General features: G+C 60.4%; 56 protein-coding genes and 1 pseudogene (2 of these 57 only partly in view). 22 read left to right on the top strand and 35 right to left on the bottom strand.

Going from position 1 to position 56382, the window contains the following annotated elements; translation table 11 throughout:
• The 5 genes from N8H74_RS19885 to N8H74_RS19865 form a co-directional block, all read right to left on the bottom strand.
• A protein-coding gene (locus tag N8H74_RS19885; protein WP_279309373.1) for an efflux RND transporter periplasmic adaptor subunit crosses the window boundary here: on the bottom strand, positions 1–558 show its 5' portion. Its footprint begins 618 nt before the window's first position; only the first 558 of its 1176 coding nucleotides appear in the window; the start codon lies at positions 556–558; its stop codon lies off the left edge, out of view.
• A 53-nt stretch (positions 559–611) separates the two neighbouring features.
• The gene (locus N8H74_RS19880) at positions 612–1766 is read right to left on the bottom strand and encodes an MBL fold metallo-hydrolase (protein WP_262149673.1); all 1155 of its coding nucleotides are present in this window, start codon (positions 1764–1766) and stop codon (positions 612–614) included.
• A 71-nt stretch (positions 1767–1837) separates the two neighbouring features.
• Positions 1838–2482, bottom strand: a complete 645-nt coding sequence (locus N8H74_RS19875; protein WP_262149671.1) for a TetR/AcrR family transcriptional regulator — start codon at positions 2480–2482, stop codon at positions 1838–1840.
• Between the two features lie 58 nt (positions 2483–2540).
• On the bottom strand, positions 2541–3551 hold the full coding sequence (locus N8H74_RS19870; protein ID WP_262149669.1) for an alpha/beta hydrolase: 1011 nt from the start codon (positions 3549–3551) through the stop codon (positions 2541–2543).
• Between the two features lie 80 nt (positions 3552–3631).
• Positions 3632–4612 (bottom strand): aldo/keto reductase, encoded by a 981-nt coding sequence (locus N8H74_RS19865; protein WP_262149667.1) that lies wholly within the window; start codon positions 4610–4612, stop codon positions 3632–3634.
• Between the two features lie 164 nt (positions 4613–4776).
• Between N8H74_RS19865 and N8H74_RS19860 the strand changes: the two genes are divergently transcribed.
• Positions 4777–5538 carry a hypothetical protein gene (locus tag N8H74_RS19860; protein WP_262149665.1) on the top strand — a complete coding sequence of 254 codons (762 nt, stop codon included), beginning with the start codon at positions 4777–4779 and terminating at the stop codon, positions 5536–5538.
• A 52-nt stretch (positions 5539–5590) separates the two neighbouring features.
• Here the strand turns inward: N8H74_RS19860 and N8H74_RS19855 are convergent, their stop codons facing one another.
• The 5 genes from N8H74_RS19855 to N8H74_RS19835 all read right to left on the bottom strand — a co-directional run bounded on the left by N8H74_RS19855 (position 5591) and on the right by N8H74_RS19835 (position 9095).
• The gene (locus N8H74_RS19855; RefSeq protein ID WP_262149663.1) at positions 5591–6463 is read right to left on the bottom strand and encodes a restriction endonuclease; all 873 of its coding nucleotides are present in this window, start codon (positions 6461–6463) and stop codon (positions 5591–5593) included.
• Positions 6464–7152: 689 nt separating this feature from the next.
• Complete coding sequence (locus N8H74_RS19850) at positions 7153–7719, bottom strand: hypothetical protein (protein WP_262149661.1); 567 nt, start codon at positions 7717–7719, stop codon at positions 7153–7155.
• Between the two features lie 72 nt (positions 7720–7791).
• Positions 7792–8178 carry a hypothetical protein gene (locus tag N8H74_RS19845; RefSeq protein WP_262149659.1) on the bottom strand — a complete coding sequence of 129 codons (387 nt, stop codon included), beginning with the start codon at positions 8176–8178 and terminating at the stop codon, positions 7792–7794.
• Between the two features lie 2 nt (positions 8179–8180).
• Positions 8181–8651, bottom strand: a complete 471-nt coding sequence (locus tag N8H74_RS19840; RefSeq protein WP_262149658.1) for a hypothetical protein — start codon at positions 8649–8651, stop codon at positions 8181–8183.
• Positions 8652–8699: 48 nt separating this feature from the next.
• The gene (locus tag N8H74_RS19835; protein WP_262149656.1) at positions 8700–9095 is read right to left on the bottom strand and encodes a hypothetical protein; all 396 of its coding nucleotides are present in this window, start codon (positions 9093–9095) and stop codon (positions 8700–8702) included.
• A gap of 129 nt (positions 9096–9224) precedes the next feature.
• Between N8H74_RS19835 and N8H74_RS19830 the strand changes: the two genes are divergently transcribed.
• Positions 9225–9686: a helix-turn-helix domain-containing protein gene (locus tag N8H74_RS19830; RefSeq protein WP_262149654.1), complete on the top strand. Its 462-nt coding sequence runs from the start codon at positions 9225–9227 to the stop codon at positions 9684–9686.
• A gap of 294 nt (positions 9687–9980) precedes the next feature.
• Positions 9981–10583 (top strand): annotated as a pseudogene (locus N8H74_RS19825) (mechanosensitive ion channel family protein); the annotation flags it as partial.
• 62 nt (positions 10584–10645) lie between these two features.
• Here N8H74_RS19825 and N8H74_RS19820 read toward each other — a convergent pair.
• The 3 genes from N8H74_RS19820 to N8H74_RS19810 all read right to left on the bottom strand — a co-directional run bounded on the left by N8H74_RS19820 (position 10646) and on the right by N8H74_RS19810 (position 12823).
• Positions 10646–11512 carry a DMT family transporter gene (locus N8H74_RS19820; RefSeq protein ID WP_262149652.1) on the bottom strand — a complete coding sequence of 289 codons (867 nt, stop codon included), beginning with the start codon at positions 11510–11512 and terminating at the stop codon, positions 10646–10648.
• A gap of 236 nt (positions 11513–11748) precedes the next feature.
• Entirely contained in the window at positions 11749–12348 is a 600-nt protein-coding gene (locus N8H74_RS19815) for an FMN-dependent NADH-azoreductase (RefSeq protein ID WP_262149650.1), read from the bottom strand.
• 160 nt (positions 12349–12508) lie between these two features.
• Positions 12509–12823, bottom strand: a complete 315-nt coding sequence (locus N8H74_RS19810) for a 3-phosphoglycerate kinase (protein ID WP_217831354.1) — start codon at positions 12821–12823, stop codon at positions 12509–12511.
• Between the two features lie 49 nt (positions 12824–12872).
• Between N8H74_RS19810 and N8H74_RS19805 the strand changes: the two genes are divergently transcribed.
• From N8H74_RS19805 to aqpZ, 5 genes are all read left to right on the top strand, one after another.
• A complete protein-coding gene (locus tag N8H74_RS19805) occupies positions 12873–13796 on the top strand; it encodes a LysR family transcriptional regulator (RefSeq protein WP_217831355.1) in 924 nt (307 codons plus the stop codon).
• Between the two features lie 14 nt (positions 13797–13810).
• Complete coding sequence (locus N8H74_RS19800) at positions 13811–14614, top strand: alpha/beta hydrolase (RefSeq protein WP_262149647.1); 804 nt, start codon at positions 13811–13813, stop codon at positions 14612–14614.
• 3 nt (positions 14615–14617) lie between these two features.
• Positions 14618–15181, top strand: coding sequence for a peptidylprolyl isomerase (locus N8H74_RS19795; RefSeq protein WP_262149645.1), 564 nt, complete (start codon positions 14618–14620; stop codon positions 15179–15181).
• Positions 15182–15268: 87 nt separating this feature from the next.
• Positions 15269–17101, top strand: coding sequence for an ABC transporter ATP-binding protein (locus tag N8H74_RS19790; RefSeq protein WP_262149643.1), 1833 nt, complete (start codon positions 15269–15271; stop codon positions 17099–17101).
• A gap of 216 nt (positions 17102–17317) precedes the next feature.
• Complete coding sequence (gene aqpZ, locus N8H74_RS19785; protein ID WP_262149640.1) at positions 17318–18013, top strand: aquaporin Z; 696 nt, start codon at positions 17318–17320, stop codon at positions 18011–18013.
• Positions 18014–18062: 49 nt separating this feature from the next.
• Here the strand turns inward: aqpZ and N8H74_RS19780 are convergent, their stop codons facing one another.
• On the bottom strand, positions 18063–19187 hold the full coding sequence (locus N8H74_RS19780) for a GNAT family N-acetyltransferase (protein ID WP_262149638.1): 1125 nt from the start codon (positions 19185–19187) through the stop codon (positions 18063–18065).
• 281 nt (positions 19188–19468) lie between these two features.
• Between N8H74_RS19780 and N8H74_RS19775 the strand changes: the two genes are divergently transcribed.
• Positions 19469–20791: a putative porin gene (locus tag N8H74_RS19775; protein WP_217831361.1), complete on the top strand. Its 1323-nt coding sequence runs from the start codon at positions 19469–19471 to the stop codon at positions 20789–20791.
• 129 nt (positions 20792–20920) lie between these two features.
• Here N8H74_RS19775 and N8H74_RS19770 read toward each other — a convergent pair whose 3' ends face one another.
• The 5 genes from N8H74_RS19770 to aceK form a co-directional block, all read right to left on the bottom strand.
• Complete coding sequence (locus N8H74_RS19770) at positions 20921–21157, bottom strand: zf-HC2 domain-containing protein (RefSeq protein ID WP_217831362.1); 237 nt, start codon at positions 21155–21157, stop codon at positions 20921–20923.
• Entirely contained in the window at positions 21151–21762 is a 612-nt protein-coding gene (locus N8H74_RS19765) for a sigma-70 family RNA polymerase sigma factor (protein WP_217831363.1), read from the bottom strand. Before N8H74_RS19765 ends, N8H74_RS19770 begins: the two co-directional genes overlap by 7 nt.
• A gap of 136 nt (positions 21763–21898) precedes the next feature.
• Entirely contained in the window at positions 21899–23020 is a 1122-nt protein-coding gene (locus tag N8H74_RS19760) for a beta-ketoacyl-ACP synthase III (protein WP_217831364.1), read from the bottom strand.
• A gap of 231 nt (positions 23021–23251) precedes the next feature.
• Positions 23252–27163 (bottom strand): ATP-dependent RNA helicase HrpA, encoded by a 3912-nt coding sequence (gene hrpA, locus N8H74_RS19755; RefSeq protein WP_262149634.1) that lies wholly within the window; start codon positions 27161–27163, stop codon positions 23252–23254.
• 267 nt (positions 27164–27430) lie between these two features.
• Positions 27431–29152 (bottom strand): bifunctional isocitrate dehydrogenase kinase/phosphatase, encoded by a 1722-nt coding sequence (gene aceK, locus N8H74_RS19750; protein WP_217831366.1) that lies wholly within the window; start codon positions 29150–29152, stop codon positions 27431–27433.
• A 409-nt stretch (positions 29153–29561) separates the two neighbouring features.
• Here aceK and N8H74_RS19745 point away from each other — a divergent pair, with 409 nt between their 5' ends.
• Complete coding sequence (locus tag N8H74_RS19745; protein ID WP_262149632.1) at positions 29562–31187, top strand: methyl-accepting chemotaxis protein; 1626 nt, start codon at positions 29562–29564, stop codon at positions 31185–31187.
• A gap of 84 nt (positions 31188–31271) precedes the next feature.
• Positions 31272–32180 carry a DMT family transporter gene (locus N8H74_RS19740; protein ID WP_217831368.1) on the top strand — a complete coding sequence of 303 codons (909 nt, stop codon included), beginning with the start codon at positions 31272–31274 and terminating at the stop codon, positions 32178–32180.
• A gap of 75 nt (positions 32181–32255) precedes the next feature.
• On the opposite strand, the gene N8H74_RS19735 is transcribed toward N8H74_RS19740, so the two are convergent.
• From N8H74_RS19735 to cysK, 3 genes are all read right to left on the bottom strand, one after another.
• Positions 32256–33119: a DMT family transporter gene (locus tag N8H74_RS19735; RefSeq protein ID WP_262149630.1), complete on the bottom strand. Its 864-nt coding sequence runs from the start codon at positions 33117–33119 to the stop codon at positions 32256–32258.
• A 789-nt stretch (positions 33120–33908) separates the two neighbouring features.
• Positions 33909–34847, bottom strand: coding sequence for an aspartyl/asparaginyl beta-hydroxylase domain-containing protein (locus N8H74_RS19730; RefSeq protein WP_217831370.1), 939 nt, complete (start codon positions 34845–34847; stop codon positions 33909–33911).
• A gap of 226 nt (positions 34848–35073) precedes the next feature.
• Positions 35074–36048, bottom strand: coding sequence for a cysteine synthase A (gene cysK, locus N8H74_RS19725; protein WP_262149628.1), 975 nt, complete (start codon positions 36046–36048; stop codon positions 35074–35076).
• A gap of 127 nt (positions 36049–36175) precedes the next feature.
• Between cysK and N8H74_RS19720 the strand changes: the two genes are divergently transcribed.
• The 3 genes from N8H74_RS19720 (at position 36176) to N8H74_RS19710 (ending at position 39466) form a co-directional block, all read left to right on the top strand.
• On the top strand, positions 36176–37252 hold the full coding sequence (locus N8H74_RS19720) for a DUF748 domain-containing protein (protein WP_217831372.1): 1077 nt from the start codon (positions 36176–36178) through the stop codon (positions 37250–37252).
• Positions 37253–37429: 177 nt separating this feature from the next.
• Positions 37430–38275, top strand: coding sequence for a MoxR family ATPase (locus tag N8H74_RS19715; protein WP_262149625.1), 846 nt, complete (start codon positions 37430–37432; stop codon positions 38273–38275).
• Between the two features lie 12 nt (positions 38276–38287).
• Complete coding sequence (locus tag N8H74_RS19710; RefSeq protein ID WP_217831375.1) at positions 38288–39466, top strand: VWA domain-containing protein; 1179 nt, start codon at positions 38288–38290, stop codon at positions 39464–39466.
• A 98-nt stretch (positions 39467–39564) separates the two neighbouring features.
• On the opposite strand, the gene N8H74_RS19705 is transcribed toward N8H74_RS19710, so the two are convergent.
• The 4 genes from N8H74_RS19705 to N8H74_RS19690 form a co-directional block, all read right to left on the bottom strand.
• Complete coding sequence (locus N8H74_RS19705; RefSeq protein ID WP_262149623.1) at positions 39565–40488, bottom strand: biotin-dependent carboxyltransferase family protein; 924 nt, start codon at positions 40486–40488, stop codon at positions 39565–39567.
• Positions 40485–41189 (bottom strand): allophanate hydrolase subunit 1, encoded by a 705-nt coding sequence (locus N8H74_RS19700; RefSeq protein ID WP_217831377.1) that lies wholly within the window; start codon positions 41187–41189, stop codon positions 40485–40487. The genes N8H74_RS19705 and N8H74_RS19700 overlap by 4 nt, the downstream gene beginning before the upstream one ends.
• Positions 41186–41938, bottom strand: coding sequence for a 5-oxoprolinase subunit PxpA (locus N8H74_RS19695; protein ID WP_262149622.1), 753 nt, complete (start codon positions 41936–41938; stop codon positions 41186–41188). Before N8H74_RS19695 ends, N8H74_RS19700 begins: the two co-directional genes overlap by 4 nt.
• A 63-nt stretch (positions 41939–42001) precedes the next feature.
• A complete protein-coding gene (locus N8H74_RS19690; protein WP_262149619.1) occupies positions 42002–43288 on the bottom strand; it encodes an MFS transporter in 1287 nt (428 codons plus the stop codon).
• A gap of 145 nt (positions 43289–43433) precedes the next feature.
• Between N8H74_RS19690 and N8H74_RS19685 the strand changes: the two genes are divergently transcribed.
• Positions 43434–44345, top strand: a complete 912-nt coding sequence (locus N8H74_RS19685; RefSeq protein ID WP_262149617.1) for a LysR family transcriptional regulator — start codon at positions 43434–43436, stop codon at positions 44343–44345.
• A gap of 39 nt (positions 44346–44384) precedes the next feature.
• Here the strand turns inward: N8H74_RS19685 and N8H74_RS19680 are convergent, their stop codons facing one another.
• The 3 genes from N8H74_RS19680 to N8H74_RS19670 are packed head-to-tail and all read right to left on the bottom strand — an operon-like array spanning position 44385 to position 46231.
• Positions 44385–44927 carry a DUF2937 family protein gene (locus N8H74_RS19680; protein WP_217831381.1) on the bottom strand — a complete coding sequence of 181 codons (543 nt, stop codon included), beginning with the start codon at positions 44925–44927 and terminating at the stop codon, positions 44385–44387.
• A gap of 13 nt (positions 44928–44940) precedes the next feature.
• On the bottom strand, positions 44941–45717 hold the full coding sequence (locus N8H74_RS19675) for a class II glutamine amidotransferase (RefSeq protein WP_262149615.1): 777 nt from the start codon (positions 45715–45717) through the stop codon (positions 44941–44943).
• A 16-nt stretch (positions 45718–45733) separates the two neighbouring features.
• On the bottom strand, positions 45734–46231 hold the full coding sequence (locus N8H74_RS19670; protein WP_262149614.1) for an MFS transporter: 498 nt from the start codon (positions 46229–46231) through the stop codon (positions 45734–45736).
• A 153-nt stretch (positions 46232–46384) separates the two neighbouring features.
• Here N8H74_RS19670 and N8H74_RS19665 point away from each other — a divergent pair, with 153 nt between their 5' ends.
• On the top strand, positions 46385–48439 hold the full coding sequence (locus tag N8H74_RS19665; protein WP_262149612.1) for a S9 family peptidase: 2055 nt from the start codon (positions 46385–46387) through the stop codon (positions 48437–48439).
• A 144-nt stretch (positions 48440–48583) separates the two neighbouring features.
• Positions 48584–49057: a cyclic nucleotide-binding domain-containing protein gene (locus N8H74_RS19660; protein WP_262149610.1), complete on the top strand. Its 474-nt coding sequence runs from the start codon at positions 48584–48586 to the stop codon at positions 49055–49057.
• Here the strand turns inward: N8H74_RS19660 and N8H74_RS19655 are convergent.
• Positions 49054–49338: a hypothetical protein gene (locus N8H74_RS19655; RefSeq protein ID WP_262149608.1), complete on the bottom strand. Its 285-nt coding sequence runs from the start codon at positions 49336–49338 to the stop codon at positions 49054–49056. The genes N8H74_RS19660 and N8H74_RS19655 overlap by 4 nt on opposite strands.
• Positions 49339–49416: 78 nt before the next feature.
• On the opposite strand from N8H74_RS19655, the gene N8H74_RS19650 reads away from it, so the two are divergent.
• The 4 genes from N8H74_RS19650 (at position 49417) to N8H74_RS19635 (ending at position 51635) form a co-directional block, all read left to right on the top strand.
• A complete protein-coding gene (locus N8H74_RS19650; RefSeq protein ID WP_262149606.1) occupies positions 49417–50103 on the top strand; it encodes a hypothetical protein in 687 nt (228 codons plus the stop codon).
• A 49-nt stretch (positions 50104–50152) separates the two neighbouring features.
• Entirely contained in the window at positions 50153–50524 is a 372-nt protein-coding gene (locus tag N8H74_RS19645) for a YajD family HNH nuclease (RefSeq protein WP_008034789.1), read from the top strand.
• A 181-nt stretch (positions 50525–50705) separates the two neighbouring features.
• The gene (locus N8H74_RS19640; RefSeq protein WP_046816778.1) at positions 50706–51176 is read left to right on the top strand and encodes an RNA methyltransferase; all 471 of its coding nucleotides are present in this window, start codon (positions 50706–50708) and stop codon (positions 51174–51176) included.
• 81 nt (positions 51177–51257) lie between these two features.
• A complete protein-coding gene (locus tag N8H74_RS19635) occupies positions 51258–51635 on the top strand; it encodes a DUF2892 domain-containing protein (protein ID WP_217831387.1) in 378 nt (125 codons plus the stop codon).
• A 101-nt stretch (positions 51636–51736) separates the two neighbouring features.
• Here N8H74_RS19635 and N8H74_RS19630 read toward each other — a convergent pair whose 3' ends face one another.
• Positions 51737–52966: a hypothetical protein gene (locus N8H74_RS19630; protein ID WP_262149602.1), complete on the bottom strand. Its 1230-nt coding sequence runs from the start codon at positions 52964–52966 to the stop codon at positions 51737–51739.
• A 26-nt stretch (positions 52967–52992) separates the two neighbouring features.
• On the bottom strand, positions 52993–53442 hold the full coding sequence (locus N8H74_RS19625; RefSeq protein ID WP_217831389.1) for a YcgN family cysteine cluster protein: 450 nt from the start codon (positions 53440–53442) through the stop codon (positions 52993–52995).
• 280 nt (positions 53443–53722) lie between these two features.
• Between N8H74_RS19625 and N8H74_RS19620 the strand changes: the two genes are divergently transcribed.
• Complete coding sequence (locus N8H74_RS19620) at positions 53723–54316, top strand: nitroreductase family protein (protein ID WP_217831390.1); 594 nt, start codon at positions 53723–53725, stop codon at positions 54314–54316.
• Positions 54317–54380: 64 nt separating this feature from the next.
• Here N8H74_RS19620 and N8H74_RS19615 read toward each other — a convergent pair whose 3' ends face one another.
• The 3 genes from N8H74_RS19615 to rnd form a co-directional block, all read right to left on the bottom strand.
• The gene (locus N8H74_RS19615) at positions 54381–55313 is read right to left on the bottom strand and encodes a D-2-hydroxyacid dehydrogenase (protein WP_262149599.1); all 933 of its coding nucleotides are present in this window, start codon (positions 55311–55313) and stop codon (positions 54381–54383) included.
• 106 nt (positions 55314–55419) lie between these two features.
• Positions 55420–55713: a YcgL domain-containing protein gene (locus tag N8H74_RS19610; RefSeq protein WP_217831392.1), complete on the bottom strand. Its 294-nt coding sequence runs from the start codon at positions 55711–55713 to the stop codon at positions 55420–55422.
• A protein-coding gene (rnd, locus tag N8H74_RS19605) for a ribonuclease D (RefSeq protein WP_217831393.1) crosses the window boundary here: on the bottom strand, positions 55710–56382 show its 3' portion. 461 nt of this gene lie beyond the right edge of the window; 673 of the gene's 1134 nt are visible here — the last part of the coding sequence; its start codon lies beyond the right edge, outside the window; the stop codon is at positions 55710–55712. Before rnd ends, N8H74_RS19610 begins: the two co-directional genes overlap by 4 nt.

The raw sequence follows: 56382 nt of genomic DNA, 5'->3' as shown, positions 1-56382 counted from the left end.
AACGGTGGTGTATTCCAGGTTGAGCCTGGCTGTTTCGACCTCAGCAGCTGCAGACTGGCTCGAAGCTTTCGACCCCTTAAGGGTGGCTTGGGCGCGCTCGAACTCCAGTTTGCTTACCGCTTCGATTGTCACAAGTTGTTTGTAGCGATCTACAACTGTCTGGGCCTCGAAGAGCGCTGCCTGCGCACGAGCCAGCTCCGCTTTAGAACGTGCCAATGACGCGTTGAACGGTGCAGGGTCAATTTGGAAAAGTATCTGCCCGGCCTTGACGTCGGCGCCCTCTGTAAAATTCCGGCTCAATACGATTCCAGCCACTCGTGCTCTAACTTCAGCTACCCGCACAGGCTCAATTCGCCCCGGAAGATCAACAGTGATGTCCATCGGCTGACCAGACACGGTGATGGCCTCTACTGGCACTGCCTGTGTTTGCTGAACTTGATCATTGGGCTGACTACAACCAGTAAGAAAAAGAAGCCCAATTACCATCGCGAATGGAGGCACGTTCCTGAGCACTCGGCGCACCGGCACTTTATTTTTCGATAGCAGAAGATTATTCATAATAATTGCTCTGACGAGTCCGATACGGAGTTATCCCAGGAAGCAAGGCCTAGTTAGTTTTGTTTAGACGAGTAATGCTCTGCCACAGGAGCAGGGGACTCTTCCCACCATTTGGTGAAAGCTTTTTGCAAGCGAGAAAAATCAACCACCTCGCCTATCTCAGGTGTAAGAAGCCGGATCGGTTTTCCTTCACTTGCAGCCGCAATGCGGTTGTAGGGGTCGTCCCAATTGTGACTAGCCAAGGCGAAGCGACCAGCATGCACAGGCAGGAGCGCTTTAGCCCCAACGTCGAGACCTGCCTGCAACGACTCTTCAGGCATCATGTGCATTTGAGCCCAGCGTGGGTCGTATTGGCCGTTCTCTACAATCGCGAGATCAATGTCTTTGAATCGCTGGCCTACTTCCGCGAAATGCGGGCCGTAACCGCCGTCACCGCTGTAGAAGACCTTCCGGTGCGGCGTTTCGAAGACAAAGCCACCCCATAGGGTCTGGTTGCTCTTAAGCCCTCGCCCAGAGAAATGACGGGCTGGGGTGACGAGAATTGCGAACTCGGGGTCTAGGCGAACGTCCTGATACCAGTCTGCCTCATGGATCTTGGCGATGTCATAACCCCAATATTCAAAGTGCGAGCCTACTCCGAGCGGAGTTACAACAGCCTTAACTTTATCCTTCAGAGCCATAACGGTGTCGTAGTCAAGATGATCCCAGTGATCATGAGAGACCACCAGTGCATCCAACTCCGGCATATCTGCTGCAGAATATGGGTAGCTACCTTTAAATGCCTTGTAGATGAACGAAATAGGCGAGGTGTGAGAGCTGAATACCGGATCTACCAAAATCCGCTTCCCATCTATCTGTAGATAAAAAGATGAGTGCCCAAGCCAAACCACAACATCCTTATTTCTATCAATTGCCTTTAAATTAGTTTTCACCATCGGCAAAGCATGTGAGGGCCTGACACCTTCACGGGGGCCAAAGATCATCTCTTTGATCCACTCAGTAACACTGGCTTCGCCGGTGAACATCGAGGTTGGAGTAATGTATTTGAACTCACCTTCTCGATAGTTAGGCGATGCCTCAATTCGAGACAAGCGCTCACCGTCAGGTAGTTTCCCGAAGCTTTTTACAAAAGAAGAACATGAGGCCATGGAGGCTATTCCTGCAATCATCGCGAGGATCGACCAGCAACGCCTGTACCGTTTTTTCATTTGCATCACCGCCGCCCACGTTTATCACGCAAGCACTCACTCATTTAACTGTTACAAAAAAAGGGCGCGCGCTAGCGGCCCTCGCACATTTTCCACAGAGCTGCGAAGCCGCTGTTCTTGTAGAACATGGCCTCCGATGGCTCCCGGCTTGCGAATGACATCGTTGTCTCTGCAAGAGCCGTGAAGATTGCTTCCGCGAAATCGGCCCGACCACCGAACTCCTCCGACTCAGCAAACTTCAACCCCACCTCCATGTCCGGAAACAGCCCCTCAAGCCTTGTGAGGGTTTCAGGTCGAATCATCGAGGAAAGTGAAAGCTGGTTGACGGCATGGCTCAGCTGGGGGTTGGCAAGGCCCCAATCGATGTAGCTGTTCCAAAGCCCCTGGAACCGGTCGCGGAACGATGCCTTGGACTGGTAATCCCTCATAAGCATCTCGCACAAGCTTTGCTTTCCATAGAAGTAGAGCTCGTTCAGCAAGTCTTCCTTCGTTGGAAAATATCGAAAGAGCGTCCCCTCAGCGACACTAGCCTTCTTGGCGATCAGCGACGTTGGAGAGCCGGCCAACCCATGCTCAGCTACAGCCTCAGCGGCAGCAATCAACAGGGCTAGGCGCTTCTCTTCACTTCTTGGACGAGCCATGCAACGAGATACCTTTAAGCAGTGGGTGATCCGCACAGTAAGGCCGACCAGTGAATTAATGAGGTACTCACTCATTATACGAAACCTGCCAGACCTTCAAAAGCCCTGAGAGCGATCCCGTGCGGCCCTACACCTATTTCAGATTGGCGTGGAAGAACTGATCAAACTTTGTCACAGCCTTGTCCACGTACTTCGGGTTGTCGTACAGGTCAAAATGGGAAGCGCCATTCAGAACCAGAAGGTCTTTTTTGGTCGAGGCCGCTCGCTCATAAACCTCTCGACCTGTTTTAGTAGAACCGTATGCGCCGATTTCACTCCCCGTGACAACTTCCAACGGCTGCGTAAGGAGCATCTCAGCGTGTGCGAACGCATCAAATGCCATGACCGCATCCAGGCTGACGAACCTCATTTTGTTCTGCCAGTTCGGAGTTTCACCGCGAGGTGTGCGGTAGTATTGGTAAGCACCGCGCAGGTCGATGTCATCTGAATCCTTGTATTCATCTGGAATCCAAGGGATGACCATCGGCTTACCACCTCGAGCTTCTACCGTGCGTTGCTCGGCAATAGCCTCAAGGGTTTTGATGGTGGCTTCCTTCCCAGCCGCTCGATTTTCACTTCCGCCATCTACAGGCACGGCCAGGCCAACGGCCTTGATTCGTCGCTCAGTCATCGCCGCACTGGCCGCGTAGCCGCCACCTGCACAGATGCCCAATACTCCGATTCGGCTCTCATCCACATACGGCAAGCTCACCAGGTAATCCACCGAACCACGGATATCTTCAACACGGGCAATCGGGTCTTCTTTGTAGCGAGGCTCACCCCCACTCTCGCCTTGGAACGATGCATCAATCGCGATGGTGATGAAGCCCTTGTCGGCCATCTTGCTCGCATAGATTCCTGCAGTCTGCTCCTTGGCGCCGCCTGCCGGAGGCACTGTGACGATTGCGGGGTAAGACTTGGCTTTGTCGAAGCCAGCAGGGAAATAGACATTCCCGACAATCTTGATTCCGTTGTTGTTTTTGAACGACACCTTTTGGATGTGCGCTCCTACACCAGGATCAGCCGGTGCGCTGAAAGCAGCGCCATGAAAAGTAAAAAAAGCCCCTGCCACACAGGCCAAGGCGAGATGCTTGAACGTACCCATTTAGGGGCCTCTCATAAAGACTGGGATACACAACAAACGGCGGAGCATATAGGCACCTCCCGCCGAATGCGCTTTGGCTATCAGAAGTACGTCGGCAGACGCGGTGTGTATGGCTGCTCCAGAAGCGCCACTTCTTCCGAGGTCAACTTCAAGTCGAGTGCCGCTACGGCATCTGTCAGATGCTTGGGCCTGGTCGCACCGATAATGGGAGCCGATACTTGTGGATTTTTCATCACCCAAGCCATCGCCACCGTTGCGAGGGACACCCCACGCTCCAAGGCAATCTGCTCAACAGCGTCAACAATGGCCTTGTCGGTCGGCAGGTAGAGCGGACGCTCAGCCATGTCTTTGTCAGGGTTCTCACGCGCTCGCGTCGAGCTTTGCTGGCCCCATGGTCGAGCGACCAAGCCGGCGGCCAATGGGCTCCACGGCAACGAACCAACACCTTGATCGGCAAGGAGGCCGAACATCTCTCGCTCCTCTTCACGCTGCACGAGGTTGTACTGGTGCTGCATGGATATGAAACGTGTCCATCCATTGATCTGTGCCACGTGCTGCATCTTCGCGAACTGCCAAGCCCACATCGACGATGCTCCGATGTAACGAACCTTGCCCGCTTTGACGATGTCGTGGAGGGCCTCCATCGTTTCCTCAATAGGAGTTTCGGGATCGAAACGATGGATCTGGTAGAGGTCGACATAGTCGGTGCCAAGGCGCTTGAGGGACGCATCGATCTGCTCCATCACAGCCTTCCGGGAGAGTCCTCCACCGCCAGGGCCAGCATGCATAGGAAAGCGAAGCTTGGTCGCGAGGACGACATCCTCACGCCGGCAGAACTTGGCGATGACCCGTGCCAGGATCTCTTCAGAAGAGCCGTAACCGTATACGTTGGCGGTGTCCCAGAAATTGATCCCCAGATCCATTGCCTGCTTGATGAGGGGCTCAGAATCTTCGTAGTTCAGTGTCCAAGTGCCTTGCAGAGCTGGTTGGCCAAAGCTCATGCAGCCGAGTGCCAGCCTGCTGATCTTGAGCCCGGAATTGCCAAGTCGACCGTATTCCATAGTTACCTCTAGAAGCGACGAATCGCGCCATTACCAAAGTGAGTGCTCACTCATTATAATCAGCAACCCTTCGACCTTCAAGACCTCTCATCGGCCTAGCCCATCCTTGACGTACCCCTCGGCCAAATCTCAAACTCGCCCCTCTCTCTGGAGGGATCGAAAGCATGCTCCAACTGGTTGGCAACGCTCAGGACATTACTTGTGCAATCAACAGCTTCAGACTGTCCTACCATCAGGATTTCGCCAATGTACAGATCGTTGCTCAGCGCTACCTCCAGGCCGAACCAACCTCTGAGCATGCCTCCTTGCTCGCTCAGGCGCTGTCCACGGCCCTTCGTAATTGGGGAGCATGCAGACGCAGAAGCCCGAGCCTTCGGCCCACTTCGCAGATAGAGAGCTTTCTTAGGAACAAGCAAGTACATACGAGCCTGCTCAAGCTCAGTCGGCACAGTCTTGAATCGTTCAGCTTGACTCGAGGGGGTGACAGAGTTTTCAACCCGGGCGCTTCCTTCAGCGATGCCAGAAGATTTGACATCGAGATCCTGAGCACTCTCGCCTCGCTAGCATCTGGACTGTTTATCAACAACACCAGTGTCACTTACCCGATGAAGGCGCTGCTGCTGATCACGGGGCTAATGCCAGCCCTGGATAGCCAGGTAAGGAAGGGCTTGAGGCTCGCGGGAAAAGTGGGATTCATGGGCCAGCAACTACTACCCCAAAACACCCATCAAGCTGGAGGGCGTCGAATCTGCTACCTGCCATTTCAACTTGGTCAGTGCTGGGAGCTGAACCGCGAAATCCTGCTCGAAGGCGTTAGAAAAAGTCGCCATCCAGGGCTAGAGTCAGCACCTGGTAGGGTCTTTGACGTCCTGCTATTTATGCAAGCTCAGTCCAAACGAAAAATGATCTTGAAGGCTGATAAGTGATGATAGGAGCTACCGCAATAGCACCATCATCCCGAGCTCGGCAAAGACCCGTCTAGAACAGTTTGCTGACCTCAACAAACACAGAGCCAGTTTCTGCAGCAGCTCTGACCTTTCGGTCGATGATATCGGAGAAGGGGATCTGCCTATCGAGGGCATCGTGGATGTCTTTGCCGGAAATACATACCAGGCTCTTCCCACGACCGAAGGCATGCAACCCAACGTCCGTGAAGCCGTAGTAGCTGATGAACACCCCTCGCGTCCAAGCAGCCTTTTCGCTGATCTTACCCTGCAGATTGTGAAGGTCACGTACCCCAACGGCCTCTCTAACCCACTTCGCCTCAACCAGGTAGATGTCGCCGCGACATAAGAAGCTACCGTCGATTTGTTCACCCGTGTTCCGGAAAGGGGCTCGAGGCTGAAGGTTAGACATCTCAAATAGCTGCTGTAGAAAGGCCTCGAAGGCATAGCCACGCGTTTGAGCCCCGAACTTATGGATCTCCAGCAGTTTCTGCTTCAACAAAGCGGCCTGATCAATGCTGACCTTTCGTACTGCTGCGAATGGGTCGCCCGCAACGCAACTACTGGAGGTGCCCGATTCCAAATCCTGGATCAGGGTCAGAAAACGCCCCTCGGCGTTCGCAACTGGATCATCTCGACCTTCGTGTACCAGGCGAGCCTGTCGATGTGCCCACAAAGCCCTCAATGCTCGTACACAGGTCTGGGTATCTGCAAGGTTTAGAAAACTGCGGAAACGCTTGGCCTTGGACGTACCATCGGCTGTGAAGAGTTGATCATCAATGTCGACCTCCAACTCCCCGAGGAAGAACCGACTGAAGGTAGCGTTCGAAAAATCCAAAACGTACCCCCCTTCCATTTCGAAGAGGAGATCCAGGAGCTTCATATCAAACGGTTTTATCTTGGGCATGCCACGCGTCCTTGATCAAGCACAGCGAATCGAGCATACGACATCGCTGTGAAAGACCCAACGGGCTACCGCTCTCAAAGCTCACCATCCGTAACGATAGTAAGCCCGGACTTCTACTCAGAAGTCCGAGAGGCATTGCTGCTATGTACGGAGCAGAGCGTGCTGACCCAGGTCGTCCCTACCTGCCTCCCAGGAGAGCCACAGTACGAACAAGTCTTTAGCGATAGCTGGGTGGCAACATCCACTGCGCCTCGGCAGTAGGCATCCCCGCCATCGTAGAAGAAGTGCAGCTCGCCGAATTTTGATTTGATCTGCGCGACGGTCACCGGGACAACCTCTGGGTGCCGAGCCAGGTGATCCCGCAGCGTATCGCACAGTGCGAGGAGGAGGTTTTTCCAGCCAGGCCCGCAGTAGATCAAATCGACGCCAGGATCAGAAAACAGCTGCGGATAGCGCTGACGGAACTCTCCAATGTCGATCTCGGGTAGGGCTTCAGGCGGCGTCTTCATAGTGCTTAAGGTTCACTGTAGGGGTAGAGGCTCGGCCATGTGATTTGCGATCAAACCGCAAGCGGAGCGCGCCGGCCCACGACGGGCCATAGGCGTGAGGATGGAAGCCCGCAGGGCTAGGCCGCACGAACGTGTGGCCTGGTTCACGACAGCCGTCCGCGAATGCGGCACGCCCGACAGTTAGCGGTGGAGCTTGCTGAAGCGCTCTACGAGCGTGGCGGGTGCAATCGACTGCCAGGTATCAAGGACAGACGTTTTGTGGAAAAGGTAGATACCGCATCCGACAAAGAACCCTCCAGTCAGAATTCCTATGACCGAGGCTGCCGAATTTACAAAAGCCCACTGTTGTGACATCGAGCGGCTGCCGCCGATCAAAAAGTCTGACCCGAAGACCAACGCAATCCAGCTTGCAACAAATGCCACTGCAGCCCAAATCGCCGCGATGACCCAAAAGTGCAGCTGCACCTTGTAGCGCATGCTTGGCACACGTAGGAGCCTTCCGCTCGCGGTCTTGGCTGCAAGGACAATTGCAGTGTTCTTCACTTTGTTTTTTGAATTCTGTACAAGAGCGTAAAACTCAACCTGAGATCCCTGCTCCAGTTCTTCATAGATCTGGAGTGGGACTTTGACGTTGGGAATCAGCACCCCATCGATTTTCATGATTACTTGGACTACGTCCGAGATATGCTGGAAAACGCGGATATCCTCCAGGCAACCAGAGAACCTCAGATACTCAAATTTAATCACTTACAGCTCCTTGCATAACCTGAATTTCAGGCACGGTGAGACCTTGGACACGCTCGCATGCCCAGGCTCTAACTAATGAATCAGTTCACTGTTCGGGAAGCTGCTACCAACCAGGCGGCAAAAATCCCTGAAGCTCCGGCGCCCACCATCACGGCGAAAGGTAGCCACCACGTACATCGAGTTCATGGTCTTGATCACCCAAAACTTGCCTGCCTTCTTGATAGCCACGATGTCGGATGTCTGGATCAAGTGCCCATCAGCAAACCGACCATGAGGCCCTTGCCGTACATGTCCAAAGACCACGCCAACGGCGCTCAGCCGATGGATGTGGACATTCACCAGAAACGCAGTGATCTCGTCCCCATATCCTTGGCTTACAGCTTGAGCAATACGCAAGAGGTCAAAATCCGAATAGCGCTTCACGTGGTAGTCCAGCTTCACTGTGTTGACCTCTGGCATCCCTAAGCCCCCCGAGGCTCTGCTGCAGCACTGGCCTGAGCCTTACCGCGTCGATATAGCTCTTTGACGCTGTTCAGGGAGTCGGCATCGAGACCAGGCTCATGCGTATCGATGTACACAGCACCACCCTCTACTTCCAGAACACAGACGGCCACACCAGCCTGGCTGTATCCCATGGACAGTGAAGTGAGCTTCTCCATCCTCCAACCGCCATTCTTGTTCATCCAAGATGGGGTGACGGCCTGGACTTCCTGCACAACCAGACTCTCGTCCTGCGCTATCAGCAAATCCACAAGGCGCATCTCATCGTTGAGCATCTCCTCATAATTTCTGAATTGGCCTTCATGAAGGCGTTGAGCGCTCACGTGGTACCAGTGGGTAGCAAGCGCTCTGGAAACGCCATGCCAATGCATGAGCCCGTCACCGAACATGCCAGGAACTCCGGCCATGTCAGATTTTTGAGAACGGAACATATCTTGATCTCTGAAACAATTGAGTCGCCACGGGCGGGGCCGTGACACCTAGAAGATGGAGAAAATGCCTTGCAGCGAAGACGACTTGCGTTGCCCTGGCCCCTTGAGCAGGTAGACGGTGTTCCTAGTCTCGAAGAGATAGCCTTCCGTGAACGCTCGAGCGATTGTCGACCGCACCCAGTGCCCAAGCTCAAAGCGCCGCTGCTCGTCATGTACGACCTTGTGGGCAAACAAGAACATGGGCTGACATCCAGCCGCAGCCACCTTAGCCTGCTCATCTTCCGTGAGGATGGCATCTAGGATCACCCAATCCTCGACCACGCAAAAAGGCATCCGCTTGTAGTGCTCTCGAGCAGCGAGGAGCACCTCGTCAAGGGACAGTTCAGAGCCGACCAGATCAACGCCTCCCTCCCCCAGTAGCCCGTCGCTGAGTGAGCTATCCATCAAGCACATCCCCGCATTTCAATATTCATAAATTGCTAACTAGGTCTCTCGACCGCCAAAACAACGACTATAGACGTTTGTTTGGCGGCAGGCAAACGGGGCATACCTCTTGGTTTTTGGGGAATCGCAATGTCGCTCCGTTACTCCTTCGCGGCAGCGCTTCAGTTGCTGCGCTTGCGCAAAGGGATATCTCAGCCCGCAATGACCAAGCACGTGGATCAGCGGACTGTAAGTAAACTGGAGTTGGCCAAGAGCTCTGTGACCTTGGACACAGGCTGTAAGCTCGCCGCAGGACTAGAAATTGAGACCGTGACCTTGATCGCTCTCACTATTGCTTCTCAAGACCATAGGACGGCTCGAGAAATACTTCTTGCTTCCCTAGCTGAGATTGAGGCGCTGGATTTAGCTGACGTTGCTATACCTGCCGAGCCAGATCGGCTGACTCCCCTGAACATTTCAGCAGCAAGCGAAAAGCTAAAAGCCGTCCAGGAGCTTAAGGCAAATGGATTCACTCAGGCTGAGGCTGCCAGGAAATTGGGGATGCCTGAATCGACGTTGCGTCGGTTGTGGCATCAGGTATTGGACGACTGACTTTCAGCGTCGTCCTTCTCTTCTGTCACCACATACGCCTATATGCGCAGTTCTTCGGTGACCTCTAACTGAGTACAAAGGCCAGGACGAAGGGACTTCAGGCGATAAGTGGGTTGCTGGATCTCGCAAGCGCGGGTGGTAGACATCGTTGACGGAGGTGCCCATCCAAAATGCTACGCTTGGCCAGCGTCTATTGGTGTCCATTTTCAACTCACAAAATCCAGACAGCTCCTTTTTTGCCCTTAGCTCGGTTTTGCTGGCCGAAACGCTGTCCACATTCTAGAAAGCTCACTATTAAGAGGATTCGACAAGACCATCGTCTCGATCCCGACCTGGCGTCTGATGTCCGAGTCGTTCAGAAACTGGCGCGGCATGCAGCAATCCGGCGGGCGGCGGATCAAGCGCAGCCTGTTCATCGACGCCAGCGGCGTGCGCTTCATTCGCGACGATGAAGAAGCGAAGCTGTCCCAGGTCCATCTGCTGACCGACTACATGACCCGCAAGAAAGCCGAACTCAAGGCGTGGAACGAAGCCCAGGGCAATGTCGCGATGTCGGCCAACCGCCGGCGCATGACCAACATCGGCACCTTCCGCGCCTATGCGCTGGCGTATCTGAAGAGCCACGCCGAGGTGCAGCCGAACATGACCTGCATGGTGCGCCAGATGCAAACCACCGCCCAGGGCATCCCGCTGGAAATCTACTGCTTCACCCGCACCACGGTGTGGGCCGACTACGAGCGGATCCAGGGGGATATCTTCGATTACCTGCTGGCGGTGCTGCCGGAGTTTGGGTTGAGCCTGTACCAACAGCCGAGTGGCGGGGATTTGCGTTCGGGGTTGCTGCCGGCGGTGTTGGGTTCGGCGCATATTCCTGAACCCGAGAAACACCTGATGTAACAGCAGAAAGCCTGTGGGAGCGGGTTTACTCGCTCCCACAAGGGACTCTGTCAGCCCATGGATCAGCGAACCGCCAGCGGCTGGCGAATCCCCAACCGGCTGATCCACACCGCCGCCAGAATCACACTCCCGCCCAGCGCCAACCGCCCCAGATCCTCATTCAGGTTCCAGATCAACAGGTTCATCAGCAGCCCCACCGGCACATGCAGGTTGTTCATCACCGCCAGGGTGCCACCGTTGACCAGGCACGCGCCCTTGTTCCACCAGTACATGCCGAGCGCGGTCGAAACCAGCCCGAGGAACAACAGCACGGCCCATTGCAACGGGGCTTCAGGCATGAAGTTGGCTTTGCCGAACAGCAGGAATGCCGGCAATACCACCGCCAGCGCACCGAGGAAGAAGAAACCGAAACGCCGGTAATGCGGCAAGTCGCTCGGGTGTCTGGCCACCAGATGCTTGTACATCACCTGGCCGGCGGCATAGGTGAAGTTGGCCAGTTGCAGCAGCAGGAAGCCCATGAAGAAATCCGGGGCGATGCGGTCGAAACGGATGATTGCCGCCCCGGTCACGGCCACCAGCGCAGCCACCAATGCCCAGGGGTTGAAACGCCGATTCAGCGCGTCTTCGATCAGGGTCACGTGCAGCGGCGTAAGGATGGTGAACAGCAGCACTTCCGGCACCGTCAGCACGCGGAAGCTCAGGTACAGGCAGACGTAGGTCACGCCGAACTGCAACGCGCCGATCAGCAGCATGCCACGCATGAACGCCGGTTCCACCGAGCGCCAGCGGGTCAGCGGAATGAACACCAGCCCGGCCAGCAGCACCCGCACCAGCACCGCGAAGTAGCTGTCGACATGCCCGGCCAGGTATTCGCCGATCAGGTTGAAGGAAAACGCCTGGATCAGCGTGACAAACAGTAGATAGCCCATGGTCGCCTCGAATTCGAATGGCGGCGACGATAACGGGTTTTGCCTGCTTTGTGGGAGCGCGAGTCCGCGTGATGCAGATAAATCGCAGGCAAAAAAAAGCCCGATCTCGCTAAAGCGTTCAATCGGGCTACAGCACTCAGGAGCACAAGTGCAAAGGGAGGTTCGATGCGCGTAGAGCCTTGAAGGGGTTGCGCCAGGTCACTAGACCATCCAGCGATTATCTGGCGATTAACGGATCAGGCGACCTGGGCCAGTCGGGCGTTGGCCTGGTTCAGACCCTTCTCCTGGAAGTCGCCGCCCAGGTTCATGCCTTCGGCATGGATGAAGGTCACGTCGTGGATGCCGATGAAACCCATCACCTGACGCAGGTACGGTTCCTGATGGTCAGCCGGGCCGCCGGCATAGACGCCACCACGAGCGGTCAGGACGAAAGCGCGCTTGCCGCTGAGCAGGCCTTGCGGGCCGGTTTCGGTGTACTTGAAGGTCACGCCGGCACGCAGCACATGGTCGAGCCAGGCCTTGAGGGTGCTGGGAATCGCGAAGTTGTACATCGGCGCGGCCATCACCAGTACGTCGGCGGCCAGCAATTCGTCAGTCAATTCGTTGGAGCGATCCAGCGACGCCTGTTCGCTGGCGCTGCGCTGTTCGGCGGGCTTCATCCAGCCACCCAGCAGGTTGATGTCCAGGTGCGGCACCGGGTTCACGGCAACGTCACGCACGGTGATCTGATCGGCCGGGCGTGCAGCTTTCCACTGGCTGATGAAAGTCTGGGTCAGTTGACGGGAAACCGAGTCTTGCTGGCGAGCGCTGCTTTCGATGATCAGAACGCGGGACATGGTGTGTAGCCTCCATCCGAGAATGTTGTAAGTCGATGGAGTGAAGGTTAAACAGAGTCATATCGATGAAAAAGCGCAAATAATTGCTGCAAAACATCGAATAATTCGTTTAGATGCAACCCATACCCCGCGAGAGCAGGCTCCCACGGGGCGCATCAGTCTATTTTGGGGTGCAACTGAGCTTGATACGCAGCTTGATGATGGTGCGGGTGAACTTGGCGGTGGCGTTCTTGTGCTTGCCTGCCGCGACGTCGATGTTGCGGGTACGCGGTGCTTCCGGCCCGTTGGTGAACACCACCTTGCAGGTCGCATCGACATCGCCGTAGTTGTTGACCTGAATGGAGCCGATGTCGTTATCGGTGTCGAAGGCGTTGTAGTCGATCTTCAAGCCATTGAGGTCTTTTTCCACATCGATCGGGTAGGCGAACGCCGTCAGCGGAAGCAGCGCCAGCAACACACAACAGAATTTTTTCATTCGGCAGTCTCCATGAGGGACGGCCAGCTTAGGACAAGAGGAGCTATTGATGAAAGCGCCCCGCGTGACCCTGGATCAATGGCGAACGTTGCAGGCCGTGGTCGACCACGGCGGATTCGCCCAGGCCGCCGAGGCCCTGCACCGTTCGCAATCGTCGGTGAGCTACACCGTCGCCCGCATGCAGGACCAGCTCGGCGTGCCGTTGCTGCGCATCGACGGTCGCAAAGCGGTGCTGACCGAAGCCGGCGGTGTGCTGCTGCGCCGCTCCCGGCAGCTGGTGAAACAGGCCAGCCAACTGGAAGACCTCGCCCACCACATGGAGCAGGGCTGGGAAGCCGAAGTACGCCTGGTGGTGGATGCGGCTTACCCGAGCGCCCGCCTCGTCCGCGCGCTGACCGCGTTCATGCCGCAAAGCCGCGGCTGCCGCGTGCGTCTGCGCGAGGAAGTGCTGTCGGGGGTCGAAGAAGTGCTGCTCGAGGGCGTGGCCGATCTGGCGATCACCGGCTTCAGCATTCCCGGCTATCTCGGCACGGAAATGAGTGAAGTCGAGTTCGTCGCGGTCGCTCACCCTGAACATTCGCTGCATCGCTTGAATCGCGAACTGAGTTTCCAGGACCTGGAATCCCAGATGCAGGTGGTGATCCGCGACTCCGGCCGCCAGCAGCCACGGGATGTCGGCTGGCTCGGCGCCGAACAGCGCTGGACCGTCGGCAGCCTCGCCACTGCCGCGACGTTCGTCAGCAACGGCCTGGGCTTCGCCTGGCTGCCACGGCACTTGATCGAACGGGAACTGAAGGAAGGCACGCTCAAGCTGCTACCGTTGGATCAGGGCGGCAGCCGCAATCCGAGTTTCTATCTGTATTCGAACAAGGACAAACCTTTGGGCCCGGCGACCCAGATCCTGATCGAACTGTTGCGTACCTTCGACACCCTGCCGCTGGACGCGCCATTCGCCGCCCCCGAGCAAGCCTGACACGGAGTTCACCGATGGCGTATTTCGAGCATGAAGGTTGCAACCTGCACTACGAGGAATATGGCCACGGCACGCCGTTGCTGCTGGTTCACGGGCTCGGCTCGAGCACCCTGGACTGGGAAATGCAGATCCCGGCGCTGGCCACGCAGTACCGGGTGATTGTCCCGGACATTCGCGGTCACGGGCGCTCGGACAAGCCCCGCGAGCGCTACAGCATCGCCGGATTCAGCGCCGACCTGCAGGCCCTGCTCGAGCACCTGAACCTCGGGCCGGTGCATTACGTGGGTCTGTCCATGGGCGGCATGATCGGCTTTCAGTTCGCCGTCGATCAGCCGAATCTGCTCAGGACGCTGACCATCGTTAACAGCGCGCCAGAAGTCAAAGTGCGCAGCCGCGACGATTACTGGCAATGGTTCAAACGCTGGAGCCTGATGCGTCTGCTCAGCCTCGAAACCATCGGCAAGGCGCTGGGCAGTAAATTGTTCCCCAAACCGGAACAGGCCGATCTGCGCAGGAAGATGGCTGAACGCTGGGCAAAAAACGACAAACGTGCTTATCTCGCCAGCTTCGATGCCATCGTTGGCTGGGGAGTTCAGGAACGACTTTCCAGGGTCACCTGTCCAACGCTCGTCATCAGCGCCGACCGTGACTACACGCCGGTTGCGCTGAAAGAAACCTATGTAAGACTGATGTCGAATGCGCGGCTGGTGGTGATCGCCGATTCGCGCCACGCCACCCCGCTCGATCAACCCGAACGTTTCAATCACACGCTGCTGGAGTTTCTCGCCGCAGCCGATATTCATCCTCAGGATCACTGACCCATGCTGAAAAAAATCGCCCTCGCCGCCGGCTCCGTGCTGTTCGCCGCCAACCTGATGGCTGCGACCCCGGAAAAGGCGCCACACGTAGAGCTGGTGACCACCAACGGCACCATCGAGATCGAACTGGACCCGGTCAAGGCACCGATCAGTACCAAGAACTTCCTTGAGTACGTCGACAGCGGCTTCTACAACAACACGATTTTCCACCGCGTGATTCCGGGCTTCATGGCCCAGGGCGGCGGTTTCACCCAGCAGATGCAGCAGAAAGACACCAAGGCACCGATCAAGAACGAAGCCAGCAACGGCCTGCATAACGTTCGTGGCACCCTGTCGATGGCGCGCACTTCCGACCCGAACTCGGCCACCAGCCAGTTCTTCATCAACGTGGCCGACAACGCCTTCCTCGATCCGGGCCGTGACGCCGGTTACGCGGTGTTCGCCAAGGTGACCAAGGGCATGGACGTGATCGACATCATCGTCAACTCGCAGACCACCACCAAACAAGGCATGCAAAACGTGCCCGTCGACCCTGTGATCATCAAGTCGGCCAAGCGCATCGACTAAGCTGTACAGGGCGTATCGAGCGGCGTTGGCCTGACGCCACGCCGCTCACACTGATAAAGGGAGAGCCCCTGACCGGGCGGTTATCTGATGCTCTATCGTCGTTTTGAACAACTGATCGACATATTCCGCGACGCGCCGACGGCAGCCCCGCCCGATCGCGTCCTGCCCTTCTATACCTATTACCTGAAGCAGGTCTGGCCGAGCTTTCTCGCCCTGCTGATCGTCGGCCTGTTCGGGGCGCTGATCGAAGTCGCGCTGTTCAGTTACCTGAGCCGCATCATCGACCTGGCCCAGGGCGCGCCGAACGCCGACTTCTTCACCGTGCATGGCGCCGAGCTGGCCTGGATGGCGGTGGTTGCCCTCCTGCTGCGGCCGCTGTTCCTGGCGCTACACGACATGCTCGTCCACCAGACCCTGAGCCCGAGCATGACCAGCCTGATTCGCTGGCAGAACCACAGCTATGTGCTCAAGCAGAGCCTGAACTTCTTCCAGAACGACTTCGCCGGACGCATCGCCCAGCGCATCATGCAGACTGGCAACTCGTTGCGCGATTCCGCCGTGCAGGCCGTGGATGCGTTGTGGCATGTGCTGATCTATGCGATCAGTTCGCTGGTGCTGTTCGCCGAGGCCGACTGGCGCCTGATGATCCCGCTGCTGATGTGGATCGCCGCCTACATCGGCGCGCTCTACTACTTCGTGCCACGGGTCAAGAGTCGTTCGGTGGAAGCCTCCGACGCGCGCTCGAAACTGATGGGACGGATCGTCGACGGCTACACCAACATTGCCACGCTGAAGCTGTTCGCCCACACCAACTTCGAGCAGCACTACGCCCGCGAGGCGATCCAGGAACAGACCGAAAAAGCCCAACTGGCGGGCCGCGTGGTCACCAGCATGGACGTGGTGATCACCACCATGAACGGCCTGTTGATCGTCGGCACCACCGGGCTGGCCCTGTGGCTGTGGACGCAATCGCTGATCAGCGTCGGCGCGATTGCCCTGGCGACCGGCCTGGTGATCCGCATCGTCAACATGTCCGGCTGGATCATGTGGGTGGTCACCGGCATCTTCGAAAACATCGGCATGGTGCAGGACGGCCTGCAGACCATCTCGCAACCGGTCAGCGTCACCGACCGGGAACAGGCCCAACCGCTGGCGGTGGCCCGTGGCGAAGTGCGTTTCGAGCATGTGGATTTTCACTACGGCAAGAAGAAAGGCATCATCGGCGACCTCAACCTGAACATCAGGCCGGGAGAAAAAATCGGCCTGATCGGCCCGTCCGGCGCCGGCAAATCGACCCTGGTCAATCTGCTGTTGCGGCTGTACGACGTCGAGGGCGGGCGGATTCTGATCGACGGGCAGAACATCGCCGAAGTCGGCCAGGAAAGCCTGCGCGCGCGGATCGGCATGATTACCCAGGACACCTCGCTGCTGCACCGTTCGATCCGCGACAACCTGCTCTACGGCAAACCTGACGCCACCGACGCCGAACTCTGGGACGCGGTACACAAGGCCCGTGCCGACGAGTTCATTCCGCTGTTGTCGGACGCCGAGGGCCGCACCGGGTTCGACGCCCATGTCGGCGAGCGCGGGGTGAAGCTGTCCGGTGGTCAACGCCAGCGCATTGCGATTGCCCGGGTGTTGCTCAAGGACGCGCCGATCCTGATCATGGACGAGGCGACATCGGCGCTGGACTCGGAAGTCGAAGCGGCAATCCAGGAAAGCCTCGAAACCCTGATGCAGGGCAAGACCGTGATCGCCATCGCCCACCGTCTCTCGACCATCGCCCGCATGGATCGGCTGGTGGTGCTGGAAAACGGCAAGATCGCCGAGAGCGGCACCCACGCCGAACTGCTGGCCCATCGCGGCCTGTACGCGCGGTTGTGGGCGCACCAGACCGGGGGCTTCGTCGGGATCGATTGATCTTGTGTACCCCGTGGGAGCAGGTCCGCTCCCACAAACAACCTCGAAAACCGCCAGAGCCCGCCAACCACGGGCGCTGGCGGTTTTTTACGGGCGCTGGAAATCCGCGTAAACCCTGCTGTACTCAGCCAAGGTTCCGGAACGGGACCTGTCGTAAGACTGCAAGGAAGCACAACGCGATTCAGTCTCGATAGCAGGACTATCAAGGACACGCTCATGTCTCTGTTCAAACGTTCAGTCACTGAGTTGTTGGGTACATTCTGGTTGGTGTTGGGTGGTTGCGGCAGCGCAGTACTGGCCGCGTCTTCGCCGCTGGGAATCGGCGTGCTGGGGGTAGCCCTGGCATTTGGTCTGACGGTGCTGACCATGGCGTTCGCCATCGGCCACATCAGCGGATGTCACCTGAACCCGGCCGTCTCGGTCGGTCTGTTCGTCGGCGGCCGGTTCCCGGCCAAAGAGTTGCCCGCCTACATCATCGCCCAGGTGCTGGGCGGGATTCTCGCCGCAGCGCTGCTGTACTACATCGCCAGCGGCAAGGAAGGCTTCGACATCGCCAACGGCCTGGCCTCCAACGGCTACGGCGAGCATTCTCCCGGCAAATACTCGATGGCCGCCGGGTTTGTCACTGAACTGGTGATGACGGCGATGTTCGTGGTGATCATCCTCGGCGCCACCGACAAACGCGCCCCACCGGGGCTGGCACCGATCGCCATCGGTCTGGCCCTGACGCTGATCCACTTGATTTCGATCCCCGTCACCAACACCTCGGTCAACCCGGCCCGCAGTACGGGACCGGCGCTGATGGTGGGTGGCTGGGCGATTGCGCAGTTGTGGATGTTCTGGGTCACGCCGCTGTTGGGCGCGGTGGTGGGTGGAGTGATCTATCGCGGTCTGGGCAGCGAAGACACTTGAGCCGCACGCCTAGACCCTCTGTGGGAGCCAGCCTGCTCCCACGGGGGGCCTAGGTCTGGCGATAGGGCAAGGCTGTCCGCGCCTCCTCGGCATAGGCCAGTACGCCGGCGCGCTCCTGGTGGAGGAAGTCCTTGACGGCAGCCTTCAGGCCCGGATGACGCAGGTAATGCCACGAGTGGGTAATCACCGGCTCAAAGCCGCGAATCAGCTTGTGCTCGCCCTGGGCACCGGCATCGAAACGCTGAATTCCCTGGGCAATCGCATAGTCCATGCCCTGATAGAAACAGGTTTCGAAATGCAGCCGGTCAAACTCGGCCAGGCAACCCCAGTAACGTCCGTAGAAACTGTCGCCACCGACCAGGCTGAAGGCCATCGCCACCGGCCGTGAACCCTGTCTGGCCAGCACCACGCGAATGGCTTCGGGCATGCGCTCGGCCAGCAGGCTGAAAAACTCCCGCGTCAGGTACGGCGCCTGGCGACGCACCGCGTAGGTATTGGCGTAGCAGGCGTAGACAAAATCCCACTGCGCCTCGTCCAGCTCCCGGCCCTCCAGCCATTCGAAGTCGAACCCCTGCCCCGCCACTTGCTCGCGCTCCTTGCGCATCTGTTTGCGCTTGCGCGAACTGAGGACGTCGAGAAAGTCCTGAAAGTCGCGATAACCGCGATTGTGCCAGTGGTACTGACAGCCAATGCGTTGCAGCCAGCCTGGCTGTTCAGCCATGGCGGCGTCGGTGAAGGGGTCGGTGAAATTGACGTGGGCGCTGGAGAGCTCTTCGATTTCCAGGTAACCCGGCAGGCTCTTGAGCAGTTCGAAGCCGTCCTCGACATTGGCGGCCAACAGCCGTGGACCGCTGACCGGACTGAACGGCACCGCGACCAACAGTTTCGGGTAGTAATCGATCCCGGCGCGGGCGCAGGCGTCGGCCCAGCCATGATCGAACACGTATTCGCCGTAAGAGTGCCATTTGCGATAGGCAGGCAGGGCCGCGAGCAGCCGATCGCCTTCGACATGCAGCAAATGCTCCGCCTGCCAGCCGGTATGCGGGCCGACGCTGCCGCTGTCTTCCAGGGACGCGAGAAAGGCATGGCGCAGGAACGGCTGGTTTTCCGGGACCAGGGCGTCCCATGTCGCCGGGGCAATTTCCGACAGGTTTTGCAGGCGTTGCAACGGCATCAACGAGCTCTCCACATCTTGGCTTCAAAGCCCCGCGAGTATCGCCTATCGCCATCCTTTGCACACGAGCATTTGCCCGACAGCGCTCTAGCTCAATAGTTCAGGACGATCTTCTAACGTCATCAACCTGCCATCACCGTGCCACTGCTCTGTCATAAACCATCGCGATACTGGCGCCTGTTTTTAGAGCGCCGGGTTCTACCCGGACATTGTTTTCCGACCTTCAACCGTCGGTTGTGCCCGGGGTGGTTCGGCCATCCCTCTCATCTTCGGAGATTGCTATGCGTCTTGCTTCCACGAAAACTGCGGCGGCCCTGTGCGGTGGCCTGTTGCTGGCCATGAGTGTTCCGGCCAGTGCCGCAGTCGACGCCAAACTGCTCGACATGCTCAAGGCTAACGGTTCGATTTCCCAGGCGCAGTATGTAGAACTGCAAGCTGAACTGGCCAAGGATCAGAAGGCTCAGCAAATTGCCCAGCAGGCTCAGCAAGAGACCAACGAACAGGTCGCTGCAGTCGCGAAAAAGACCAACGAGCAAAGCGTTTTCGACCAGAAACTGGCCTGGGCCGCCAAGACCCAATTCAAGGGTGACGTGCGCATCCGCCAGGAAACGGTCAAGATCGACGGCGAAGCCAACAACGGTGGTCGTGACAAGGATCGCCAGCGCATCCGCGCCCGCCTCGGCGCCTACACCGAAATCAACCCGCAAGTGGACACCGGTATCCGGATCGCCACCGGCGGCGGCGACGATGCCCGTTCGACCAACCAGGACATGGACAACTACTTCGACAAGAAGCAGATCTGGCTGGACCTGGGTTACATCGACTACCACCCGGACGCAATCAAGAACCTGCACATCATTGGCGGCAAGATGATGCAGCCGTGGGTGAGCATGGGCGACGTGATCTGGGATAGCGACATCAACCCGGAAGGTCTGGCCGTCACCTACAAGTACCCGCTGGGCAGCAGCGCCGAACTGTTCGGCAGCCTGGGTAACTACACCCTCAAGGACAACGTCGACGGCGAAGGCGTGCAGTTCCGTCACGACCTGCGTCTGACCGCTGGCCAGCTGGGCAGCCGTTTCGCGATCACCGACAACCTGAAACTGACCCTGGGCGGCAGCGTCTACGCCTACCAGAACGACGAAGACAGCCGTTGCACCGGCACCTCGACGCCGTGCGCCCTGGCAGTCAACGGCAACTCGGCCAACAACGAGTTCCGTCTGTACGAAGGCTTCAGCCAGGTCGACATCGGCGGCCTGCCAATGCCTCTGTCGTTCTACGGTCAGTACGTGAAGAACAACGATGCCGTCACCGATCAGGACACTGCCTGGCTGGTCGGCGCCAAGTCGAAAGTCTTCGGCCTGAACCTGGACTACAACTATCGTGACGTGCAGCGCAATGCCGTGGTCGGCGCCTTCACCGACTCCGACTTCGCCAACGGCACCACCGGTTCCCGTGGTCACAAGTTCAAGGTCGGCTATGACATCGACAAGAACTTCGCCATCGGTGCCACTTACTTCCTGACCAAGGCTGACTTCTCCAGCCGTACCCAGCGCGATGCAGACACCAACACCCTGCAGCTGGACGCGGAAGCGAAGTTCTAAGCAACACGGCAACAGATCTCAGGCGCTGCGCTTCTCATCCGGGTGCATCGCTTGAGGTGTTTCAACAGTCTGGCGCGGCTGCGGCGGTCCCCATCATCCGTCCGCCACAGCCGCGCCAGGCTTCATTTCCTAGGGACTGTCGTCCCGCCGCTGCGCCGCCAGGCGCGCCGCCAGCTCATCGACATCATCCGATGGTCGTTCCGGCATCGCTCGCAACGTCGCCTGCATCAGCCGCATCTGACGAATGAAACGCCGGCAATTGGGGCAGAACAACAGGTGATGGCGCACCATCAGCTTCTCGCGAAAGCTCAATTGGCCGTCGAGATAATCGCTGGATCGTGCCACTTGCTCCTTGCAGGTCAACATTCTCCGGTCTCCTCAAAATGTTCCACGGTCGCGAAGACCTTCAGACGTGCCCGATGCAGCAGCACGCGGACATTGGAGAGCGAGATCTCCAGAAGATTACAGATCTCTTCCAGCTCCAGGCCCTGACGCTCGCGCAACAGCAGTACGCTGCTTTGCAGCTCCGACAGGCTCAGCAACGTATGCTCCAGGCATTCGCGCAGTTCGCTTTCGGTCAGCAAGGCTTCGGGCGTGTCCTGGTGCCAGGCAAACGGCGCAACCAGCCAGTGGCCGTCGCCGGGGGAAAAGCGGTCGTCATCGATGGTGCCGTGGGGCGATGGCAGGTCATCGAGCAGCACTTCGCGGCGATTGAGCCTGTACCGGCCCTTGGCCGAGTTGGCGGTGATGGTCAGCAGCCAGGTCTTGAGGCTGGAGCGGCCTTCGAAGCTGCCGATATGGCGCACCACCGACAACCAGGCGTCCTGTACCACCTCCTCGACATGCCGCTGACCGACAATGGCATACGCCACCGCGCGCATCGCACTCTGATAAGTGGTGACCAGTTCCTTGAAAGCCTTTTGCTCACCTGCCAGCAAGCGCGCAAGCAGTTGGGTGTCGTCAGCCGCCATCCATCAATCCCCTTGTCCCGACTCCGAAAATGATAACGGCAGGATCTCTCCTGCCGCCACTTCCGAAAATTACAGCGTTCGCGCCGATCCGGATGTAGGAAAGGTCAGCGCGATTAAGAGGAAATGAAGCCGTCTCTTAACGCTTGCGCAAGATCACGCTGCCGATCGAATAACCGGCACCGAACGAACTCAGCACCGCCAGCGAACCGGCCGCCAGGTCGTCCTGGTTTTTGTGGAAGGCAATCACCGAGCCGGCGGAGCTGGTGTTGGCGTAAGTGTCGAGGATCACCGGGGCTTCTTCTGCGGTGGCCTCGCGGCCCAGCAGCTTGCGCACGATCAGGTGGTTCATGCTCAGGTTGGCCTGGTGCAGCCAGAAACGCTTCACGTCGCCAACGTTGAGCTGGTTCTCTTGCAGATGCTCACCGATCAGCTCGGCGACCATCGGGCAAACGTCCTTGAACACCTTGCGCCCTTCCTGCACGAACAGCTTGTCGCGGGCGCCGATGCCCTCTTCCGCCGCGCGGTTGAGGAAGCCGAAGTTGTTGCGGATGTTGTTGGAGAACTTGGTCAGCAGCTTGGTGCTGACCACGTCGAACTGGTACTGGGAGGTGGCGAGGTCGGCGCGCTCGATGACCACGGCCGTGGCGGCATCGCCAAAGATGAAGTGGCTGTCGCGATCACGGAAGTTCAGGTGACCGGTGCAGACCTCCGGGTTGACCATCAGGATCGCCCGGGCCTGGCCCAGTTGCACGCTGTTGGCGGCGGCCTGAATCCCGAAGGTCGCCGACGAGCAGGCGACGTTCATGTCGAAACCGAACCCCTGGATGCCCAGTGCTTCCTGGACTTCGATGGCGATGGCCGGATAGGCGCGCTGCAGGTTGGAGCAGGCGACGATCACGCCGTCGATGTCGGCGGCCGTCTTGCCGGCGCGCTGCAGGGCTTGTTCGGCAGCACCGATCGCCATCTGGCAGAGTACCGACCATTCGTCGTTGGAGCGCTCCGGCAGACGTGGCGCCATGCGTTGCGGATCAAGGATGCCTTCCTTGTCCATGACAAAACGGCTCTTGATCCCGGAGGCTTTCTCGATGAAAGCGGCGCTGGATTCGGTCAGGGCCTCGATTTCGCCACGGGCAATGGCGTCGGCGTTGTCGGCATTGAACTGCGCGACGTAGGTATTGAAAGACTGCACCAGCTCTTCGTTGGAGATGCTGTTGGCCGGGGTAAACAGGCCGGTGCCGCTGATGACGACGTTATGCATGGTCGTTTCTCTAATCTGTTCAGGCAGAAAGCGCTGGCACCGACGTACCAACACACAAAGGGTCTATTCCCATCCCGGGGACGCAAATCCGGCATCGCTCTGCGCCGTTTTGTGACCGGGCCGAGGGCTCTGGGTCGCGAAAGCGGCGTTTATGGTCGCGAAGTTTGCCATAAACCCGAGGTTTTGGCCCCATTCTCAAGCACACCGCCCCCACACGGGGGCGTACAAGCCTCAAGCCTCGACCTGGCTCCACTGCTTGCTCAGACGCTTGTCGGAGATCGGCGCCTTGGTGCCCAACTGCTGGGCGAACAGCGAAACCCGGTATTCCTCCAGCCACCAGCGGTACAACTCGAGTTGCGGATCGCGTTTGCCTTCCTGGGCGTGTTTGGCCGCGCGCGTCTGGTATTGCGTCCAGAGCCCGGCCAGTTCGCCGCTCCAGACCCGATCCTTCTGCACCTGGGCTGCGAGTTTTTCGAAACGCTGCTCGACCGCTTTCAGATAACGCGGCAGCTCCTTGAGCCAGACCATCGGCGTTTCCCGGACAAAGCCCGGATAGACCAGTTGGCTGAGCTGCTGCTTGATGTCATTCAGCGCCACGGCCTGGGCCAGATCGATCTTGCCTTTGAAGCGTTTTTGCAGGCCGTGCCAGAGCTTGAGGATCTCCAGCGTCAGGCGCGCGACGCGGTCGGCGTGCTCGGACCAACTGCCACGCTTGCGCTCGGCCAGCGACGCCAGACCGGCGCCATCGCGAGGCAGCGGATCTTCACCCTCGAGGATGCAGCTATCGAGGCTGGCCAGCAGAATGTCTTCGACCAGCGCATCGACGCGGCCCAGCTCACGGTAGAGCAAGCCCAGCTCAGTCAGCCCCGGCAACTTGCCACGCAGAAATTTGGCCGGCTCGGCCAATTGCTGCAAGAGCAGACGCTGCAATGCGCGACGGTGCTGGAACTCGGCTTCGGCCGGGGTCGAGAAACGCCCTTCCTTGACCGTACCACCCTCTTCCACCAGCGCCGGATAGACCGTCATCGACAGGCCGGCAATCTTCTGTTGAGTCTTTTGCGCCACCGCAGCGAAGACCTTGGCCTCCACCGGTTGCTGGCTTTTCGCGCTCTGCGGCACGGCCAACGCCGCCTGGCTGGCTTCGGCGAAACGCGCGGTCAGTTCGGCCAGATCGCGCCCTTCGCCCAGGAACTTGCCCTGGCCGTCGACGATTTCCAGGTTCATCCGCAGATGCCCCTCGACCTGCTGCGCCGCTTCCGCCCACGCCTCATCACTGACCCGCGCACCGGTCATGCGCAACAGTTCACGGCCCAGCGTCTGCGGCAACGAGCCTTCGGCGAAGGTCATGCGCTGCAACGCGGCTTTGACGAAGTCCGGCACCGGCACAAAGTTCTTGCGCAGCGCCTTGGGCAGGTTGCGCACCAGCGCGATGCACTCGGCCTCGATCAGTCCCGGCACCAGCCATTCCAGGCGCTCCGGCGGCAGCATCGGCAACAGTGGTGCCGGCACACGCAGGGTCACGCCATCGCGCGGGTGATTGGGCTCAAAGTGATAAGTGAGCGCCAGCTCCAGATCGCCGATGTGCAGAGTGTCCGGGTAATCCCGCGCGGTGACTTCGCTGGCCTCGCGGGCCAGCACGTCTTCCTCGCGCATGATCAGCAGTTGCGGATTCTTCTGACTGTTGACCCGATACCAACTGTCGAAGGTCGCGGTCTGGTGAATCTCCGCCGGCAACCGCGCATCGTAGAAGGCGTACAGGGTTTCCTCGTCGGCCAGAATGTCGCGACGGCGGGCCTTGGCTTCCAGTTCGTCGAGTTGTTCCAGCAGTTGCTTGTTGGCGCTCAGGCACTTGGCCCGGGACTGAATCTCGCCGCGCACCAGGCCTTCGCGGATGAACAGCTCGCGGGAAACCACTGGGTCCACGGGGCCGTAATGCACCGGCCGGCGACCGACCACGATCAGGCCGAACAGCGTGATCTGCTCGAACGCCACGACCTGGCCACGCTTCTTTTCCCAGTGCGGTTCGAAATGGTTTTTCTTGATCAGATGCCCGGCCAGCGGCTCGATCCAGTCGGCATCGATCTTCGCCACCATCCGCGCATAAAGCTTGGTGGTTTCCACCAGTTCGGCGGTCATCACCCATTGCGGACGCTTGCGACCGATCCCGGATGACGGGTGAATCCAGAAGCGCCGCTGGCGGGCGCCGAGGTAATCGCCGTCCTCGGTTTTCTGGCCGATCTGGCTGAGCAGGCCGACCAGCACCGCCTTGTGCAGCTTCGGATAATCCGCCGGCTCTTTATTGACGCTCAGTTGCAGGTCGCGACAGATCAGCGCCAACTGCCGATGGGAGTCGCGCCACTCACGCAAGCGCAAGTAGTTGAGGAAGTTCTTGCGGCACCAGTTGCGCAGCGGATTGGCAGTCAGCGCCTGGCGTTGTTCTTCGAAACCACGCCACAGATTGACCAGCGCGGCGAAGTCGGAGTCGGCGTCTTTCCATTGCGCGTGGGCCTGATCCGCCGCTTGCTGACGCTCCGGCGGGCGCTCGCGCGGATCCTGGATCGACATGGCGCTGGCGACGATCAGCACTTCCTGGAGGCTGCCGAGCTTCGCCGCTTCGAGCAGCATCCGGCCCATGCGCGGGTCCACTGGCAGGCGCGCCAACTGGCGGCCGAGCGGCGTCAGCTGACTGTTGCGATCCACCGCCGAGAGTTCTTGCAGCAGATTGAAACCGTCGCTGATCGCCTTGCCGTCCGGCGGCTCGATAAACGGGAACGCGGTGATTTCACCGAGGCGCAGATGGAGCATCTGCAAAATGACAGCCGCGAGGTTGGTGCGCAGGATTTCCGGATCGGTGAATTCCGGGCGGGCGAGGAAATCTTCCTCGCTGTATAGACGAATGCAAATGCCCGGCTCGACCCGCCCGCAGCGACCCTTGCGCTGGTTGGCGCTGGCCTGGGAAACCGCTTCGATCGGCAAGCGCTGCACCTTGGCGCGATAGCTGTAGCGGCTGATGCGCGCGGTGCCGCTGTCGATCACATAGCGGATGCCCGGCACGGTCAGCGAGGTTTCGGCGACGTTGGTCGCCAGCACCACGCGCCGGCCCGGGTGGGACTGGAAAATCTTCTGCTGCTCGGCCGGCGTCAGGCGCGCGTACAGCGGCAGGATTTCCGTGTGTTTGAGCTGGGCCTTGCGCAGCATGTCGGCCGCATCGCGAATCTCGCGCTCGCCGGGCAGGAACACCAGCACATCGCCAGGGCTGCGGCGTTCGCTGCGCTCGTAAGCGGCAATTTCATCGAGACTGGCGAGGATCGCCTGATCCACCGTCAGGTCATCCTCGACGCGGTTGCCTTCCTCGTCCTGCTCCAGGGTCAGCGGGCGATACCAGGTGTCCACCGGGAAGGTGCGACCGGACACTTCGACAATCGGCGCATCGTCGAAGTGTCTGGAGAAACGCTCCAGATCGATGGTCGCCGAGGTGATGATGACTTTCAGGTCCGGGCGACGCGGCAGCAGGGTCTTCAGGTAGCCGAGCAGGAAGTCGATGTTGAGGCTGCGTTCGTGGGCTTCGTCGACGATGATCGTGTCGTAGCGTTCGAGGTAGCGGTCGTTCTGGGTTTCCGCCAGCAGGATGCCGTCGGTCATCAGTTTGATCAGGGTGTTGGCATCGCTCTGGTCCTCGAACCGCACCTGATAGCCGACCAGCGAGCCGAGCGGCGTGCCGAGCTCTTCGGCGACCCGGCTGGCGACGCTGCGCGCCGCGATCCGGCGTGGCTGGGTGTGGCCGATCAGGCCATGCTGACCGCGACCGATTTCCAGACAGATTTTCGGCAACTGCGTGGTTTTGCCCGAGCCGGTTTCACCGGCAATGATCAGGACCTGATGCTTCTCCAGCGCCTTCTTGATCTCGTCACGCTTGGCCGCGATCGGCAGGCTGTCGTCGTAACGGATCACCGGCAGGCTGGCCTTGCGCGCCAGCACCTGATCGCAGGACGCCTGCATCCGCGCGACCCACTGGGCCAGTTTGGCCTCGTCGGGTTTCTTGCGCAGCTCAAGCAACTGCCGCCGCAACCGGTGCCGGTCGGCGAGCATGGCGTGATCGAGGTTTTTCAGCAGTTTGTCGATGGAGGGCGATTCGTCGGTCATCGGGTACGCAATTCAGTCGTCTAGTGGCGCAAGGGGGCGATTGTCGCAGATTTGGCGGTTTTGTGGCGGGTCATGGGGAATGCAGCTCTCATCCTGACCCTCTCCCGGTGGGAGAGGGAATCGACCGAGTCAACTTTGCCAGCTCCACCGACCTGAACGAGCTTCATCGAATCCAGAATCGCCAAGGTCTTTCAGGTCGGCGCTGGACGTGAGACACCTCTGTCGGCTCCCTCTCCTCCGGGAGAGGACTGGGGTGAGGGGAAGCAGTTACTCGTTATCCAAACCCTTGCGCCGGTACGGGAAAACATCGATGACCTTTCCCGCCCGAATCGCCTCCTGCAACCCCTTCCAGTAATCGGCGTTGTACAACTCGCCATGCAACTGATCGAACAGTTTGCGCTGCGCCGAATCGGCAAATAGAAACGGTGGAAACTCTTCGGGGAACACATCCAGCGGCCCGATCGAATACCACGGCTCCGAAGCCATCTCATCCTCGGGTGTACGCGGCGGCGGGATGTGGCGGAAGTTGGCTTCGGTGAGGAAGCAGATTTCGTCGTAGTCGTAAAACACCACGCGGCCGTGACGGGTGACGCCAAAATTCTTCAGCAGCATGTCGCCGGGAAAGATGTTGGCCGCCGCCAGTTGCTTGATCGCCAGGCCGTAATCCTCCAGCGCTTCACGCACCTGGGCTTCGTTGGCGTTGTCCAGGTACAGGTTGAGCGGGGTCATCCGCCGTTCCGTCCAGCAGTGGCGGATCAGCACGGTTTCGCCTTCCACCGACACCGTGGACGGCGCCACTTCCAGCAATTCCTCAAGGCACGCCGGATCGAACTTGCTCAGCGGAAAACGGAAATCGGCGAACTCCTGGGTATCGGCCATGCGCCCTACCCGGTCGACGCTTTTCACCAGGCGGTATTTCTCGATCACCGTTGCGCGGTCGACGTTCTTCGACGGCGAGAAACGGTCCTTGATGATCTTGAACACGGTGTTGAAGCCCGGCAGGGTGAACACGCTCATGACCATGCCGCGCACGCCGGGGGCCATGATGAATTGATCGTCGGTATTGGCCAGATGATTGATCAGCGCGCGGTAGAACTCCGACTTGCCGTGCTTGTAGAAACCGATCGAGGTGTACAGCTCGGCGATGTGCTTGCCCGGCAGAATGCGCCGCAGGAAGCCGATGAACTCTGCCGGCACCGGCACATCGACCATGAAATACGAACGGGTGAAAGAGAAGATGATCGACACATCGGCTTCGTCGGTGATCAGCGCGTCGATCTGGATGCCGTGGCCTTCGCGGTGCAGGAACGGAATCACCAGCGGCCACTGTTCATCGCGGGTGTAGATGCGCCCGACCAGGTACGCGCCCTTGTTGCGGTACAGCACCGAGGAAAACAGCTCGACGCTCAGCTCCGGATCCTTGCACACCCAGTCCGGCAGGTTCTCGCGCAGTTGCGCTTCAAGGCGCTGCAAATCGCGCGGCAGATCGGCGTAATCCTCGCTGAACCGGAAGTCGGCGAAGATCTTCTCAAGCATGGCCGACAACTGGCCCTCAGGCTTATAGGTCCGGGTCTGCGCGGCCCGGGCGCGGCGCAGGCTCGGGCGGGTGGTGTGAATGAACATGCAGCCGTCGCTGATCAGGTCATGACTGAACAGTCCGCAGAAAATCGAGTTGTACCAGGTTTCAGACAACTCATCGTCGAAGCGCAGGTCGATGATGCTGATGTAGGCGCTTTTCACCAGCGGCCAGCAACTGACATCCATCAGCGTCGGCGCCTCGAAATACTCACGCAGGCGCGTCACCGTTTCGCTGACCTTCTCTTCGTAGAGATTGATCCGTGCCGCCGAGGCCGTCTGGATCTCCTGCCAGCGCGCTTGTTCGAAGCGTTCCCGGGCGCCATCGGTGATCCGCCGGAAATGCTCGCGGTAGTCGTCGAAGCCGTCGAGGATCATGCGGGCGATGTCGGTGGCTGGCCATGGCTGCGGCATAGATGAAACCTCTGCGTGCATGTGGAAATCCGTGGCTGAGCTTAGCCACGGAAGCGGTCACAGGAGAAGCGCAATTTCTGCCAATTGCGCGACGGGGTTGTACAACGACACAGTTTTTATCAAAGTTTTTTTAATCGACCGTTTGGTCAGCAATTGCCCGTTCGGGTTCTCCCGGCAGATCGCCGCCAGCCCACGGATTCTCCGGGTTTCGGATCCAATTTCGAGCCAGCATCTCTAGCGTGCGGCTTTGCTGCGAATGCGCCGGCCTGGCCATCTGCCTCCTCAGAGCTTTCGGATTGGTCTTACCAAAATAGTGGCACTTTGATATACAGCCCGCCACTACCCGCCTGACAACAAGATCCTCGGTCCACGAGGACGACCTCTCTCTCAAAGCCCAAGGAGCTTATTGATGTCTATTCGGAATCTGCGCATAGGTTTACGAGCCAGTCTGAGTTTTGCCGTTTTGGCCGGTCTGCTGATGGTGGTCGGCCTGTTTGGCCTGGGCCAGATGAAAGCCCTGCGCGAAAGCGCGGCGGTGATTGAAGAGTCGTGGATGCCCAGTATCGAAAGCATTCATGACAGCGCGGCGAACATCGCCAGCATCCGCCTCGAATCCCTGCGCCTGATCACCAGCACCCAGGCCGCCGTTCGCGAGCGCAGCAAAGGCCTCCTCAAGGCCCAGCGCCAGGAATTGCTCAAGCGCCTCGACGACCACAAGGCCTTGGTCGCCAACGATCAGGAACGGCTGATGCTCGACGGCTTGAGCGCGGATACCGCCAAGTACCTGAGCATCCTCGACCAGATCATCGGGAACATCGACGCCGGGCAAAACGAACAGGCCTACAACCGCCTGAACACTGAACTGGCACCGCAAGGCACGGTGCTCGACAAAACCCTGGAGCAGATGATCGGCCTCAATCAGCAAGGCGCGGATGCCGCCGCCAAAGCGGCCTCGGCGAGTTATCAGCGGGCGTTGTGGATCGTCACGACGATCATCGTGATCGCTCTGGTCGCCACCCTGCTACTGGCCTGGCAACTGACCCGCAGCATCACCACACCGATCAATCAGGCCCTCGACGTGGCGCGGCGGATTGCGGCCGGCGACCTCAGTGGCCGGATCGTCAGCAGCGGCAAGGATGAAGCGGCGCATCTGCTCGAAGCCCTGGCCGAGATGCAGAACAACCTGCGTTCGACCATTCGTGGCATCAGCGAGTCGGCGCAGCAACTGGCCTCCGCCGCCGAGGAAATGAGTTCGGTGATGGAGCAAAGCACCCGTGGCCTGCAACAGCAGAACGACCAGATCGAACAGGCCGCCACTGCCGTCACCGAGATGAGCACGGCGGTGGATGAAGTCGCGGCCAACGCGGTGTCCAGCGCTGAAGCGTCCGAGGCGTCGAACGAGGACAGCAAGCACGGGCATGTGCAGGTCAGCGAAACCATCAGCTCGATCCAGGAACTGGTCAGCGCGGTACTCGGTGCCTCGGAGCGTGCCGAAGGCCTCGCGACGCAGGCGCAGGACATCAGCAAAGTGCTCGAAGTGATTCGCGGCATCGCCGGGCAGACCAATCTGCTGGCGCTCAACGCCGCCATCGAAGCGGCGCGGGCCGGTGAGGCCGGGCGCGGATTTGCGGTGGTGGCCGATGAAGTGCGCTCGCTGGCGCAGCGCACGCAGAACTCCACGGAAGAAATCGAGCTGATGATCAGCAGCATCCAGCAAGGCACCGGCGCCACCGTCGGCGCGCTGCAAAGCAGTGCCGAACAGGCTGGCCATACCTTGCGCCGTGCCAACAGTGCCGGGCAGGCGCTGGAGAAAATCACCGCGTCGATCTCGCAGATCAACCAGCGCAACCTAGTGATCGCCAGCGCCGCCGAGCAACAGGCACTGGTCGCGCGCGAGGTCGATCAGAACCTGGTGACCATCCGCGATCTCTCGACACAAACCGCTGCCGGTGCCACCCAGACCTCTGCCGCCAGCCAGGAACTGTCGCGGCTGGCGGTCGACCTGAACGGGCTGGTCACGCGCTTTGTGATCTGACGGAAAGTTAAATGCCCGAATAGCGGTTGCCATCGTCAGGGCGCTCGGCAACACTCTCGTCCCGATCAAGGAAGGAGACCCGCCGTGAGCCCTGTCGATATTTTCCGTTTGTTGTCGCTGGCAGCCATCTGGGGCGCGAGTTTTCTGTTCATGCGCATCATCGCGCCGGTGATCGGCACGATTCCGACGGCGTTTTTCCGCGTGTCGATCGCTGCCGTCGGTCTGCTGGTGATCCTCGGTCTGATGCGTATCAGCTGGGACTTCAAGGGCAAACTGAAGACGGTGATGCTGCTGGGCCTGATCAATTCGGGCATTCCGGCGACGCTGTATTCGGTGGCGGCCCAAGTGCTGCCGGCCGGTTATTCGGCGATCTTCAATGCCACCACGCCGCTGATGGGCGTGTTGATTGGCGGCTTGTTCTTCAGCGAAAAATTGACCGCAGCCAAGCTCGGCGGAGTGTTCCTCGGGTTGCTCGGCGTCGGCGTGCTGACGCGCGCGGGTCCCGTGGCGTTCGACCTGCCATTGCTGATGGGCGCCCTCGCCTGCCTGCTCGCCACCACTTGCTACGGTTTTGCCGGATTCCTCGCGCGGCGCTGGCTGGACCAGGCCGGCGGGCTGGACAGTCGCTTGTCGGCGCTGGGCAGCATGCTCGGGGCGACGTTGTTCCTGCTGCCGCTGTTCGGCTACAGCGTCGCCACCCAGCCACCGGCAAGCTGGGGCGGCTGGAATGTCTGGCTGTCGCTACTGGGCCTGGGCCTGGGCTGCACGGCGTTTGCCTACATAGTGTATTTCCGTCTGCTCAGTTCGATCGGCCCGGTGAAGTCGATGACCGTGACCTTCCTGATTCCGCCATTCGGCGTGTTGTGGGGGGCGTTGCTGCTCGATGAGCCGCTGTCGATGGCCCATGTGTATGGCGGGGTGTTGATTGCGGCGGCGTTGTGGCTGGTGTTGAAGCCGACGGCGGTGAAGCCGGCCGAGGTGGCGGTACGCTAGCGTTGTCGCGGCTGAATCAGTCTTCGCGAGCAAGCCCGCCGCCACGGCGGGTTGCTCGCGAAGGTGAAGCGAGGGTTATCGAGTCTTACGGAACACAAACGCCAGACCAATGATGATCAACACCATCCCCAACACGCTCAACGCGGCCAGACGATTGCCGAAAATCAGGTAATCCATCACGGCCGTCACCGCCGGCACCAGGTAGAACAGGCTGGTGACATTCACCAGATTGCCCCGCGCGATCAGGCGATAAAGCAACAGCGTCGCCAGCACTGACACCACCAGGCCCATCCACAACACCGGCACGATGAAACCGCTGCCGTGTTCGAAATGAAACGGCTGGAACGGCACGAAAATCCCGCACAGCAACAGCCCCGCCAGGTACTGCACCGGCAGCGTGCCGAGGGGATTGTCGGTGATGCGTTTCTGCATGATCGAGCCGAACGTCATGCTCGCCAGCGCCAGCAAACCGAACAGCATGCCCGCCCAGGACATCCCGGCCAGACCGATGCCCTGATACACCACCATGATCAGCCCGGCCAGGCCCAGCGCCAGACCGAACATCCGGCTCGCCGAACGCTGGCGCTCCATCAGCACCACGGTCAGGATCGGCTGCACGCCCATGATGGTCGCCATCACCCCCGGCGTGACTTTGCAGTCCAGGGCCAGCAGATAAAAGATCTGATAAGCCCCCAACAGCACCACGCCGGTGGCAATCGCATACAGCATCGGCTTGCCGCCCTTGGGCAATTTCAGCTTGAGCAACGGCGCCAGCAGCACCAGCCCACAAAGGGCAATGGCGAAGCGAAACAGCAAGAACGCAAAGGGCGAGGCATGGGCCAGGCCCCACTTGGAGAAAATCGCCCCGCTGCTCCACAGCAGAACGAACAGGCTCGTGGACGTCGCCGCGAGCGCGGATTTTTTCGAAAGGACAAACATGAATACCACCTGTAGTCAGGCACATGGCCAACTCAGCCGAAGCTGAAATTCAGTAGGTTTGTTCAGGCGGGCACAGGGGTCAGCAGAAAACGCCGATCAGCCCGAAATGCCAACGCCCGGCGGTGATACGACTGCGCACACCGGCGTGCTACTGACAGGTGGAGGGTAATGACTGATCTGCACAGGCTGCTGATTCCCGCACGGCACGACGCCAGCGTTGACCGCTGAATCGACTACCGCGTTGATGAGGGATGCAGGCATCTGGGCTGATCTTTTTCGAGGGAGGAAAAGTGAGTCATGCGACTCACGAGCGCCGACTATAACCAGCACCGGACATGGATTGCAACGACTTGGACAAAGGGCCAGCAGCGACAGGCCAGAGGGAGGTGAATAGGCTGATTGGCAACGGCAGCGCCCAACGACGGGGGACAGGGAATGCACGAGATCACATGCCAAGGGAACGGACATATTTGCGGTATCAGTTGTATCGGTCACAGGCCGGTATTACTTATTCACTAGAACTGGTATCGGGAAACCTGTTCATTTAATGATCAATGTCGGAAACACCATGAAAGCTGTCGTTGAAAACAAAGTGTCAGCCCCCCCATCGACCAGAGCCGATAGAAGGCGCTCTTGTGAAGAATTGTCTGAAAGGGAGTTGCAGCGAATCAGAGAGGCATTGGCAAATCCCGCCGTTGAGGAACCAGGGGGGTTCTCGCCGGCGCCTCGTTCGCTTTCCCTGCATAAAAAAACCGCTCACTAAGAGCGGCTTTTTTATTGCATCCAGCCTCAACCAAAAAGCCAGTACCCCAACAACGTCAACACCGCCACCGCCAGCACCGGCCGCATCACGCGATAGGCCTTGGGGTTACGGCGTTTCCACTGTTTGACCACGCCGCTGAACTTGTCGCTGAAGTTCTTGCTCCACGCATACGCCTGATTGATCCCGCCGACGCGTTCGTCGTCGAGGTTCTGCGGTGCCGTGGCCCGACCCAGCCAGCCGCTGATGAAGCGGTTGATGCGGGTCATGAGGCGGTTGCTCAGCGGCCGCTCGATGTCGCAGAACAGGATGACGCGGGTCTTGTCAGTTTCGTTCTTGACCCAGTGCACGTAGGTTTCATCGAACATCACGTCTTCACCGTCGCGCCAGGCGTAGACCTGGCCGTCGACGAAGATCCGGCAATCGTCGGAGTTCGGTGTCGACAGCCCGAGGTGATAACGCAGGGAACCGGCAAACGGGTCGCGGTGCGGGTTGAGGTGACTGCCGCCCGGCAGCAACGCGAACATCGCCCCCTTTACATTGGGAATCGCGCTGACCAGCGCCACGGTTTTCGGGCACAGGGTCTCGGCCGACGGCAGCGGTTTGTCGTACCACTTGAGGTAGAAACGCTTCCAGCCTTTCTTGAAGAACGAACCGAACCCGGCGTCGTTATTCTTCTCGGCGGCGCGGATGTAACCCTCGTCAAACAGGTGCATGGCTTCGTCGCGGATGGTTTCCCAGTTGTCGCGCAACACATCCAGTTCGGGGAATTTGCTGCGATCCAGATAAGGCTTGGACGGCACGCCGGAGAACAGGTACATCAAGGCGTTGTACGGGGCGAACAATGCCGAGTGGTTGACGAACTGACGCAGTACCGGCAAACGCGCCTTGCCGCGCAAATGCACATAGAGAGTGCTGCCCAGAAACAGCAACAGCACCAACGCCTTGGCGGCTAAAGGAAAGGTCATCAACAACTCCTTGAAAAAAGACACGCTGCACAATGCCATTTACCCGGCATGGCAGCCGGCCATGATAAACACTACCGGCGCCGGGAAACACCCGCCAAACCCAAGATTCAGTATTAAGGATTGCGCAACAAAGCACTTATTAACATATGAGTCCTGAACCCTGGCTGACATGGATCATGAAGATCAATGGATCGCAGCGTTGGGTTGCGATCCCTGGCTCAACGGCTTATTGCTGGGTCTCCTGCTCGGTGAACAGGTCGCTGAACAGCATGCTCGACAGATAACGCTCACCGGAATCCGGCAGCACCACGACAATGGTCTTGCCCTGCATTTCCGGGGTTTCCGCCAGACGAACGGCAACAGCCATCGCAGCCCCGCAAGAAATCCCGCACAAAATTCCCTCTTCCTGCATCAGGCGCAGCGCCATGGCCTTGGACTCGTCGTCGGTGACCTGCTCAACGCGGTCCACCATCGACAGATCCAGGTTCTTCGGCACAAAACCGGCGCCGATGCCCTGAATCTTGTGCGGACTCGGTTTGATCTCTTCGCCCGCCAGGGCCTGGGTAATCACCGGGGAAGCCGTCGGTTCCACGGCCACCGAGAGAATCGGTTTGCCCTGGGTATTCTTGATATACCGCGAAACGCCGGTGATGGTTCCGCCGGTGCCGACACCCGCCACCAGCACGTCGACGGCACCGTCGGTGTCGTTCCAGATTTCCGGGCCGGTGGTCTTCTCGTGGATCGCCGGGTTGGCCGGGTTATCGAACTGCGCCGGCATGAAATATTGGCTCGGGTCGCTGGCGACAATCTCGGTCGCTTTCTCGATCGCACCTTTCATGCCCTTCGCCGGCTCGGTCAACACCAGCTCTGCGCCAAGGGCCTTGAGAACTTTACGTCGTTCGATGCTCATCGAAGCCGGCATGGTCAGCATCAGTTTGTAACCACGGGCAGCGGCCACAAAGGCCAGGCCGATACCGGTGTTGCCCGAGGTCGGCTCGACGATGGTCATGCCCGGCTTGAGCCTGCCGCTGCTTTCGGCGTCCCAGATCATGTTCGCGCCGATCCGGCACTTGACCGAGTAACCGGGGTTACGCCCTTCGATCTTCGCCAGGATAGTCACGCCACGCGGCGCAATACGGTTGATCTGCACCAGCGGCGTATTGCCGATGGAATGGGCGTTGTCAGCAAAAATACGGCTCATGACCGGGTCCTTAAGCAGCGTTGAATTCAGCGCTCCAAGGTAAGCCTGTTGCCCCTGTCAGTCCAGTCGGGTCGAACGTCTGCGGCCACCGGAAGTCAATCGCTTACATTGTCCGGAAATCGCCGTCATGAAGCGTCGCTACAGCTGGCCGTTGTGGACCCTCGCCACCGTTGTCGTGTTGCTGGTTGCCCTGCACATCGCCCTGCCCTATCTGGTGCGCGATTACCTGAACGACAAACTGGCGAACATGGGCGATTACCGTGGGCAGATCACCGACGTCGACCTGGCGCTATGGCGCGGTGCCTACAAGATCAACGGGCTGAAAATCGTCAAGGTCGACGGCAAGGTGCCCGTACCGTTCGTCGATGCGCCGCTGATCGATCTGTCGGTCAGTTGGCATTCGCTGTGGTACGACCATGCGGTGGTGGCGCAAGTGAAGTTCTTCAAACCCCAGGTGAACTTCGTCGATGGCGGGGCCAACAAGCAGAACTCCCAGACCGGTCAAGGCACCGACTGGCGCGCGCAACTGGGCAAGCTGCTGCCAATCACCCTCGACGAAGTGCAGATCCACGACGGGCGCATCAGCTTCCGCAACTTCAACTCCAAACCGCCGGTGAACATGAACGCGACCCGGGTCGAGGCCAGCATCTATAACCTGACCAACGTGGTCGACAAACAGGGCAAACGCGACGCCACCTTCGAAGGTAAAGCCTTGCTACTGGGCCACGCACCGCTGGAAACCAGCGCTACCTTCGATCCGCTGAGCAACTTCGAAGACTTCGAATTCCGCCTGCGCGCCCGCGACATCGAACTCAAAAGCATGAACGACTTCGCTTCGGCCTACGGCAAGTTCGACTTCAACGCCGGCCACGGTGACGTGGTGATCGAAGCCCAGGCCAGCAAGGCCCAGCTCAAGGGCTACATCAAACCACTGCTGCGCGACGTCGACGTATTCAACTGGCAGCAGGACGTGGAAAACAAGAACAAGGGCATTTTCCGTTCGATCTGGGAAGCATTGGTCGGCGGCACCGAAACCGTGCTCAAAAACCAGGGCAAAAACCAGTTCGCCACCCGGGTCGAACTCAGCGGCAGCGTGCATCAGCAAGATATCAGCGCGTTCGAAGCATTTTTGCAGATCTTGCGCAACGGCTTCATCCAGGCCTTCAACGCCCGGTATGAGCGGCCGAAGCCGGAGGCCGGTTAGGGTTTTGCGGTTAAAGGGCCATCGGCCGAGACTGAGTCAACATGTGACGCTCCATTCAGAGACTGAATAAGCCGTCTGCGTTCACAGTCGACCGGACTGCGCGTTATAGTCGGGCATCCGATTTTTTCGCCTCCGCCCTGCCCGTGCAGGTCGGCGTTACCGTTCGAGGATTAGCAGATGAAGTTCGAAGGCACCCAGGCCTACGTTGCCACCGATGACCTGAAGCTGGCGGTCAACGCCTCCATCACGCTGGAGCGGCCGCTGCTGGTCAAGGGCGAGCCGGGCACCGGCAAGACCATGCTCGCCGAGCAACTGGCCGAATCGTTCGGCGCCAAGCTGATCACCTGGCACATCAAGTCCACCACCAAGGCCCATCAGGGCCTGTACGAGTACGACGCGGTCAGCCGTCTGCGTGACTCGCAATTGGGCAATGAAAAAGTCCACGACGTGCGCAACTACCTGAAGAAGGGCAAGCTCTGGGAGGCTTTCGAGTCCGAGGAGCGGGTCATTCTGCTGATCGACGAAATCGACAAGGCCGACATCGAGTTTCCCAACGACCTGTTGCAGGAACTCGACAAGATGGAGTTCTACGTCTACGAGATCGACGAGACCATCAAGGCCAAAAAGCGCCCGATCATCATCATTACCTCCAACAACGAGAAAGAACTGCCGGACGCGTTCCTGCGCCGCTGCTTCTTCCACTACATCGCCTTCCCCGACCGCACCACCCTGCAGAAAATCGTCGACGTGCACTATCCGGACATCAAGAAGGACCTGGTCAGCGAAGCGCTGGACGTGTTCTTTGATGTGCGCAAGGTGCCTGGGCTGAAGAAGAAGCCTTCGACCTCCGAACTGGTCGACTGGCTGAAACTGCTGATGGCCGACAACATCGGCGAAGCGGTGCTGCGCGAGCGCGATCCGACCAAGGCCATCCCGCCGCTGGCCGGCGCCCTGGTGAAAAACGAACAGGACGTGCAACTGCTTGAGCGCCTGGCGTTCATGAGCCGTCGCGGCACCCGTTAAGAGGCTGAAGCCATGTTGCTCAACCTGTTCAATGAAATGCGCGCCGCCAAGGTGCCGGTGTCGGTGCGCGAGCTGCTCGACCTGATCAACGCGCTGAAACAGCGCGTGACCTTCGCCGACATGGACGAGTTTTACTACTTGTCCCGGGCGATTCTGGTGAAGGACGAACGGCATTTCGACAAGTTCGACCGCGCCTTCGGGGCCTACTTCAATGGCCTGGAAAAACTCGACGATCACCTGCAGGCGCTGATTCCCGAGGACTGGCTGCGCAAGGAATTCGAACGCTCGCTGACCGATGAAGAACGCGCGCAGATCCAGTCCCTCGGCGGGCTGGACAAGCTGATCGAAGAGTTCAAGAAACGCCTGGAAGAACAAAAGGAACGCCACGCCGGCGGCAACAAATGGATCGGCACCGGCGGCACCAGCCCGTTCGGCTCCGGCGGTTTCAACCCGGAAGGCATCCGGGTCGGCGATGCCGGCAAGCGCCAGGGCAAAGCGGTGAAAGTCTGGGATCAGCGCGAGTACAAGAACCTCGACGACTCGGTGGAGCTAGGCACCCGCAACATCAAGGTCGCCCTGCGCCGCCTGCGCAAATTCGCCCGTCAGGGTGCGGCGGAAGAACTGGACATCGACGGCACCATCGACCACACCGCCAAGGATGCCGGCCTGCTGAACATCCAGATGCGTCCGGAACGGCGCAACACGGTGAAACTGTTGCTGCTGTTCGACATCGGCGGCTCGATGGACGCCCATGTGAAGATCTGCGAGGAGCTGTTCTCGGCCTGCAAGACCGAGTTCAAACACCTGGAGTATTTCTACTTCCACAACTTCATTTATGAGTCGGTGTGGAAGAACAACATGCGCCGCACCTCCGAGCGCACCTCGACCCAGGACCTGCTGCACAAGTACGGTGCCGACTACAAAGTGATCTTCATTGGCGACGCGGCCATGGCACCTTACGAAATCACCCAGGCCGGCGGCAGCGTCGAGCACTGGAACGAGGAGCCGGGTTACGTGTGGATGCAGCGCTTCATGGAGAAATACAAGAAGCTCATCTGGATCAACCCGTATCCGAAGGACACCTGGAGCTATACCTCCTCAACCAACATCGTGCGCGATCTGATCGAGGATCAGATGTATCCGCTGACGTTGCGTGGGCTGGAGGAAGGGATGCGCTTTCTGTCCAAGTAGATAGCCGTTGTCAGTGATGGCCTCTTCGCGGGCAAGCCCGCTCCCGCAGGGTTGTGAACAGCACACATCCTGTGGGAGCGGGCTTGCCCGCGAAGCTTTTATCGGTCGATAAAGCGCTGCAGATACTCGACTTGCTCCCGGTGCGCCACCTCCTGCACCACCGGCTTCAAACGCACCTGCGTCCCCGGCAGACACTGCGCCAGCCGCGCCAGTGCCAAGGGCGTCAACGCCCCCAATCGCGGATAGCCGCCGATGGTCTGCCGATCGTTGAGCAACACAATCGGCTGCCCGTCCGGCGGCACCTGCACCGCCCCCAGCGGGATGCCCTCGGAAATCATCGGCCGGCCCAGATACTGCAACGCCGTGCCCAGCAGCCGAATGCCCATGCGGTCGGCGCGGCTGTCGAGGGTCCATGGGCTGTTGAACACATCGAACAGACTCTGCCCGCTGAACTCGCCGATCTGCGCCCCCAGTACCAGATCCAGCGGCGTATCGAGCCGCAGATCCGGCCGATGCTGCGCCGGCACTTCGCGTACCAGCAGGGTTTCGCCCTGATAACTCAGGGTCGCGCCCTTGGCCAGCGGCAGGCCCCTGCCATCGAGTCCACCGAGTTCCTCCCGCACCACCGTGGCGCTGCTGCCCAACACCGACGGCGCGCTGAAGCCACCGGGCGCCGCCAGATAGGCCCGCGCGCCGAGCAATGGTTGGGTGAACTGTAAAGTCTGTCCTTTGCGCAACTTGAAGCTGCGCCACGGCGCCAACGCCTCGCCGTCGATCCGCGCGTCGAGATCCGCCCCGGCCAAGGCCAGCAGGCAGTCCTCTTCGGCCACCACAGTGAACCCGCCGAGGGTGATTTCGATCACCGGCAGATTCAGTCCGTTGCCCAGTAGCCAGTTGGCCCAGGCCATCGAGCGCCAGTCCGCCGCGCCGCCCTGGGTCACGCCCAGGTGCCGCACACCGAAGCGTCCGGCGTCCTGCAACAGGCACAGCGGCGTACTTGCTTCAATCGTCAGTCGGCTCATGCCAGCGCCTCCAGAGGCGTGTCGTCACCGCCGAGGTTGATGAATTCGGCATGGCTCACCGCCTCGAAACGCACGGTGTCGCCGGGCTGCATCAGGCTGTAGCCCTCTCGATTGCGGTCGAACAGTCTGGCCGGTGTACGACCGATCAGGTTCCAGCCACCGGGCGATACCACCGGGTACGCGGCGGTCTGACGCTCGGCGATACCGACGCTGCCAGCGGCGACTTTCTTGCGCGGGGTGTTCAAACGCGGCGCCGCCAGGACCTCTTCCACCAGCCCCATGAAGGCAAAGCCCGGTGCGAACCCGAGGGCGAATACCTGATATTCCCGGGCGCTGTGGCGGCGGATCACCTCCTCCACCGCCAGCCCGCTGCGCCGAGACAACAGGCTCAGTTCCGGGCCGACACTCAGGTCGTACCAGACCGGCAGCACATGGCACTGGCCGCCGGTGCGCGCATTCGGCGACAGATCGATCAGCGCCTCGGCGATCAACTCCCGGGCCTGATTCGGGTTCAGCGCCGTCAGGTCGTAATGCACCATCAACGTTGTGTAGGACGGCACCAGATCGATCAGATGCGCACCGAACGCTGCGCGCAATCGCTCGCTGGCGGCAAGCATCCACGGCATGTTCGCTTCGGCGATTTCGTCGAACAGGCGCAGCATCAGGCAATCCAGCGCCACCACTTCCACCCGCGGATTCATGCGCCACCCTGCTCGTTCAAGGCCTGACGAATGCGCTGTACGGCGGCGACCGAACTGGCATTGTCGCCATGCACGCACAGGGTATTGGCTTGCAGATGCAGGGCGCTGCCGTCGCTGGCGGTGAGGTTGTCGCCGCGGGCGATGGTCAGCGCCTGCCCTATGATGGTTTGCGGATCGTGATGCACGGCGCCCGGCAGTTGCCGCGACACCAGCCGGCCAGCACTGTCGTAGGCGCGATCGGCGAACGCTTCAAACCACAAGGTCACGCCGTATTCATCACCCAGTTGCTGGGCCGGTGCGTTGTCGCGGGTCGCCATCAGCATCAGCGGCAACGTGCTGTCATAGGCCGCGACGGCCTGGATCACCGCGCGCAGTTGCGCCGGGTTGGCCATCATGTCGTTGTACATCGCGCCATGGGGTTTGACGTAGCTGACCCGCCCACCCTGGGCGCGGCAGATGCCGTCGAGGGCGCCGATCTGGTAATGCAGGATGTCTTGCAGTTCCTGGGCGGTGTAGGCCATGGAACGTCGGCCGAAGCCGACCAGATCCTGATAGGCCGGATGCGCGCCGATCTGCACGCCATGACTCAGGGCCAGGCTGACCGTCTTGCGCATGATGCTCGGGTCACCCGCGTGGAAACCGCAGGCGATGTTGGCGCAATCGATGAAGGGCATGACCTCCGCGTCCAGACCCATGGTCCAGTTGCCGAAGCTCTCGCCAATGTCGCAGTTCAATAGCAGGCGGCTCACGGTGAACACTCCTGTAGATTCTTGTCTCTTTTGCTGTAGGACGTTTGCCCCGCAGGTTATCAGTTACTGCGCATCGAGTTGCTTGCCACGGGTTTCCGGCAGGCTCAGCGCCGCGAGAATCACCACCCCGTAGGACACCGCCGCAAAGGCGCCGATGCCGACACTCAGCGGGACTTTCTGGCTGAGCAGGCCGATCAGCAGCGGAAACAACGCCGCCAGCGCCCGGCCGACGTTGTAGCAAAAGCCCTGGCCCGAACCGCGAATCCGCGTCGGAAACAGCTCGGTGAGGAACGCGCCCATGCCGCTGAAGATCCCCGAAGCGAAGAAGCCCAGCGGGAACCCGAGCCACAGCATCACGCCATTGCTGACCGGCAGTTGGGTGTAGAGCAGAACGATGGTGAACGAACCGACGGCGAACAGGATGAAGTTCTTCTTGCGCCCCAGCAGGTCGGTCAGATACGCACTGATGACGTAACCGACGTAGGAACCGACGATCACCATCGCCAGATAACCGCCGGTGCCGAGTACGCTCAAGCCGCGCTCGTTCTTCAGAAAGGTCGGCAGCCAGGACGTGATCGCGTAGTAGCCACCCAGCGCGCCGGTGGTCAGCAATGACGCGCGAATCGTGGTGAAGAGCATGCCGGGAGCGAAGATCTCGTAGAACTTCGCTGGATTCTCCGGGGTTTGCCGGGCCTTGGCTTCGCGGTAGATCTCCGGGTCTTTCACCAGACGCCGCACGAAAATCACGAAAATGGCCGGAACGATGCCGAGGATGAACAGCGCACGCCAAGCGTCTTCCGGCGGCAAAACCGAGAACAGCAGCGCATACAGAATCGCCGTCAGCCCCCAACCGATGGCCCAGCCGGATTGCACCATCCCTACCGCTTTGCCGCGATCCTTGGCGCGAATCACTTCGCCGATCAGTACCGCGCCGGCGGTCCACTCACCGCCGAAACCAAAGCCCATCAGGGTCCGGGCGATCAGCAATTGTTCGTAGTTCTGCGCGAAACCGCAGAGGAAGGTGAAGAAGGCGAACCACAGCACCGTCAGTTGCAGGGTGCGCACACGACCGATGCGGTCGGAGAGAATCCCCGCGACCCAGCCGCCGATGGCCGAGGCGATCAGGGTGCTGGTGTGGATCAACCCGGCCTGACCGGTGGTGATGCCCCACATCGCAATCAGGGTCGGCACCACAAAGCTGAGCATCTGGGTGTCCATGCCGTCCAGGCCATAGCCGATCTTGCAGCTCCAGAAGGTGCGGCGCTCCTGCTGATTGATATTGCGATACCAGTCGAACGGCCCGGGACGCGCCGAAGCCTTGGGTAAATCGAGGGTGTCGGGAGCACTCATGGCAAATCTCCGCGGTTTTTATTGGTCTTGTTCGTAGCTCCGACGACGCCTATCGTGGGAGCCGGATGCGTCGATTTTTGGGCGCGCGGCCCGGCGGCGTCCAACGAATAAAAACCCGCCCAAGACATAAGAAAAATTTGTTGCCATGAACCTGAAGTTTCTCGAAACCTTTGTCTGGGTCGCCCGGTTGAAGAATTTTCGCCTGACCGCCGACAAGCTCTTCACCACCCAGGCGTCGATTTCCAGCCGTATCGCCGTGCTCGAAAGCGAGCTTGGGGTGAAGCTGTTTCTGCGTGATTCCCGAGGCGTCAGCCTGACGCCGGAAGGGTTGAAAGTGCTGGAATACGCCGAGCAGATGCTCGACACGATGCAGGCGCTGAAACAGTCGATCGAGACCCGCTCAAGCAAGGTCGGGCGGGTGCGGATCGGGGTGATGGATACGGTGATCCACACCTGGCTCAGCCCGCTGGTGGCGCAGATAACCGATTTGTATCCACGGGTGGAAATCGAATTGGTGGCGGATACGTCGCTGAACCTCTGCGATCAGCTGCAAAAAGGCTTTCTCGACCTGATCCTGCAAACCGATCTGGTGCGCCATGAAAGTGTGCGCAGCCTGGAACTGGCCAGCCATCCGATCGGCTGGATCGTCGCCAGTAGCTCGATCTACAACCGCGACTACGCCAGCCTCGCCGATCTGGCCCGGGAGCGGATCATCACTTACTCGAAAAATTCCCGTCCGCATCAGGACATCCTCGCGCTGATGCAGGCCCACGGCGTGCTGGCGCCACGGCTGAACTGCGTGAATTCGGTGTCGGCGATTACCCGGCTGTTGCGCGACGGCTTCGGGATCGGCGCCTTGCCACCAGTGCTGGTGGCCGAAGAACTGGCGCGAGGTGAACTGACATTGCTGGATCTCGATCAACGGCCACCGAACCTGCAAGTGGTGGTGTCGTGGCGCACGGGTGTCGAGTGGGTCGAGGAAATCGTGACGCTGTGTCAGCAGGTGCTGGAGGGGTATGCGCGCAAGGTGGGCGAAAGCTACATCAGCCTGACCTGATCGTTCCCACGCGCGGGAACGATCAGCGGAGGGTTTCGGTTACAAGCCGCGCACATCCCGGTCTTCGATCGGCCGGCTCTGCCGCGCACGCTTGCCGCCAAGCACCACCCAGTCGATCAGACGGAACAGGCATTCGAGGCCGAACGACAACAGCATTGCGCCGCTCATGCCCCAGATCATCGCCTCTGGCGTCAGCAGGATCTGGTAGCTGTAGCCGTTCCAGGTTTCCTTGCGGATGTCCGGGTCGGCGGCCAGCACCACTTGCAGGAAGCGGATGTACCACGGGCCTTGCATGGCCTGGAACTGTTTATCCAGCGCGAGCTGGCGATTGAGCAAGGTACTCAGGCTGTCGGCGTCGCTGCGAAACACCGGGTCTTCGCTGGCACGGTAATGTGCGACCAGCGCCTGCAAATCACCTTTGAAGAACTGCTCGGCGGTGCCCTGGAAACCGCGCAAGCCGGTCTGGGCCTCGATCAGATGCGCTTCGACCCGTTTCGCGTAATCGTTGATGAACCCCGGCACCTGGACACCGATCAACAGGCCCGCCGCAAACAACACCAGCCGTAGATAACTGAGCAACATCGGGGAGAGATCCTTATTCGGTCGTGCCCTGGCTGACGCATTCGCCGCGTCGCCACAGGCTCCATTGGCCCGGCTCGTAGCGGGTCCAGGTTTCGTTTTCGGTCAAGGGTTCGGTGGCAATCACCGTGACCACGTCGTTGGGCGTGGTTTCGGCCTGGAAGTCGACGATCACATCGACATCCTTGAGTCGCGCCGGGCCGAACGGGGCGCGGCGGGTGATCTGGGCCAGTTTGGTCGAGCAATAGCAGAACAGCCAGTCGCCATCGCTGAGCAGGCAATTGAACACGCCTTTGCTGCGGTATTCGGCGCACGCGGCGACCAGGTCCGGCAGCAACACTTCGATGTCCACTGGCTCGAGAAACGCCGCCCTTACGCGATTGAGCAAATCGCAGAACGCCGCTTCGCTGTCGGTGTCGCCGACCGGGCGGTAGAAGCTCTTGATCGGTGTGAAGTCGGCGAGCTGGCCGTTGTGTGCGAAGCACCAGTTGCGGCCCCACAGTTCGCGGACGAACGGATGGGTGTTGGACAGGCAGACCTTGCCGACGTTGGCCTGGCGGATATGCCCGATCACCACTTCGCTCTTGATCGGGTAACGCTGGACCAGATTGGCCACTTCCGACTCGCTGCTGGCCGCCGGGTCCTGGAACAGCCGCAAGCCGCGACCCTCATAGAACGCGATGCCCCAGCCATCACGGTGCGGGCCGGTGCGACCGCCGCGCTGCATCAGCCCGGTGAAGCTGAACACGATGTCGGTCGGCACGTTGGCGCTCATGCCCAGTAATTCACACATGTGCGGACTCTCGTGATTACAGACGCGGCTCGACCCGCATGCGCTGCGGGTTGCTCGGCACCGGCGGGCGGCCGTAACGGTCATCCCCGGCACCGCCGAACGGTTGATCGTCGTCCCGCTCCTCGGCACGCGCCGCTGCACGGGCAGCCTCGGCCTTCTCCTTGCGCGCGTTGGAAGCACGTTCGATAGGCAGGCGGATCAGCACGAACACCAGATACAGGCCCAAGGCGATCATGGCGTACATGAGCAGTTCGGAAATCGCGCGGAAGGCGTTGTTGCCGACCTTGAACGCCAGATCCAGCGCCGTGATGGCGACCGCCGGGGCGTATTTTTCCTTCACCGGGTCAATGATGGTCGGGCTGAACAGCAACACTGCCATCAATACACGCAGCGGCTCGCGCAGCCAGCGCCACATCCAGCGGGTCATCCGCATCCACACCAGCAGGCAGCCCAAAGCGGCGAAGGCGTAGAGGCCCCAGGCGATCAGATAGTCGTTCTCGGTCATGGTGTCCATGGCAAGGCAGGCAAATAGGCGCTTATAGTAACGACTTTTCGCCCGTCAGGCTTGTCCCAATGCCAGTCGGTCAGGTGCAACCCGCGCCCACAGGTTCGGTTGTGACCTCAAGATCCGCGAAACCCCATTTCAGTATTTGTCCGAGAGCCTTCCATGCCCCAATCCGCCAACGCCATCAGTGCCCCGATCGCCCGCAAGGACGCCGGTGTCGACCCGTATGCCTGGCTGCAGGAACGCGACACCGACGCGGTGCTCGACTACCTCAAGGCCGAAAACGCCTACCAGCAGGCGCAGACCGCCGATCAGGCCGAACTGCGTGAAACCCTGTTCGAAGAGATCAAGGGCCGGATCCTCGAAACCGACCTGTCCCTGCCCTCGCCGTGGGGACCGTATCTCTATTACACCCGCACCACCGCCGGCGATGAATACGCCCGCCACTACCGCTGCCCGCGCCCGGCCGACGATAGCCTGACCCTCGACGAAAGCCGCGAGCAGTTGCTGCTCGACCCGAACGAGCTGGCCAACGGCGGCTTTTTCTCCCTCGGCGCGTTCAGCATCAGCCCCGATCACCAGCGCCTGGCCTACAGCGTCGATGCCTCGGGTGACGAGATTTACACCCTGTTCGTGAAGGAATTGTCCGACGGTCGTGTCAGTGAACTGGAGTTCCAGGACTGCGACGGCTCCATGACCTGGGCCAACGACAGCCTGACCCTGTTCTTCGGCACCCTCGACGACACCCATCGCCCATGCAAACTGTTCCGCTACCGCCTCGACGGCACCGCCGCCGAAGAGGTGTTCCACGAACCGGACGGGCGTTTCTTCCTGCATTGCTACCGCTCCAGTTCCGAACAGCAATTGCTCCTGTCCCTGGGCAGCAAGACCACCAGCGAAGTCTGGGTGCTGGACGCCAATCAGCCACAGCAGCCGTTCACCTGCCTGGCGCCACGGGTCGAGGATCACGAGTACGACGTCGACCACGGCAAACTTGATGGCGAGTGGACGTGGTTCATCCGCACCAACCGCGACGGCATCAACTTTGCCCTGTATCAGGCGCCCGACGCCGGCGTCGCGCCGAGTGAGTCCGACTGGCAGAACCTGATCCCGCACAACGACGAAGTGATGCTCGACGGTGTGAGCCTGAATGCCGCCGCCATGACCCTGAGCCTGCGCGAAGGTGGTCTGCCGGTCATCGAGGTTCACCCACAAGGTCTGGCGCCTTATCGCGTACAACTGCCGGACGCGGCCTACAGCCTCTATGTGCAAAACAGCCTGGAATTCGACAGCGACCGGATTCGCCTGCGCTATGAAGCCCTGAACCGTCCGGCCCAGGTTCGTCAGTTGATTCTCGCCTCCGGCGAGCAAAAAGTGCTCAAGGAAACCCCGGTACTCGGCCCGTTCGACGCCGATGCCTACGTCAGCCAGCGCCTGTGGGCCACCGCATCGGACGGCACGCAAGTGCCGATCAGTCTGGTGATGAAGCGCGAAATGCTTGGCAAACCGGTGCCGCTGTATCTGTATGGCTACGGCGCGTATGGCTCGAACCTCGATCCGTGGTTCTCCCACGCGCGTCTGAGCCTGCTCGATCGCGGCATGGCGTTTGCCATCGCCCACGTGCGCGGCGGCGGTGAGCTGGGCGAAGCCTGGTATCGCGCCGGCAAGCAGGAGCACAAGCAGAACACTTTCAGCGATTTCATCGCCTGCGCCGAGTTCTTGATCCTCAACGGCATCACCACCGCCGCGCAACTGGCGATCAGCGGCGGCAGCGCCGGTGGCTTGCTGATCGGCGCGGTGCTCAATCAGCGTCCCGAGCTGTTCGGCGTGGCGATTGCCGAAGTGCCGTTCGTCGACGTGCTCAACACCATGCTCGACCCGGACCTGCCGCTGACGGTCACCGAATACGACGAATGGGGCAATCCTGAAGAGCCGCAAGTCTATGAGCGGCTCAAGGCCTACGCGCCATACGAAAACGTCACCGCCCAGGCGTATCCGGCGACGCTGGTGATCGCCGGCTACAACGACAGCCGCGTGCAGTATTGGGAAGCGGCCAAGTGGGTGGCGAAACTGCGCGCGACCAAGACCGACGACCATCCGTTGCTGCTCAAGACCGAACTCGGCGCCGGCCATGGCGGGATGAGCGGGCGCTATCAGGGATTACGTGACGTAGCGCTCGAATATGCATTTGTTTTCAAGGTTCTCGGGATCGCCTGAGGAACTCCGTCGGTCAGTCGGGTCTTAACTCCCGACAGCGCAGGCCGATAGCAGACACATCCCCTTTGCGGGAGCGGACTTGCCCGCTCCCGCAAAGTCTGTGTAGAGCCTCGAAACAGTGAAAACAAAAAAGATCTCGACGACATGTCAGAACCAACCTTACTGAACAACGAAATCCGTGGCTGGCTGATGGACTGTGGCCTGTTCGATCAATTGCAATTGGCGGACTTCGCCGCTGCCTCGGGGTATTTCAGCATCAGCACCGTAGCTGAAGGCGAGGCGATTTTTCGCGAGGGCGATGCCGGCAGCTTCATGTGCATCATCCACACCGGCCAGGTGGCCGTGCAGAAGACCAACGGCGACGGCCAGGTGGTGACCATGGCCACCCTGCGCAGCGGTCGGGCGTTCGGCGAAATGGCCGTGCTCGACGGCGAACGCCGTTCAGCGACTTGCGTGGCGGCGACCCATTGTCAGTTGCTCAATCTGGGCAAGGACTCGCTGGAAAAAATGCTCAACGACGCACCGAAGATCGCCGCCAAGATCATCCGCGCCCTCGCCGTCTCGCTGTCCAAACGCCTGCGCATGGCCGACGGTCAACTGGCGGCGCAGCAGATCTAGCCGCCGGGGGATTTGCTCCGGGTGTCGTTCTGCTCGAGGCCCGGCAGTGGCTGATCCTTGGCCGGCGGGGTCGGCAGGTCGATCGGCACCAGCGGCGGTCCACCGCTGCCGGGGCCGGTGCGGGGAATCGGGACCGGGCTGATCTGCGGATACGGGGTCGGTGTCGCGGTGCCGGGCGAGCCGGGTTGCGGCGTCGGGCTGACGGGAATGGCCTGTTGGGCCTGCACCGTCGTTATCGAGAGCACGGCCAGGGTAATGGCCGTTAGAATGAGGCACTTCATCAATGGCTCCGTTGGCCTTGAGTCTGCGTTCAGGCTACTCCAACCGCGCCTGCTTGCCTTCCCCTTGTAGAGAATTCCATGAAACGTTTCGTTCTGCTCGACACCACGCCGATCCCTGACAATGGCGGAGCCCTGTGCCTGTTCGAGTACGGCGAGGATTTCGTGATCAAGATCCAGGGCGGCGATGGCGGGCAACTGATGAACACCCGCATGCACGGCTCCGAAGATGCGTTGGCCGAAATCCCCTGCCGCAAGGTCGCCGGTCGACCGAATTCGCGCGTGCTGATCGGCGGACTCGGCATGGGCTTCACCCTCGCCTCAGCGCTCAAGCATCTGGGGAAAACCGCTGAAGTGGTGGTCGCCGAGCTGGTGCCCGGCGTGGTCGATTGGAACCGTGGCCCGCTGGGTGAAAAATCCGGGCGTCCGCTGCTTGATCCGCGCACGCTGATCCGCCAGGACGATGTAGCCAAGGTGCTGCAAAGCGAGCCGAACGGTTTCGATGCGATCATGCTCGACGTCGACAACGGCCCCGAAGGCCTGACCCAGAAGGCCAACAGTTGGCTGTACTCCGCCGCCGGACTGCACGCCTGCGCCAAGGCCCTGCGACCCAAAGGCGTGCTGGCGGTGTGGTCGGCCAGCGCCGACCGGCAGTTTTCCGAAAAGTTGAAGCACGCCGGTTTCAAGGCCGAAGAAGTGCAGGTCTACGCCCACGGCAACAAGGGCACCCGCCACACGATCTGGATTGCCGAGAAGCTCAAGGGCTGAGCTAAACTTCACCCCATAACCGTCATTAGTCTTTTACAAAGGTGAACCCATGAGTTCGTCCACCCCGACCAACACTTCGAAGCTGGATCGCATCCTCGCCGACAACCAGCGCGACAAGGAAATGGGCTACCGCGACAAGGCCCTGAAGATGTACCCGCATGTGTGCGGCCGCTGCGCCCGTGAGTTTTCCGGCAAGCGCCTGAGCGAACTGACCGTGCATCACCGCGATCACAACCACGACAACAACCCGCAGGACGGCTCGAACTGGGAACTGTTGTGCCTGTACTGCCACGACAACGAACACTCGCGTTACACCGACCAGCAGTATTTCGGCGAAGGCTCCCTGAGCACGCCGAAAATCGCCAAGGCCACGCACAATCCATTTGCGGCACTCGCCGGGTTGATGAAGAAAGACGACTGAAATCTTCGTCGTCCGGGCTGGCCTCTTCGCAGGCCAGCCCGCTCCCACAGAGGAATGTGTTGCCCTTGTGGGAGCGGGCTGGCTCGCGAAGGGGCCGGCACAGACACCGCAAATCGACAAGCTGCCGCCCCTCCCCCAATCCCCGTATAATCGCCCTCTTTTTCCCGAAGGCACCCCGCTCGTGGCAGACAAACGGTACAGCTGCATTGGTTTGTATAACCCCAAGTCACCGGAGAACGTCGGTTCGGTGATGCGCGCCGCAGGCTGTTATGGCGTGGCGTCCGTGTTCTACACCGGCAAGCGCTATGAGCGCGCCGCCGATTTCGTCACCGACACCAAGCGTGTGCACTACGACATCCCGCTGATCGGCATCGATGACCTGAAAAAGATCCTGCCGCTCAATTGCGTGCCGGTGGCCGTGGAACTCGTCGACGGCGCCCGCCCGCTGCCGGAATACACCCACCCGGATCGCGCCCTGTACATCTTCGGTCCGGAAGACGGCTCGCTGGATAAAGAAATCCGCGACTGGTGCGAAGACGTGGTGTACATCCCGACCACCGGCTGCATGAACCTCGCCGCCACGGTCAACGTCGTGCTCTACGACCGCATGGCCAAGGGCCTGAACACCCGCTCCGGGCCGAAATTCCGCTGAAGCGCCGCACATTCGATGGAACGAGCTGACAGCTGCGGCAGTCAGCTTATCTATCCATTACGCATTGCCTGGAGAAAGATCATGACCGAGCTCAAACGCGTCGAACGTATCGAATCCACCCCTTTCCAGAGCCGTTCCGAACAGAACGTCGAAGGCTGGGAGCGCATCGGCTCGCTGGCGGGCGGTGTGCTGATGGTCGGCAAGGGCCTGCGCCGTGGCGGCGTGTTCGGTCTGATTCAGGTGGCGATTGGCGGCGTGGCCATGGCCCGTGGCATCACCGGGCACAGCTCGGTCAAAAGCCTGCTGGAAAAAAGCCGTCAGGACATGAACAACGTGCGCGCCAAAATCGAGCGGGCCGGTGAGGAATTGAGCAAGCTGAAGGCCAATGCCGAAGCGGCGACCAGTACCGCGACGGTGACCGGGAATGATTCGGTGAAGTCGCCGAAAGCCGGGGTTTGATGCGCAATCTGCGCCAAGGCCGATGACCCCTTCGCGAGCGAGCCCGGCTCCCACGGGTTGAGTAATCTCTGTGGGCGCCGGGCTCGCCCGCGAAGACGTCTTTACTGAAGCAACGCGGTATCCAGAACCTTCGACGACTCGCCAATGACGCTCTCGGCCAGTTGCACGAACTCCTTGGTGTCGACCCGTCCCAAATGCATCGCGCCACGCAACACATCATCCAGCGAGCGCTTGTTGCGCGTCTGCAAACGAATCTCGCGATCCAGTTCCTGCATCAACAGAACCGTTTTTGACAGCTGCGCCGGGCTGACCTGTTCGCCGCGCAAGGTCGTGACGTTCTGGCTGTCCTTCGCCAGTTTCGCCTGCAACGCCTGATAACGCTCATCGCTCATGCCACCGGCGCGGCGTACCAGTTCGATGGCGTAGTACTCGGCAAACCCCTCGCTGATCCAGTCGCTGCGCTGCTCGTCGTTGATCCGCCCGAACACCTGGGCCAACTCGCGCACCACGGCGCTGCTGCCGCTTTCGCTGACCAGCGGCAAACGCGTGTTGAGGTAAATCGATTCGCGCGCCGCCAGGCTACCGCGCCACATCGGGTCGTTGGCACCGACGATCAGCAGTTTGCCCGGGTGACGCGGATACACCGCTTGCACCTGCGGCCAGACAAACGTCAGCAAGGTCAGTACGTCCATCCGCCGCATGCCCTGCCCCTGCGGCGAGGCCACGGTGACTTCGGTTTCGCCCAGGCGCGTGCGACGGCTGCCAAGATGCCCGGCGAGCATCCAGCCGGTCGGGCGGTCGAACAGCCGTGACGGGTTGTCGATGCGGAATTTGTTCTTGCCGATGCGCGGCCAGGCGGTTTCGACGCTTTTCCAGCCCTCGGGGAGTTCGAATTGCAGGCGCGAGATCAGCTCGATGCCATCCTGCTGATCGAGTCTGGCCGGCGGCACCAGTTCATCGCCGCGCATCAGCGCCCAGGTCGGGGTCATGCGGGTGTCGAAACTGCCGCTCTTGCGGCCGTGGCTGATGCGCACGCGGTAGGTCAGGCTGGCCTTGTCCGCCGCCGGACGCCACACCCCACGAGCCTGCTTGCCCGGCGTCAGTTGCCACTGGCCGTCGGCCTTGAAGTCGCTGTAATGGCTGCCATCGCCGAGGTCGAAATCGAGGCTGCGCACCGCCTCGCCCTTGGCCAGAGTCAGGCGCACCTCAGCCTGATCGCTTTGCGGCAACAGGCGCACGTGATAATCCAGATCGACCTTCTTCGCCGCCCACACCGGCGCGCTCAGCGCCAGCAGTCCGACGATCAGCGCGTGGCGCCGTCCCCCAGCCATACACACTCCTTCGTGAATCAGTACCTTCAGCCCGCCCGGAAAATCAGATGATCTTCCCAGTCTTCTTCCGGCACGCTGCCCTCGGCGAGCATGCGCCCGGACTGGGAAATCCGCTCGTGGTGTACCGCATCGCGGTCGCCGCAGACCAGGTGGTGCCACAGTGGCAGATCCTTGCCTTCGCTGACCAGTCGATAGCCGCAGGTCGGCGGCAGCCATTTGAACTCTTCGGCCTGGCCCGGGGTGAGCTGGATGCAGTCCGGGACAAACTCACGCCGGTTCGGGTAATCGCTGCACTGGCAGGTTTTCAGATCCAGCAGTTTGCAGGCGATTCGCGTGTAATAGACGCTGTTGTCGTCCTCATCCTCGAGTTTTTGCAGGCAGCACAGACCACAGCCGTCGCACAGCGATTCCCATTCCTCCAGATCGAGTTGATCGAGGGTTTTGCGTATCCAGAACGGTTCGACTTTGGCGGCCATGGCTCAAGCATCAACATCAGGTGGTGAAAAGGCCGCCAGTCTAGTGCCCAAGGCCTTGCGGGCCAAGCGCCGGCGACTGCCGGTTGCGCGGCACTTGTCAGTTTTTGCGCGGCCAAGTAGTTTTGCCAGGCATCGCAAGCCCTGACCGGCGTGCCATTAACGCTCGACCGCGTTGCATTCCGGTGAACTGCAGGCCTGCGCCAGACCCCATCGTTCAGCCCAACTGATCCCGCCGGGTTTTCATTTCGACTTTTACTCGAACACAGCAAGGAATCTCTCGATGAGTGCCAACCCTCGCGTTGCCGATTACGCCATTCACCCGCAGTTCACCGATCGCTGGTCACCCCGCGCCTTCACCGGCGAAGCGATTCCCGAAGAAACCCTGCTGAGCTTCTTCGAAGCCGCGCGCTGGGCGCCGTCGGCCTACAACTCGCAGCCGTGGCGTTTTCTCTACGCACGCCGCGACACGCCGAACTGGGAGCGTTACCTGGGTCTGCTCAACGAATTCAACCGCGCCTGGGCGCAACACGCCTCGGCACTGGTGATCGTGATCTCCAAGACCACGTTCACCGCACCGGGCGCCAGCGAAGAAACCCCGGCGCTGTGGCACACCTTCGACACCGGTTCGGCCTGGGGCCACCTGGCGCTGCAAGCGAGCATCAGCGGCTGGCACACCCACGGCATGGCCGGTTTCGATCAGGAGCTGACCCGCAAGGAGCTGAAGATTCCTGAAGGTTACGCGCTGCACGCGGCAGTTGCCGTGGGCAAGCTGGGCGACAAGGCGACCCTGGCGGACTACCTGCAAGCGCGCGAAGAGCCAAGCCCGCGTCGTCCGCTGAACGAAACGGCGGCCGAAGGCGACTTCACCCTCTGAGCCGCAGCGCAAAAACAACGGTGGGAGCGGGCTTGCCCGCTCCCACTTCTGGGTGTGGGGAAACTCAATAACCCCGGGTGAAATCCACTTCCCCGCGCAACGCCTCGCCCACCTGCCAGGCCTTCAGATTCTCGACAAACAACTGCACCATCATCGCCGGCGATGTCGGCGCCGAGCTGTGCCCGGTCAGCAGCAAGCCCCAGGCGGTCCAGAACGGATGACGTTGCGGCAACGGCTCCTGACGGCAGACGTCGATCACCGCGCCGGCCAGATGGCCTTCCTTCAATGCGGCCACCAGATCCGCATCGACCACTGCCACACCGCGCCCGGCGTTGATGAACAACCCGGTCGGTTTGAATTGCTTGAATAGCGCTGCGTCGTAAATGTCGTGGGTGTGCTCGGTGTTGGGCAGCAGATTGACCACGTAATCCACCTCGCCCACCAGCCGTGGCAAGTCCGCCATCGAGCCGACTTCCACGAACGGTTCCTGCTCACGGGCGCTGCTGGCGATGCCATACAACTCGACCCCGAACGGCCGCAGGAACTGCGCCACGCTCTGACCGATGTCACCGGTGCCGACGATCAGCACCTTGCGCCCGGCCAGGCTCTGGCCGGTGCGGCTGTCCCACTTGCGCTCGACCTGACTGACCAGCCGTGCCAGCACTTCGCGCTCGTGACCGAGCATGTAGGTCAGGACATATTCGGCCATCACCTGACCGAAGATCCCCACCGCCCGGGTCAACCGGTAGTCGCGGCGCAAGCCATCGGCCAGCAACGGGGTAATACCGGCCCAGGTCGATTGCAACCATTGCGGCTGATGGCCCTGGCGCAGCAGGGTCGCCAGCAGGTCCGGTTGCCCCAGCCACACCGGACAGTCAACGGCCTGACGGGCCAGCTCGGCGGAATCGCCGCTGGTCATCACTTCAAGCTCCGGAGCCGCCTGACGCAGCAGCCGGGCGTATATCGCGTGGTCGTGTTCAGCAATCAGAACGCGCATCTTCAAACCTTTCGCAAGCCGTGCAGACGGCCGCCAGCATCGGGGCGGTCGTCGCCGTAAAAACAATTCCAGGGTTACAAAAGGCCCCAGGACGGGGCCTCGTGGATCAGACCGGGTCGTTGCGTCGCAGCAACTCTTCGGGCAGGTGTTCGATGTACTCCTCCTCGGCCGGCGGCATTTGCAGGTGATAACCCTGCTTCTCGAGGTTTTCCAGGACCACGGTGATGTCTTCGCTCGCCAGTTTGCGCTCGGGGGTCAGCACCAGGTCAAAGGAGTGCCTGGCCTTGCCGAACGCAGCCAACAGGGCTTCCGGCACCCGCTCCAGCGCGTCACTCTTGAGCACGTAGAGGTACATGCCGGCCTTCTTCGAACTTTGATAAATGGAGCAAATACGTTTCAAGGCTGTTCTCCGGCGGTGGCCAGGCTGTCGAGCAGCTTCTGGCCCATCAATTCGCGGCGCCAGCCACGCAGCGAATCAGGCAATTGGTAAGGCCCCTCGGGGAAGCCGCTTTTGACCAGCGCTTCGAGGGTTTTCTTGCGCAGCATCAGTTCCGGCGCGATGCCCAGGCGTTCGGCTTCGGCCTGCCCGAGCGCGCGCAGTTGCTTGATCAGTGCGGCAGCCTCGATCGGCAACGGCTCAGGTATGGCCGGCGGCCATTGATCAGGCCCCACACTGCCAGAGCGCTTGATCAGATCAAGCAGAAATTCGCCGTCCTGACGCACGGTACGCGGGTGCATGTCTTCGATTTTCGCCAGCGCCCCGAGGTTGTCCGGTTGCGTGCGGGCCAGCGGCCACAGCGAGTGTTCGCGCACGATGCGGTTACGCGGCAGGTCACGGGCACGGGCCTCGCGCTCACGCCAGGCGCACAGCTCTCGCAGCACCGCCAGTTGTGCCCGGGACAGCTTCCACGCCAGCTTGGCGTCGCGGTACACCTCGTAAGGATCGGTTTCGCGCCGCAGGTTGGCGACCAGTTCGGCTCCGTCTTCCAGCACCCAGGCGAATCGGTCGTCAGACAGCTTCGGCCGCAGTTGTACGAAAACTTCCGCCAGATGCACGGCATCTTCGGCG

The organism is Pseudomonas sp. B2M1-30, assembly GCF_025447575.1.
Taxonomy (GTDB): domain Bacteria; phylum Pseudomonadota; class Gammaproteobacteria; order Pseudomonadales; family Pseudomonadaceae; genus Aquipseudomonas; species Aquipseudomonas botevensis.
The sequence above is the reverse complement of the archived record's forward strand: the minus strand, read 5'-3'. Positions and strand labels throughout refer to the sequence as shown.

Coding starts and splice junctions, on each gene's coding strand:
- N8H74_RS19880 (WP_262149673.1), bottom strand. CDS start 1,766: ATGAAAAAACGGTACAGGCGTTGCTGGTCGATCCTCGCGATGATTGCA.
- N8H74_RS19875 (WP_262149671.1), bottom strand. CDS start 2,482: ATGAGTGAGTACCTCATTAATTCACTGGTCGGCCTTACTGTGCGGATC.
- N8H74_RS19870 (WP_262149669.1), bottom strand. CDS start 3,551: ATGGGTACGTTCAAGCATCTCGCCTTGGCCTGTGTGGCAGGGGCTTTT.
- N8H74_RS19865 (WP_262149667.1), bottom strand. CDS start 4,612: ATGGAATACGGTCGACTTGGCAATTCCGGGCTCAAGATCAGCAGGCTG.
- N8H74_RS19860 (WP_262149665.1), top strand. CDS start 4,777: ATGCTCCAACTGGTTGGCAACGCTCAGGACATTACTTGTGCAATCAAC.
- N8H74_RS19855 (WP_262149663.1), bottom strand. CDS start 6,463: ATGCCCAAGATAAAACCGTTTGATATGAAGCTCCTGGATCTCCTCTTC.
- N8H74_RS19845 (WP_262149659.1), bottom strand. CDS start 8,178: ATGCCAGAGGTCAACACAGTGAAGCTGGACTACCACGTGAAGCGCTAT.
- N8H74_RS19840 (WP_262149658.1), bottom strand. CDS start 8,651: ATGTTCCGTTCTCAAAAATCTGACATGGCCGGAGTTCCTGGCATGTTC.
- N8H74_RS19835 (WP_262149656.1), bottom strand. CDS start 9,095: ATGGATAGCTCACTCAGCGACGGGCTACTGGGGGAGGGAGGCGTTGAT.
- N8H74_RS19830 (WP_262149654.1), top strand. CDS start 9,225: ATGTCGCTCCGTTACTCCTTCGCGGCAGCGCTTCAGTTGCTGCGCTTG.
- N8H74_RS19820 (WP_262149652.1), bottom strand. CDS start 11,512: ATGGGCTATCTACTGTTTGTCACGCTGATCCAGGCGTTTTCCTTCAAC.
- N8H74_RS19815 (WP_262149650.1), bottom strand. CDS start 12,348: ATGTCCCGCGTTCTGATCATCGAAAGCAGCGCTCGCCAGCAAGACTCG.
- N8H74_RS19810 (WP_217831354.1), bottom strand. CDS start 12,823: ATGAAAAAATTCTGTTGTGTGTTGCTGGCGCTGCTTCCGCTGACGGCG.
- N8H74_RS19805 (WP_217831355.1), top strand. CDS start 12,873: ATGAAAGCGCCCCGCGTGACCCTGGATCAATGGCGAACGTTGCAGGCC.
- N8H74_RS19800 (WP_262149647.1), top strand. CDS start 13,811: ATGGCGTATTTCGAGCATGAAGGTTGCAACCTGCACTACGAGGAATAT.
- N8H74_RS19795 (WP_262149645.1), top strand. CDS start 14,618: ATGCTGAAAAAAATCGCCCTCGCCGCCGGCTCCGTGCTGTTCGCCGCC.
- N8H74_RS19790 (WP_262149643.1), top strand. CDS start 15,269: ATGCTCTATCGTCGTTTTGAACAACTGATCGACATATTCCGCGACGCG.
- aqpZ (WP_262149640.1), top strand. CDS start 17,318: ATGTCTCTGTTCAAACGTTCAGTCACTGAGTTGTTGGGTACATTCTGG.
- N8H74_RS19780 (WP_262149638.1), bottom strand. CDS start 19,187: ATGCCGTTGCAACGCCTGCAAAACCTGTCGGAAATTGCCCCGGCGACA.
- N8H74_RS19775 (WP_217831361.1), top strand. CDS start 19,469: ATGCGTCTTGCTTCCACGAAAACTGCGGCGGCCCTGTGCGGTGGCCTG.
- N8H74_RS19770 (WP_217831362.1), bottom strand. CDS start 21,157: ATGTTGACCTGCAAGGAGCAAGTGGCACGATCCAGCGATTATCTCGAC.
- N8H74_RS19765 (WP_217831363.1), bottom strand. CDS start 21,762: ATGGCGGCTGACGACACCCAACTGCTTGCGCGCTTGCTGGCAGGTGAG.
- N8H74_RS19760 (WP_217831364.1), bottom strand. CDS start 23,020: ATGCATAACGTCGTCATCAGCGGCACCGGCCTGTTTACCCCGGCCAAC.
- hrpA (WP_262149634.1), bottom strand. CDS start 27,163: ATGACCGACGAATCGCCCTCCATCGACAAACTGCTGAAAAACCTCGAT.
- aceK (WP_217831366.1), bottom strand. CDS start 29,152: ATGCCGCAGCCATGGCCAGCCACCGACATCGCCCGCATGATCCTCGAC.
- N8H74_RS19745 (WP_262149632.1), top strand. CDS start 29,562: ATGTCTATTCGGAATCTGCGCATAGGTTTACGAGCCAGTCTGAGTTTT.
- N8H74_RS19735 (WP_262149630.1), bottom strand. CDS start 33,119: ATGTTTGTCCTTTCGAAAAAATCCGCGCTCGCGGCGACGTCCACGAGC.
- N8H74_RS19730 (WP_217831370.1), bottom strand. CDS start 34,847: ATGACCTTTCCTTTAGCCGCCAAGGCGTTGGTGCTGTTGCTGTTTCTG.
- cysK (WP_262149628.1), bottom strand. CDS start 36,048: ATGAGCCGTATTTTTGCTGACAACGCCCATTCCATCGGCAATACGCCG.
- N8H74_RS19720 (WP_217831372.1), top strand. CDS start 36,176: ATGAAGCGTCGCTACAGCTGGCCGTTGTGGACCCTCGCCACCGTTGTC.
- N8H74_RS19715 (WP_262149625.1), top strand. CDS start 37,430: ATGAAGTTCGAAGGCACCCAGGCCTACGTTGCCACCGATGACCTGAAG.
- N8H74_RS19710 (WP_217831375.1), top strand. CDS start 38,288: ATGTTGCTCAACCTGTTCAATGAAATGCGCGCCGCCAAGGTGCCGGTG.
- N8H74_RS19705 (WP_262149623.1), bottom strand. CDS start 40,488: ATGAGCCGACTGACGATTGAAGCAAGTACGCCGCTGTGCCTGTTGCAG.
- N8H74_RS19700 (WP_217831377.1), bottom strand. CDS start 41,189: ATGAATCCGCGGGTGGAAGTGGTGGCGCTGGATTGCCTGATGCTGCGC.
- N8H74_RS19690 (WP_262149619.1), bottom strand. CDS start 43,288: ATGAGTGCTCCCGACACCCTCGATTTACCCAAGGCTTCGGCGCGTCCC.
- N8H74_RS19685 (WP_262149617.1), top strand. CDS start 43,434: ATGAACCTGAAGTTTCTCGAAACCTTTGTCTGGGTCGCCCGGTTGAAG.
- N8H74_RS19680 (WP_217831381.1), bottom strand. CDS start 44,927: ATGTTGCTCAGTTATCTACGGCTGGTGTTGTTTGCGGCGGGCCTGTTG.
- N8H74_RS19675 (WP_262149615.1), bottom strand. CDS start 45,717: ATGTGTGAATTACTGGGCATGAGCGCCAACGTGCCGACCGACATCGTG.
- N8H74_RS19670 (WP_262149614.1), bottom strand. CDS start 46,231: ATGGACACCATGACCGAGAACGACTATCTGATCGCCTGGGGCCTCTAC.
- N8H74_RS19665 (WP_262149612.1), top strand. CDS start 46,385: ATGCCCCAATCCGCCAACGCCATCAGTGCCCCGATCGCCCGCAAGGAC.
- N8H74_RS19660 (WP_262149610.1), top strand. CDS start 48,584: ATGTCAGAACCAACCTTACTGAACAACGAAATCCGTGGCTGGCTGATG.
- N8H74_RS19655 (WP_262149608.1), bottom strand. CDS start 49,338: ATGAAGTGCCTCATTCTAACGGCCATTACCCTGGCCGTGCTCTCGATA.
- N8H74_RS19650 (WP_262149606.1), top strand. CDS start 49,417: ATGAAACGTTTCGTTCTGCTCGACACCACGCCGATCCCTGACAATGGC.
- N8H74_RS19645 (WP_008034789.1), top strand. CDS start 50,153: ATGAGTTCGTCCACCCCGACCAACACTTCGAAGCTGGATCGCATCCTC.
- N8H74_RS19635 (WP_217831387.1), top strand. CDS start 51,258: ATGACCGAGCTCAAACGCGTCGAACGTATCGAATCCACCCCTTTCCAG.
- N8H74_RS19630 (WP_262149602.1), bottom strand. CDS start 52,966: ATGGCTGGGGGACGGCGCCACGCGCTGATCGTCGGACTGCTGGCGCTG.
- N8H74_RS19625 (WP_217831389.1), bottom strand. CDS start 53,442: ATGGCCGCCAAAGTCGAACCGTTCTGGATACGCAAAACCCTCGATCAA.
- N8H74_RS19620 (WP_217831390.1), top strand. CDS start 53,723: ATGAGTGCCAACCCTCGCGTTGCCGATTACGCCATTCACCCGCAGTTC.
- N8H74_RS19615 (WP_262149599.1), bottom strand. CDS start 55,313: ATGCGCGTTCTGATTGCTGAACACGACCACGCGATATACGCCCGGCTG.